Origin of the sequence: Nocardia sp. NPDC019395, from assembly GCF_040632335.1 — a bacterium.
Classification (GTDB): Bacteria; Actinomycetota; Actinomycetes; order Mycobacteriales; family Mycobacteriaceae; genus Nocardia.
The window spans coordinates 394937-451540 of sequence record NZ_JBEYBT010000002.1; the positions used below are offsets into that span (position 1 = coordinate 394937).

Annotated in this window: 56 protein-coding genes and 1 pseudogene (2 of these 57 only partly in view); 26 read left to right on the plus strand and 31 right to left on the minus strand. The window is 66.2% G+C overall.

Annotation, left to right across the window (positions count from 1 at the left end; all coding sequences use genetic code 11):
- Both ilvD and ABZ827_RS10550 read right to left on the minus strand, forming a co-directional pair.
- Positions 1-622: the beginning of a dihydroxy-acid dehydratase gene (ilvD, locus tag ABZ827_RS10545; protein ID WP_357235572.1), read on the minus strand. The gene continues 1220 nt to the left of window position 1, outside the view; the window shows 622 of its 1842 coding nt (coding positions 1-622); it begins with the start codon at positions 620-622; its stop codon lies beyond the left edge, outside the window.
- 98 nt (positions 623-720) lie between these two features.
- Positions 721-1344, minus strand: a complete 624-nt coding sequence (locus tag ABZ827_RS10550; RefSeq protein WP_357235575.1) for a PH domain-containing protein — start codon at positions 1342-1344, stop codon at positions 721-723.
- Between the two features lie 283 nt (positions 1345-1627).
- On the opposite strand from ABZ827_RS10550, the gene ABZ827_RS10555 reads away from it, so the two are divergent.
- The 4 genes from ABZ827_RS10555 (at position 1628) to ABZ827_RS10570 (ending at position 6373) form a co-directional block, all read left to right on the plus strand.
- The gene (locus ABZ827_RS10555; protein ID WP_357235578.1) at positions 1628-3553 is read left to right on the plus strand and encodes an acetolactate synthase large subunit; all 1926 of its coding nucleotides are present in this window, start codon (positions 1628-1630) and stop codon (positions 3551-3553) included.
- Positions 3550-4053: an acetolactate synthase small subunit gene (ilvN, locus tag ABZ827_RS10560; protein ID WP_357235581.1), complete on the plus strand. Its 504-nt coding sequence runs from the start codon at positions 3550-3552 to the stop codon at positions 4051-4053. Before ABZ827_RS10555 ends, ilvN begins: the two co-directional genes overlap by 4 nt.
- Positions 4054-4164: 111 nt before the next feature.
- A complete protein-coding gene (gene ilvC, locus ABZ827_RS10565; protein WP_357235583.1) occupies positions 4165-5166 on the plus strand; it encodes a ketol-acid reductoisomerase in 1002 nt (333 codons plus the stop codon).
- Positions 5167-5539: 373 nt separating this feature from the next.
- On the plus strand, positions 5540-6373 hold the full coding sequence (locus ABZ827_RS10570; protein WP_357235586.1) for an SAM-dependent methyltransferase: 834 nt from the start codon (positions 5540-5542) through the stop codon (positions 6371-6373).
- Between the two features lie 80 nt (positions 6374-6453).
- Here ABZ827_RS10570 and ABZ827_RS10575 read toward each other — a convergent pair whose 3' ends face one another.
- Positions 6454-7038, minus strand: coding sequence for a TetR/AcrR family transcriptional regulator (locus ABZ827_RS10575; protein ID WP_357235589.1), 585 nt, complete (start codon positions 7036-7038; stop codon positions 6454-6456).
- Between the two features lie 87 nt (positions 7039-7125).
- Here ABZ827_RS10575 and ABZ827_RS10580 point away from each other — a divergent pair, with 87 nt between their 5' ends.
- The 5 genes from ABZ827_RS10580 to ABZ827_RS10600 all read left to right on the plus strand — a co-directional run bounded on the left by ABZ827_RS10580 (position 7126) and on the right by ABZ827_RS10600 (position 9478).
- Entirely contained in the window at positions 7126-7848 is a 723-nt protein-coding gene (locus ABZ827_RS10580) for an alpha/beta hydrolase (protein ID WP_357235592.1), read from the plus strand.
- 54 nt (positions 7849-7902) lie between these two features.
- Positions 7903-8178: a hypothetical protein gene (locus ABZ827_RS10585; protein ID WP_357235594.1), complete on the plus strand. Its 276-nt coding sequence runs from the start codon at positions 7903-7905 to the stop codon at positions 8176-8178.
- A gap of 131 nt (positions 8179-8309) precedes the next feature.
- Positions 8310-8603, plus strand: coding sequence for a DNA-binding protein (locus ABZ827_RS10590; RefSeq protein WP_357235597.1), 294 nt, complete (start codon positions 8310-8312; stop codon positions 8601-8603).
- A 51-nt stretch (positions 8604-8654) separates the two neighbouring features.
- Positions 8655-9125 (plus strand): hypothetical protein, encoded by a 471-nt coding sequence (locus ABZ827_RS10595; protein WP_357235600.1) that lies wholly within the window; start codon positions 8655-8657, stop codon positions 9123-9125.
- On the plus strand, positions 9122-9478 hold the full coding sequence (locus ABZ827_RS10600; RefSeq protein WP_357235602.1) for a hypothetical protein: 357 nt from the start codon (positions 9122-9124) through the stop codon (positions 9476-9478). Before ABZ827_RS10595 ends, ABZ827_RS10600 begins: the two co-directional genes overlap by 4 nt.
- A 72-nt stretch (positions 9479-9550) precedes the next feature.
- Here ABZ827_RS10600 and ABZ827_RS10605 read toward each other — a convergent pair whose 3' ends face one another.
- The 3 genes from ABZ827_RS10605 to ABZ827_RS10615 all read right to left on the minus strand — a co-directional run bounded on the left by ABZ827_RS10605 (position 9551) and on the right by ABZ827_RS10615 (position 12755).
- Positions 9551-10582 (minus strand): hypothetical protein, encoded by a 1032-nt coding sequence (locus ABZ827_RS10605; RefSeq protein WP_357235605.1) that lies wholly within the window; start codon positions 10580-10582, stop codon positions 9551-9553.
- A gap of 95 nt (positions 10583-10677) precedes the next feature.
- Positions 10678-11880 carry an ABC transporter permease gene (locus ABZ827_RS10610; RefSeq protein ID WP_357235608.1) on the minus strand — a complete coding sequence of 401 codons (1203 nt, stop codon included), beginning with the start codon at positions 11878-11880 and terminating at the stop codon, positions 10678-10680.
- Positions 11877-12755 carry an ATP-binding cassette domain-containing protein gene (locus tag ABZ827_RS10615; protein ID WP_357235611.1) on the minus strand — a complete coding sequence of 293 codons (879 nt, stop codon included), beginning with the start codon at positions 12753-12755 and terminating at the stop codon, positions 11877-11879. The genes ABZ827_RS10610 and ABZ827_RS10615 overlap by 4 nt, the downstream gene beginning before the upstream one ends.
- Before the next feature lie 236 nt (positions 12756-12991).
- On the opposite strand from ABZ827_RS10615, the gene ABZ827_RS10620 reads away from it, so the two are divergent.
- The 4 genes from ABZ827_RS10620 (at position 12992) to ABZ827_RS10635 (ending at position 16309) form a co-directional block, all read left to right on the plus strand.
- Positions 12992-13315 (plus strand): hypothetical protein, encoded by a 324-nt coding sequence (locus tag ABZ827_RS10620; protein WP_357235614.1) that lies wholly within the window; start codon positions 12992-12994, stop codon positions 13313-13315.
- The gene (locus ABZ827_RS10625; RefSeq protein ID WP_357235617.1) at positions 13315-14541 is read left to right on the plus strand and encodes a hypothetical protein; all 1227 of its coding nucleotides are present in this window, start codon (positions 13315-13317) and stop codon (positions 14539-14541) included. Before ABZ827_RS10620 ends, ABZ827_RS10625 begins: the two co-directional genes overlap by 1 nt.
- Before the next feature lie 10 nt (positions 14542-14551).
- Entirely contained in the window at positions 14552-15208 is a 657-nt protein-coding gene (locus ABZ827_RS10630; RefSeq protein ID WP_357235620.1) for a hypothetical protein, read from the plus strand.
- A 558-nt stretch (positions 15209-15766) separates the two neighbouring features.
- The gene (locus tag ABZ827_RS10635; RefSeq protein WP_357235622.1) at positions 15767-16309 is read left to right on the plus strand and encodes a hypothetical protein; all 543 of its coding nucleotides are present in this window, start codon (positions 15767-15769) and stop codon (positions 16307-16309) included.
- Between the two features lie 14 nt (positions 16310-16323).
- Here ABZ827_RS10635 and ABZ827_RS10640 read toward each other — a convergent pair whose 3' ends face one another.
- Positions 16324-17514 carry a phosphotransferase gene (locus ABZ827_RS10640; protein WP_357235624.1) on the minus strand — a complete coding sequence of 397 codons (1191 nt, stop codon included), beginning with the start codon at positions 17512-17514 and terminating at the stop codon, positions 16324-16326.
- 322 nt (positions 17515-17836) lie between these two features.
- Positions 17837-18823 (minus strand): AraC family transcriptional regulator ligand-binding domain-containing protein, encoded by a 987-nt coding sequence (locus tag ABZ827_RS10645; RefSeq protein ID WP_357235627.1) that lies wholly within the window; start codon positions 18821-18823, stop codon positions 17837-17839.
- A 342-nt stretch (positions 18824-19165) separates the two neighbouring features.
- On the opposite strand from ABZ827_RS10645, the gene ABZ827_RS10650 reads away from it, so the two are divergent.
- From ABZ827_RS10650 to ABZ827_RS10660, 3 genes are all read left to right on the plus strand, one after another.
- On the plus strand, positions 19166-20332 hold the full coding sequence (locus ABZ827_RS10650; protein ID WP_357235930.1) for a cytochrome P450: 1167 nt from the start codon (positions 19166-19168) through the stop codon (positions 20330-20332).
- A 196-nt stretch (positions 20333-20528) separates the two neighbouring features.
- On the plus strand, positions 20529-21020 hold the full coding sequence (locus ABZ827_RS10655; protein ID WP_357235629.1) for an RDD family protein: 492 nt from the start codon (positions 20529-20531) through the stop codon (positions 21018-21020).
- A 197-nt stretch (positions 21021-21217) separates the two neighbouring features.
- On the plus strand, positions 21218-22192 hold the full coding sequence (locus ABZ827_RS10660; RefSeq protein ID WP_357235631.1) for a hypothetical protein: 975 nt from the start codon (positions 21218-21220) through the stop codon (positions 22190-22192).
- 587 nt (positions 22193-22779) lie between these two features.
- On the opposite strand, the gene ABZ827_RS10665 is transcribed toward ABZ827_RS10660, so the two are convergent.
- Entirely contained in the window at positions 22780-23073 is a 294-nt protein-coding gene (locus ABZ827_RS10665) for a DUF397 domain-containing protein (protein ID WP_357235634.1), read from the minus strand.
- Positions 22961-23860 (minus strand): helix-turn-helix transcriptional regulator, encoded by a 900-nt coding sequence (locus ABZ827_RS10670; RefSeq protein ID WP_357235636.1) that lies wholly within the window; start codon positions 23858-23860, stop codon positions 22961-22963. The genes ABZ827_RS10665 and ABZ827_RS10670 overlap by 113 nt, the downstream gene beginning before the upstream one ends.
- A gap of 371 nt (positions 23861-24231) precedes the next feature.
- Here ABZ827_RS10670 and ABZ827_RS10675 point away from each other — a divergent pair, with 371 nt between their 5' ends.
- Positions 24232-24732: a hypothetical protein gene (locus ABZ827_RS10675; protein ID WP_357235639.1), complete on the plus strand. Its 501-nt coding sequence runs from the start codon at positions 24232-24234 to the stop codon at positions 24730-24732.
- A gap of 563 nt (positions 24733-25295) precedes the next feature.
- Here the strand turns inward: ABZ827_RS10675 and ABZ827_RS10680 are convergent.
- A complete protein-coding gene (locus tag ABZ827_RS10680; protein ID WP_357235642.1) occupies positions 25296-26180 on the minus strand; it encodes an HNH endonuclease in 885 nt (294 codons plus the stop codon).
- A 104-nt stretch (positions 26181-26284) separates the two neighbouring features.
- On the opposite strand from ABZ827_RS10680, the gene ABZ827_RS10685 reads away from it, so the two are divergent.
- Both ABZ827_RS10685 and ABZ827_RS10690 read left to right on the plus strand, forming a co-directional pair.
- Positions 26285-26962, plus strand: a complete 678-nt coding sequence (locus tag ABZ827_RS10685; RefSeq protein ID WP_357235644.1) for an HAD family hydrolase — start codon at positions 26285-26287, stop codon at positions 26960-26962.
- A gap of 198 nt (positions 26963-27160) precedes the next feature.
- Complete coding sequence (locus ABZ827_RS10690) at positions 27161-27466, plus strand: type II toxin-antitoxin system CcdA family antitoxin (protein ID WP_357235647.1); 306 nt, start codon at positions 27161-27163, stop codon at positions 27464-27466.
- Positions 27467-27546: 80 nt separating this feature from the next.
- Here the strand turns inward: ABZ827_RS10690 and ABZ827_RS10695 are convergent, their stop codons facing one another.
- The gene (locus ABZ827_RS10695; protein WP_357235650.1) at positions 27547-28215 is read right to left on the minus strand and encodes a helix-turn-helix domain-containing protein; all 669 of its coding nucleotides are present in this window, start codon (positions 28213-28215) and stop codon (positions 27547-27549) included.
- A gap of 96 nt (positions 28216-28311) precedes the next feature.
- Between ABZ827_RS10695 and ABZ827_RS10700 the strand changes: the two genes are divergently transcribed.
- The 3 genes and pseudogenes from ABZ827_RS10700 (at position 28312) to ABZ827_RS10710 (ending at position 30266) form a co-directional block, all read left to right on the plus strand.
- Positions 28312-28878 (plus strand): isoprenylcysteine carboxylmethyltransferase family protein, encoded by a 567-nt coding sequence (locus tag ABZ827_RS10700; RefSeq protein WP_357235653.1) that lies wholly within the window; start codon positions 28312-28314, stop codon positions 28876-28878.
- Between the two features lie 110 nt (positions 28879-28988).
- The gene (locus ABZ827_RS10705; RefSeq protein ID WP_357235932.1) at positions 28989-29660 is read left to right on the plus strand and encodes a hypothetical protein; all 672 of its coding nucleotides are present in this window, start codon (positions 28989-28991) and stop codon (positions 29658-29660) included.
- A gap of 94 nt (positions 29661-29754) precedes the next feature.
- Positions 29755-30266: pseudogene (locus ABZ827_RS10710) on the plus strand (OsmC family protein).
- 121 nt (positions 30267-30387) lie between these two features.
- Here the strand turns inward: ABZ827_RS10710 and ABZ827_RS10715 are convergent.
- The 9 genes from ABZ827_RS10715 to kdgD form a co-directional block, all read right to left on the minus strand.
- On the minus strand, positions 30388-30636 hold the full coding sequence (locus tag ABZ827_RS10715) for a hypothetical protein (protein ID WP_357235656.1): 249 nt from the start codon (positions 30634-30636) through the stop codon (positions 30388-30390).
- Positions 30637-30992: 356 nt separating this feature from the next.
- Positions 30993-31241 (minus strand): hypothetical protein, encoded by a 249-nt coding sequence (locus tag ABZ827_RS10720; RefSeq protein ID WP_357235659.1) that lies wholly within the window; start codon positions 31239-31241, stop codon positions 30993-30995.
- A 189-nt stretch (positions 31242-31430) separates the two neighbouring features.
- Positions 31431-31898, minus strand: coding sequence for a RidA family protein (locus ABZ827_RS10725; protein WP_357235661.1), 468 nt, complete (start codon positions 31896-31898; stop codon positions 31431-31433).
- A gap of 87 nt (positions 31899-31985) precedes the next feature.
- Positions 31986-33635, minus strand: coding sequence for an aminopeptidase P family N-terminal domain-containing protein (locus ABZ827_RS10730; RefSeq protein WP_357235664.1), 1650 nt, complete (start codon positions 33633-33635; stop codon positions 31986-31988).
- 50 nt (positions 33636-33685) lie between these two features.
- Positions 33686-34465 carry an ABC transporter ATP-binding protein gene (locus tag ABZ827_RS10735; protein ID WP_357235667.1) on the minus strand — a complete coding sequence of 260 codons (780 nt, stop codon included), beginning with the start codon at positions 34463-34465 and terminating at the stop codon, positions 33686-33688.
- 15 nt (positions 34466-34480) lie between these two features.
- Positions 34481-35506, minus strand: a complete 1026-nt coding sequence (locus ABZ827_RS10740) for an ABC transporter substrate-binding protein (RefSeq protein WP_357235670.1) — start codon at positions 35504-35506, stop codon at positions 34481-34483.
- A 20-nt stretch (positions 35507-35526) separates the two neighbouring features.
- A complete protein-coding gene (locus tag ABZ827_RS10745; protein ID WP_357235673.1) occupies positions 35527-36378 on the minus strand; it encodes an ABC transporter permease in 852 nt (283 codons plus the stop codon).
- Between the two features lie 139 nt (positions 36379-36517).
- On the minus strand, positions 36518-38134 hold the full coding sequence (locus tag ABZ827_RS10750) for an aldehyde dehydrogenase (NADP(+)) (RefSeq protein WP_357235675.1): 1617 nt from the start codon (positions 38132-38134) through the stop codon (positions 36518-36520).
- 60 nt (positions 38135-38194) lie between these two features.
- Complete coding sequence (kdgD, locus tag ABZ827_RS10755) at positions 38195-39121, minus strand: 5-dehydro-4-deoxyglucarate dehydratase (protein WP_357235678.1); 927 nt, start codon at positions 39119-39121, stop codon at positions 38195-38197.
- A gap of 117 nt (positions 39122-39238) precedes the next feature.
- Here kdgD and ABZ827_RS10760 point away from each other — a divergent pair, with 117 nt between their 5' ends.
- Complete coding sequence (locus ABZ827_RS10760) at positions 39239-40171, plus strand: LysR substrate-binding domain-containing protein (RefSeq protein ID WP_357235681.1); 933 nt, start codon at positions 39239-39241, stop codon at positions 40169-40171.
- Between the two features lie 95 nt (positions 40172-40266).
- Here the strand turns inward: ABZ827_RS10760 and ABZ827_RS10765 are convergent, their stop codons facing one another.
- Positions 40267-40866, minus strand: coding sequence for a TetR family transcriptional regulator (locus ABZ827_RS10765; RefSeq protein WP_357235684.1), 600 nt, complete (start codon positions 40864-40866; stop codon positions 40267-40269).
- Between the two features lie 94 nt (positions 40867-40960).
- On the opposite strand from ABZ827_RS10765, the gene ABZ827_RS10770 reads away from it, so the two are divergent.
- Complete coding sequence (locus ABZ827_RS10770) at positions 40961-41755, plus strand: SDR family oxidoreductase (protein ID WP_357235687.1); 795 nt, start codon at positions 40961-40963, stop codon at positions 41753-41755.
- A gap of 65 nt (positions 41756-41820) precedes the next feature.
- Here ABZ827_RS10770 and ABZ827_RS10775 read toward each other — a convergent pair whose 3' ends face one another.
- From ABZ827_RS10775 to urtA, 9 genes are all read right to left on the minus strand, one after another.
- Positions 41821-43863 carry a serine/threonine-protein kinase gene (locus tag ABZ827_RS10775; RefSeq protein WP_357235689.1) on the minus strand — a complete coding sequence of 681 codons (2043 nt, stop codon included), beginning with the start codon at positions 43861-43863 and terminating at the stop codon, positions 41821-41823.
- 305 nt (positions 43864-44168) lie between these two features.
- Entirely contained in the window at positions 44169-45992 is a 1824-nt protein-coding gene (gene atzF, locus ABZ827_RS10780; RefSeq protein ID WP_357235691.1) for an allophanate hydrolase, read from the minus strand.
- Positions 45989-49648: an urea carboxylase gene (gene uca, locus ABZ827_RS10785; protein ID WP_357235694.1), complete on the minus strand. Its 3660-nt coding sequence runs from the start codon at positions 49646-49648 to the stop codon at positions 45989-45991. Before uca ends, atzF begins: the two co-directional genes overlap by 4 nt.
- A gap of 50 nt (positions 49649-49698) precedes the next feature.
- Positions 49699-50400: a GntR family transcriptional regulator gene (locus tag ABZ827_RS10790; RefSeq protein WP_357235697.1), complete on the minus strand. Its 702-nt coding sequence runs from the start codon at positions 50398-50400 to the stop codon at positions 49699-49701.
- A 10-nt stretch (positions 50401-50410) separates the two neighbouring features.
- Positions 50411-51103 carry an urea ABC transporter ATP-binding subunit UrtE gene (gene urtE / locus ABZ827_RS10795; protein WP_357235934.1) on the minus strand — a complete coding sequence of 231 codons (693 nt, stop codon included), beginning with the start codon at positions 51101-51103 and terminating at the stop codon, positions 50411-50413.
- Positions 51104-51105: 2 nt separating this feature from the next.
- Positions 51106-51927 (minus strand): urea ABC transporter ATP-binding protein UrtD, encoded by an 822-nt coding sequence (gene urtD / locus ABZ827_RS10800; protein WP_357235700.1) that lies wholly within the window; start codon positions 51925-51927, stop codon positions 51106-51108.
- Positions 51924-53042, minus strand: coding sequence for an urea ABC transporter permease subunit UrtC (gene urtC / locus ABZ827_RS10805; RefSeq protein WP_357235703.1), 1119 nt, complete (start codon positions 53040-53042; stop codon positions 51924-51926). Before urtC ends, urtD begins: the two co-directional genes overlap by 4 nt.
- Positions 53039-53926 carry an urea ABC transporter permease subunit UrtB gene (urtB, locus tag ABZ827_RS10810; RefSeq protein WP_357235705.1) on the minus strand — a complete coding sequence of 296 codons (888 nt, stop codon included), beginning with the start codon at positions 53924-53926 and terminating at the stop codon, positions 53039-53041. The genes urtC and urtB overlap by 4 nt, the downstream gene beginning before the upstream one ends.
- 4 nt (positions 53927-53930) lie before the next feature.
- On the minus strand, positions 53931-55232 hold the full coding sequence (gene urtA / locus ABZ827_RS10815) for an urea ABC transporter substrate-binding protein (RefSeq protein ID WP_357235708.1): 1302 nt from the start codon (positions 55230-55232) through the stop codon (positions 53931-53933).
- A gap of 232 nt (positions 55233-55464) precedes the next feature.
- Between urtA and ABZ827_RS10820 the strand changes: the two genes are divergently transcribed.
- Both ABZ827_RS10820 and ABZ827_RS10825 read left to right on the plus strand, forming a co-directional pair.
- Entirely contained in the window at positions 55465-56070 is a 606-nt protein-coding gene (locus ABZ827_RS10820) for an ATP-dependent Clp protease proteolytic subunit (protein WP_357235711.1), read from the plus strand.
- 35 nt (positions 56071-56105) lie between these two features.
- A protein-coding gene (locus ABZ827_RS10825) for an ATP-dependent Clp protease proteolytic subunit (protein ID WP_357235713.1) crosses the window boundary here: on the plus strand, positions 56106-56604 show its 5' portion. The gene runs 92 nt beyond the window's last position; 499 of the gene's 591 nt are visible here — the first part of the coding sequence; its start codon is at positions 56106-56108; its stop codon lies off the right edge, out of view.

Sequence of the window (56604 nt, forward strand, 5' to 3'; positions counted from 1 at the left end):
AGTTCATCGAGTTCGCGGTGAACATGCCCGAACAGGAACCGCAGGTCGGGCAGGCACTGCGCTCGACCTCGCTGAGACCCTCGTCGGTCACCGCCGAGTTGGCGCTGGCCGAGATGGCGGTGATGAGATCGGTCGGCGCCTGCGCCACGCCGCCTACGACCACGGCCTTACCGGCCTCCATCGGACCGCCGGAGACGAACACGGCGGGGATGTTCAGCCGCATCGCCGCGTTCAGCATGCCCGGGGTGATCTTGTCGCAGTTCGAGATACACACCAGCGCGTCTGCGGTGTGCGCGTTCGCCATGTACTCCACGGAGTCGGCGATGATCTCCCGGCTGGGCAGCGAGTAGAGCATGCCGCCGTGACCCATCGCGATACCGTCGTCGACCGCGATGGTGTGGAATTCGCGCGGTACCCCGCCCGCTTCCCGGACCGCGGCCGCCACGATTTCGCCGACATCCTTGAGGTGCACGTGTCCGGGAACGAACTGCGTGTAGGAGTTGGCGATCGCGACGATCGGCTTACCGAAATCGGAGTCGGTCATCCCGGTGGCCCGCCACAGGGAGCGGGCGCCGGCGGCATTGCGGCCGATGGTGGTCGTACGTGAGCGAAGCGGTGGCATGGGTGTCCTCGGTCTGGTCGCGGGGGCTGAGAATTGCGACTTCGCCGTATCGCCCGGCGGCACGGAACCGCTTCCGGTGCGATCGGCGTTTCCTCAGGCTACTCCCGCTCGGAAGTGGATTCGGGATCGGTATCGGCCGTGGTGGGGCGGGAGTCCGCGGCGCCGGAGTCGTCGCCCGCGGATTCGGTGCCGGTTTTCTCGCCTGCGGGCTCGGTGCCGGTTTTCTCGTCCGCGGGCTCGGCGGCCGCGTCGGAATCGGGGAGTGCGAAGGGATCGGGGATTCGCCCACCGGACGCGTCCACCAGATCGCGCAGCCGGTCGTAGCTCACCGCCGGCAGCGGCACCTCGGTGTCGTCGTCGAGATGTGCGCGCACATATCCGCGCTTGGGGATGCTCACGCCCCGCACCCGGTCCCAGCCGATATGCCGGGAGGAGAGCATCGTGCGCAGATCCAGACCGCGCGGTGACACCGTGGTCTGTGTCCGCAGGATCCAGACGACCGCCCAGATCGGGATCAGTGCCAGCCAGAACAGCCCGGCCGGCCAGCCGACGATCGGGAAGAACACGCACAGTGCCGAGATCACGACACTCAGGAATGCCAGCCGTGTCGTGCGGATCACACGCGTCGGACCCGGCGGCGCCGTATCCCCACCCGTTACCTCCGCGGCCGCGGAGATATGGGACGATTCAGGAGGTGGCACGGACTGATGCGGTGATGACACACCACCATCCTCGCATCACGGTGAACGGGCGTGAGCAGCCGCTACCTTCTCACATAATGGGAAGACAGCGGTCAGCTGTTTGACTCTGCACCACACGCACACATACCGTCATGCGCGTGAATCGAATCGAGTTGCTCGTAATCGGCCGGCGCGTCCAGCGCTGAGCCAGACGATCCGGATACGTCAGCTCGCACTGCGACGCGCCACCCTCGAACAGCCACCGGCTGTCGGGGGCTTTTTTATGTCGGGACCAGTGAACGACAAGCAGTAAGGAACCAAGACGGTGAGCGCACCAACTACCAGGCCCGGGCCCGCGGCCCGTAAGCCCGCGCCTTCCAACCCGCCGGCCCCGGCGGGTGCTCCGACCACCCCGGCGAATCGCCGCCAGGTCCCGCCCGAGCGGGTCACCGGCGCGCAGTCCGTCGTTCGCTCCCTCGAGGAGCTCGGCGTCGACACCGTATTCGGGATTCCCGGCGGCGCGGTTCTTCCTGTCTACGACCCGCTCTTCGATTCCACCAAGGTCCGCCATGTGCTCGTGCGTCATGAGCAGGGCGCGGGGCACGCGGCCACCGGATACGCCCAGGCGACCGGCAAGGTCGGTGTCTGTATGGCCACGTCCGGTCCGGGCGCGACGAACCTGGTGACCCCCATCGCGGACGCTCAGATGGATTCCGTGCCGATGGTCGCGATCACCGGTCAGGTCGGTCGTAGCCTGATCGGCACCGACGCTTTCCAGGAAGCCGATATCTCCGGCATCACCATGCCGATCACCAAGCACAACTTCCTGATCAAAGACGGTATCGATATCCCGCGGATGCTCGCCGAGGCCTTCTATCTGGCGTCGAGCGGCCGTCCCGGTGTGGTGCTGGTCGATATCCCGAAGGATGTGCTGCAGGAGCAGACCACCTTCAGCTGGCCGCCCGAGATGCGGTTGCCCGGGTACCGCCCGGTCACCAAACCGCACGGTAAGCAGGTGCGCGAAGCTGCCCGGCTGATCGCCGAGGCCACCGCCCCCGTGCTCTATGTCGGTGGCGGCGTCATCAAGGCCGAGGCCTCGGCCGAACTGCTGGAGCTGGCCGAACTCACCGGTATCCCCGTGGTCACCACCCTGATGGCGCGCGGCGCGTTCCCCGACAGCCATACGCTTAACCTGGGTATGCCGGGTATGCACGGCACGGTGGCCGCGGTCGCCGCCTTGCAGAAATCCGATCTGCTCATCACGCTCGGCGCTCGTTTCGACGACCGGGTCACCGGCCAGCTGGATTCCTTCGCCCCGGACGCGAAGGTTATCCACGCCGATATCGACCCCGCCGAGATCGGTAAGAACCGCTACGCCGATGTGCCGATCGTGGGCGACTGCCGTGAGGTGCTCACCGAGCTCATCGAAACCCTGCGGACCGATCCGGCCGGTATCGACCTGGATCTGGCCGCCTGGTGGACCTACCTGAACGGGGTCCGCGAGTCCTACCCGCTGGGCTGGACCGCGCCGTCGGACGGCGCGCTCTCCCCGGAGTACGTCATCGAGACCCTGGGCCGGATGGCCGGGCCCGATGCCATCTACTGCGCGGGCGTGGGCCAGCACCAGATGTGGGCAGCTCAGTTCATCAAGTACGAGAACCCCCGCACCTGGCTGAACTCCGGCGGCGCCGGAACCATGGGTTACGCGGTGCCCGCGGCCATGGGCGCCAAAATGGGTCAGCCCGACCGCGAGGTGTGGGCTGTCGACGGTGACGGCTGCTTCCAGATGACCAATCAGGAACTCGCCACCTGCGCGGTGGAGGGTGTGCCGATCAAGGTCGCGCTGATAAACAACGGCAACCTGGGCATGGTCCGGCAGTGGCAGACCCTGTTCTACGACCAGCGCTACTCCAATACCGATCTCAACACCCACGGCCTGCGCATCCCCGATTTCGTGAAACTCGCCGAGGCGCTGGGCTGCCACGGTATCCGGGTGGAGAAGCAGGAGGATGTGGAGGCCGCGATCCGCGAGGCCCAGTCCATCACCGACCGCCCGGTGGTGATCGATTTCATCGTCGGCAAGGACGCTCAGGTGTGGCCGATGGTCGCCGCCGGCACCAGTAACGACGAGATCATGGCCGCCCGCGGTATCCGCCCGCTGTTCGACGAGGACGAGCAGGCCGCCGAACCGGCTGTTATCCACGAGGCCATGGCCCGCGAGCAGAACGAGTCCGAGGGGAATCCCGCATGAGCACCACACACACCCTCAGCGTTCTGGTCGAGGACAAGCCGGGCGTGCTGGCCCGCGTGGCCAGCCTGTTCTCGCGGCGGGGATTCAATATCGAATCCCTCGCGGTGGGCGCTACCGAGGTCAAGGAGATCTCCCGGATGACGATAGTGGTCACCGTGGACGATCTGCCGCTCGAACAGGTCACCAAACAGCTCAACAAGCTGGTGAACGTCATCAAGATCGTGGAGCAGGATCCGGGCACCTCGGTGGCCCGGGAACTGATCCTGGTCAAGGTCCGCGCCGACGCCAGCGTGCGCACCCAGGTCATCGAATCGGTGAACCTGTTCCGCGCCAAGGTGATCGACGTGTCGCCCGACGCCCTCACCGTCGAAGCGACCGGTACCCGCTCCAAGCTCGACGCCCTGCTGCGGATGCTCGAGCCGTACGGCATCCGGGAGATCGTGCAATCCGGGGTGGTGGCCGTGGGCCGCGGACCCAAATCCATCACCGCCACCCGCTGAACCCATGGCCGGGCGCACCCCGCGCCCGGCCGTCGTTCGTGCCTCGTTTACCGTTTCCCGCGCTTTGCGGGTTCGAATAGTCAGAAGGGATACCACCAAGTGGCAGTCGAGATGTTCTACGACGACGACGCCGATCTGTCGATCATCCAGGGCCGTAAGGTCGCGGTGATCGGTTACGGCAGCCAGGGGCACGCGCATTCGCTGAGCCTGCGCGACTCCGGCGTCGAGGTGCGCATCGGTCTCAAGGAAGGCTCCAAATCGCGGGCCAAGGCCGAAGAGGCCGGCCTGACCGTCGGCACCCCCGCCGAGGTTTCGGAGTGGGCCGACGTCATCATGCTGCTCGCCCCCGATACCGCCCAGGCCTCGATCTTCAGCAGCGAGATCGAGCCGAACCTGAAGGACGGCGACGCGCTGTTCTTCGGCCACGGCCTCAACATCCACTTCGGCCTGATCAAGCCGGGCGCCGAGATCACCATCGGCATGGTGGCCCCCAAAGGCCCCGGCCACCTGGTCCGCCGCCAGTTCGTCGACGGCAAGGGTGTGCCCGCCCTCATCGCCATCGAGCAGGACCCGAAGGGCGAGGGCCAGGCCCTGGCGCTGTCCTACGCCAAGGGCATCGGCGGCACCCGCGCCGGCGTCATCAAGACCACCTTCAAGGAAGAGACCGAAACCGACCTCTTCGGCGAGCAGGCCGTGCTCTGCGGCGGCACCGAGGAACTGGTCAAAACCGGTTTCGAGGTCATGGTCGAGGCCGGCTACGCCCCGGAGATGGCCTACTTCGAGGTGCTGCACGAGCTGAAGCTGATCGTCGACCTCATGTACGAGGGCGGTATCGCCCGGATGAACTACTCGGTCTCCGACACCGCCGAGTTCGGTGGCTACCTGTCGGGCCCGCGGGTTATCGACGCCGACACCAAGAAGCGGATGCAGGACATCCTCAAGGACATCCAGGACGGCACCTTCGTCAAGCGCCTGGTCGCCAACGTCGAGGGTGGCAACAAGGAGCTCGAGGGGCTGCGCAAGCAGAACGCCGAGCACCCGATCGAGGTCACCGGTAAGAAGCTGCGCGACCTGATGAGCTGGGTCGACCGGCCGATCACCGAAACCGCCTGAGCGGCTCGCTGATACAGCGCTGAAAGGGGTCCTTCCGCATCGTGCGGGAGGACCCCTTTGCTTATCGCGATCCGCTCTGGTCAGGCAAGACCCATCGTGCAGCGTACCCGGCCCAGCCTTCTACCTGCGACGATCCGCCGGGCAGGGCGACGGCCGGAAAGATCTGCCGCGCGTACCCGGTCTCGCCGAGTCCGGAGGTCCGGGGGTTCAGGGGTGGTCAGACCTCGACTTCGAATGCCTGGCGGTACACGCCCCTGCATCTGCCTGTCGAATCGCCGCGTTGGCAACATTTGTGGCCACGAGTGGGGTTGCGATCGGGACCGGAGTGGTTAACTCGTCGGAGCGACAATATCGCGGGAGTGAGGAGTAACTCGTGGCAGCACACAAAGGTTCGGTGGATCTCGAGCAGAATCGTGCCCACAGCGCCCGCATATACGACTACTTCCTGGGTGGTAAGGACAACTACCCCGCCGATCGGGAGGCCGCGGCGAAAATCGAGCAGGCCATTCCCTCGGTCCGGGGTGTGGCGCGGGACAATCGCGCGTTCATGGTGCGGGCGGTGCGTCATCTCAGCGGGCTGGGAGTCCGGCAGTTCCTCGATATCGGCACCGGAATCCCCACCGAACCGAATCTGCACCAGGTCGCCCAGGAAACCGCGCCCGACGCGCGGGTCGTCTACGTGGACAACGATCCTATCGTCCTGGCACACGCACGGGCGCTGCTGGTCGGAACGCCCGAGGGGGTGACCCAGTATGTCGAAGCCGATCTGACTGCCCCGGAACGGATTCTGTCCGATCCGGCGGTACGCGAAACCCTGGATTTCGACAAGCCCGTGGCGTTGAGCCTTATCGCGCTGTGCCATTTCGTTCCCGGCGAGCGTATCTACGACATCGTCGATACGTTGCTCGCTCCGCTGCCGTCCGGGTCGTATCTGGTGATGACCCATCTGACCACCGATTTCGACCCGGCCATGGTCGAGGGCACCGTGCAGGCGTACCGCCAGAGCGGTATCGAGATGGAGGCCCGCGACCACCGGGGAGTTTCGCACTTCTTCCGTGACCTGGAGTTGCTGGAGCCCGGTATCGTCGCGATCGAGAACTGGTATGCCGGGGAAAAGCCTTCGCTCCCGGACGAAGTGACCGAATTGCCGACCGGTGCGCCCCGGCCGCCCGCCGCGGGTTACGCGGCCATGGGTCGCAAGAAATAACCGAATCCGGCAGTCCTGCCGTGTCGTATGGGTCCGGAACCGTCGGCTCCGAACGCTCGGCGGCGAACTCACCCGTGCCGTCAGCCGGTCGCGGCACCGCCCAGGACCAGATCGACTGCCGCCGCGAGGTCCGCGTCACGCACCGGTTCGGCGCGTAGAAACAGCCGGAACCAGATGGCGCCCGCGAGCATATCCATCATCAATCGAGGATCGGCCTGTTCCGGCAGTTCGCCGCGGTCGATTGCCCGGCGGAAGATCGGATGTTCGCGTTCGGCGCGGTCCGCGAAGAAGGCCCGGCCGATGGCGGCCAGTGCGGGGCGCCGCGGTGCCGCCGCCAGGACGGCGGCGGCGATGGGTGCGGTTGCGGTACCGGTGAGCAGTTCGTGGATGCCGCGACTCGTTTCGATGAGGTCGCCACGGAGGCTGCCGGTATCGGGTACGGCGAAGGTGAGGAGCTCCGAATCGGTGAGCGCGGCGGCGAGTACTTCGTCCTTGGATTTCCACCACCGGTAGAGCGTTGTCTTGTTGACCCCGGCGCGGATCGCGACTGATTCCATGGTCAGCCCCTCGTACCCCTTGTCGGCGAGGAGTTCCAGGGTGGCGGTGAAGATCGCATCGGCACGCCGCGGCCGGCCACTTGTGTTCCCGTCGGAGGCGATATCCATACCGCGACAATACAACGCAACGTTGCGTTGAGTCGATCGACCCGCTACTTTTACAACGCAACGTCGCGTTGCAAATTGGAGGTTTTCATGACGCTTCCCGTGGTCCTGGTGCACGGCATCCGGCTGAGCGGCCGATGCTGGATCTGCGTGACCGATGAAATAGGTGCCGAACGCCCGGTGGTCACCGTGGATCTACCGGGTCACGGCCATCGCCGCGGCGAATCCTTCACGATGAGTGCCGCCGTCGATACTGTGCGAACGGCTGTCGAAGAAGCCGGTGGCCGCGCCTTGCTCGTCGGACATTCGCTGGGTGGGTATGTCGGTATCGCGGCGGCGGCAGAGCTCGGCGAGCAGGTGGCGGGTCTGGTGGTCGCCGGTTCCACCTCCGTGCCGAACAGGGGCCTGACAGTTCCCTTCCGTTTGGCCCATCTGTTCCTCTCGGCCCGGCGCGACGGCGGCGAGCGGGTCAGCAACCGGATGTTCGAGGCTGTCCTCCCGATCCGGGTCGCCTCCGCCGTGGGGGAGGGCGGGATAGCCACCGAGGTCATTCCGGATGTCGTCCGCGCCGTCGGGTCGTTCGATCCGCTCACGGAACTCGGCCGGTGCAGCGGCCCCGTATGGCTGCTCAACGGCAGTCGCGACCATTTCCGTGCCCATGAACAGCAGTTCGCCGCTGCCGCAGCCCGGTCCCGCCTGCTCGTCGTGCCCCGGGCCGGCCACTATCTGCCGCTCGCGCAACCGCAACTGTTCGCCAGGCTGATCCGCGATATCGCCGCTGTCTGTGATACCCGATACGGCCGAGTGCTCTGATCGGGGGTGTTCGGTGGTCGGCTTCAGGGTCAGGACCGGCCGCCGGATTCCTAATTGGAGCACGGTATCGGAGAGGGGCCCGCGACGCGGATCAGCCTGTCGCTGCCGGAGGGCACCGCCGAAGCCATCCGCCGGCGCGTGGGCAAACGGGAATTCTCCTCGTTCGTGGCCTCGGCGGTAGAGCGTGAATTGCGTGGTCTGCTCCTCGATGAGTACCTCGCCGACTACGAGCAGCGCACCGGCCCGCTGCCCGCCGGCGAACGGCAGCGAGCCAGGGAAGCTTTCGATCGTGCGCTGGACGAGCCGGGGCAATGGCCCACGGCAGGCTGAACACATCCGCGTCCCGCCGCACGAGCACTCCACAGCAAGGCGTTGTGGTCCTGGACTGTCAAGGCCTGTCTCGCCTGGTCGACGACTCCACGCCGGTAGTCGCGCTGGTAGGAGAGGCACGGGCTCGTGGCATGGAGATCGTCATCAGTGCGTTGACCATCATCGAGGCAACGCACCGGAAAATTGATCGTGCGCGCCTGAACTGGCTGTTGTCCGGGATTCGGATCGAACACGTCGATGAGGCGACAGCAAGAACCGCCTCAGCTCTGCTCCTCGATACCGGGCTTCACGGCCACAAGTACGCCCTCGACGCTGTCGTCGCGGAAATGGCCTCGCGTCAGCCCCTTCCCGTCGTGATGCTGACGAGCGATGCCGACGATATGTCCATGCTGTGCGGTCCGACTGTCCGCATCATTCCGATCTGATTCCGACCGCCCATCCACTGTATTCAGATCGTGTTCTGAGTTATTCGGTACGTGAGTTCGACTGCGGACGACCACGTCACCTTCTCCGACCTGTCGCGGCATCCAAAAGAGGTCGCCGAGCGGGCGACCCGGCTCGGCCGGGTGCGGGTCACCCACCGAGATGCGGTGGATTTCTACCTGACCGCGGCCGACCGGCAGGATCTACGCGACGAGTCGCTTTCAGCGGCTTCCCGGTTGTTCCTCGCGCTCCTCAAACACGACCGATCCGCCCGTACTCTGATGCTGGCGATGCCGGACGTCTTTCCCTGGGTGCGCCACCTCTCCGAGCAAGAGGCCAAGGAATTCACGGTAGAGCTGGCCGAAGTACTTTCTGACGCCGCCGAACTGGATGCGGACCCGGCGGTTCGCGAAACCCTCGCGGGTTGGCGGGCAACAGCTCGAATAAAGGCGGATCCCGCGGCCTACCGGGCGGCTCAGGTCCCCACCGAGGGCGATTTCGGCGAAGTGGATTTCGGCGTATGAGCCCCAAACGCGGCGATCGCGTGACCGTACCTGTGCCCGACGATCAATGGGAGATCCGTTTCGGCACCACCGATGCCGTCCGTGGTTGGGAGGAGCTGTGCCGGCTTGTGCTACCCAACGTTCGTCGCTGCTTCGAATCCCTTCGTACAGACCCGCGCTCGCGAGCCGACCCGGACCGGCAACATCGGCTCCGCGGCGATCTCGGAACCCACAGGCACAACGGCGTCGACCTCGAACAGCGGGAGTACGAGGTCACCGGTAGCGGGCGTGTTCGATACGTCATCGACGACGACAGTCGTACCATCTGGCTCATCTATGCATCCCCTCGTCATCCGAAAGACACGGACCGGTGATGGCCGCGAGGTTTTCCTCGCCTCGCGGACCAGGCCGGGTCGCGGGTATCCGCTACTACTTTCCTGCGGAATTCACTGCATGACTTCCAGGTGCGGGTGGTCGAAGGATGTGGGGCAGGTGTAGATCTGCATGTTGTAGCCGCGGCCGATCTGCACCATCGGTGGGTTCCATGGCTCGCGCAGCCCGATGGGGTCCGCGGTGGGCTCGCGGTCTTCGAGTGGAATCCAGCTGCGGCTTCCCTCGTCCCATTCGCCGGTACTGATGGTGAGCAGCGGCCGGTACTCGGCGTCGCAGACTTCGCATTTCATCGGCCAGGGGTCCATGAAGCTCCACGGACCCCACCCGCCGACCTTCCACCCGGGAGCGACGCAGTGCTCGTCGTAGGCGGACTCGGGACTGTCTTCCTGCTCCTGGTCGGCTTCGGACCGGTGGCTGGGATCCCAGTTGTCGAGTCGCTCCGCGAGTTCGTTCGGCCATTCGGGCTGAGCCGGGTATTCGCTCACGACCTCGGGATGCAGGATGCACGGCTCGGGAACGTACAGTCCGTAGTGGTCGACATCGGCGGGTTCCGGCGGGTCGACGAGCAGATCACGGACGCTCCCGGAGTCGCGCCAGACGAGGTGGGCCGCGGGAAGGACCATATCGTGATCCAGGGGACACCACAGCACTTGCAGAAGGTCCGTTCCCGCGGGGCCGGCCAGTCCGGGTATATCGCGGACGTAGAGCTGAGCGACCGGGAGCAGCGCATTCGGCTCCTCGTGCTCGAGATGCCCTGCTTCGAGTTCGGCCAGGTACGCCCGTTGTTCGGAGGTGAGGAGGTCCTGGCCGGTAGCGTGGTGCCGAAGCCAGGCTTCTTCCAGCATCGCCCGCCGCCGGCGGACGGCGGCAAGGGAGTTGGGCAGTTCCGAATCGCTGTGCTCTTCTTCCGTGCAGACCGGCCATTCTTCGTCGGCAGGCCACAGCAACGGACCTCCGATGGAGCTCTGGTGAACGGTGGGCTGGCCGGGACGGGGGTGCAGGCGGACTGCCTGCCGCACCAACGGAGCCAGCTCCGGAAATACCGACGCGATATCGACCGGCCGAGGTGGGGTGGTTCTCGTCATCGGTACTCCTTCACCGCTCACCGATGAGTTTCGGACGGCACTCTATTCCGTCTCCCGGTCTGGGACAGCTCGGATACTTCCCAGACCTGGCCGTGTCAATCCTCGACGCTGAGTGCCTGGCGGTATGTCAGACGCCCTTGCGTTTGCATCAGCGAGCGGCGATAGATCCGCTCCGCGACGACCACGATCCCGTAGGCGGCTGCCGCCATGACAGCGAGGGAGACAAGCGGCTCCCACCAGGCGGCCGTGCCTTCGGCGAGGCGGGCGGGCATCGTGACAATGGAGACGATCGGGACGTAGGACGCGACGGTCTGCGCCGTGCCGGAGGCGAATATGCCGAGGAACAGCACGATCATGATCAGCATGCTCAGCGGGGTGGAGGTCGACTGCAGGTCCTCGTTACGGGTCGCGAGGGAGCCGGCGACCGCCCACAGGCTGGCCAGGGCGAGGAACCCGACGATGAAGAAGACCAGGAACCATCCTGCCGCACCGGCGATCTGAGTGATGCGCTCGGTATTTCCCATCACCGCCAGCCCGGCCAGACCCGCGCCCGCGAACAGGACGAGCTGCCCGAACGCCATCACGGTGTTGCCGACGATCTTGCCGATCAGCAACTGCCGCAGGGGAATCGCGCTGGCGAGGATCTCGACGATACGGTTCTGCTTCTCCTCGACCACGCTCTGCGCGATGGACATTCCGAACAGCAGCGAGGCGACATAGAACAGGAACGCGAACACGAACGTCATGATCTTCGCGAACGCGGGGTCGATCGTCGACTCGTCCAGCACGTCGTAGGTCACCTGGCCGCCGCGGCCGAGCTCTTCGAGCGAGGTGCCCGCGGCCTCGGCGTTGCGTTGTAGCGCGAGCTGCTGGGCGGCGGTCGTCACATAGGTGCTGACGTCGTCGTTCACCGATTCCTTGCCGATGAGCCGCCACCCTTCGGGTGCCGCGACGAGGCCCGCTTCGACCTCGCCGTCGCGCACCTGCTGTTCGACGGCGGCGAGGTCGGCGACCGGATGGGTGGCGAAAGTGACATCACCGCCGGAGAGTTCGGCCATACCGTCGGCCGTCTCCACCACCTGGCTCGCGTCCGTCCCGGTGACCGCGATATCGACGGTCTCGGTGCGCCCGCTCATGAACCCACTGATGGCCAGCGACGCGACGATCGCCACGATCGTGACGACCGTCGAGATGAGGAAGTTTCGGTCGCGCAGCTTGACCAGTACTTCACGTTCCGTGACGATCCGCCACACTCCGCGCGGCGCGGGGTCCGCTGCCTTCTCGTGGTTGTCCATCATGCCGTCACCTCCCGGAAGATCTCCGCGACCGACGGCCGCACCTCGGCGAATTCCCGCACCGACCCGCGCGCCAGCGCCTCGGTGAGCACCTCGTCGGTGGTCGCGCCGGTCAGCTCGAGCAGCACCCCCGACCCGTTGCGCTCGACCACGCTCACCCCGGCGAACTCACTCAACCAGCCGGTGTCCGCACCGGCCCGCAGCCGATACCGCAGCGCACCGGCCTCCCGCAGTTGCGCCGCCGAGCCCTGCGCGACAACCCGTCCGTTCGCGAGAATCACCAGCCGATCGCACAGCCGCTCCACCAGATCCAGCTGATGCGAGGAGAACAGCACCGGCACACCCTGTGCGGCGTATTCGGCCAGCAGTTCCGCCATCGAATCGACCGCGACCGGATCCAGCCCGGAGAACGGTTCATCGAGCACCAACGCCGACGGCCGCGCCACCACCGCCGCCGCGATCTGCACCCGCTGCTGATTCCCGAGCGACAGCGACTCCAGCTTGTCCTTCCCTCGATCCCCGAGCCCGAACCGCTCCAGCAGTTCCGCGGTCCGCCGCCTGCCCTCCGCGGCCGAAAGCCCGCGCAACCGAGCCAGATACACCAGCTGATCCCGCACCGGCTGCTTCGGATACAACCCCCGTTCCTCCGGCATGTACCCGAACGACCGGCGATCGGCGATCGTCACCGGACGCCCGTCCCAGCGCACCTCACCGCCGTGGACCGCCAGGACCCCCATGATCATCCGCATGGTCGTGGTCTTGCCTGCCCCGTTACCGCCGACGAACCCGGTGAGCGCCCCCGGCTCCACGCTGAACGACACATCGTCGACGGCAGTTTTGTCGCCGAACCGGCGCACCAGATGCGAAACGTCGAGCATTGAGCCTCCCCACTCGTGGTCCGGGTCGACTCTACCCGGCCGCTGCCGTGAATACCGGAACTCGTCTCGGCTTACGACGTGCCGAACGGTCCCGCTCGGAGGGCGGATCCATGCAGGTCCGGTCGGACTCATAGCGGTCCGCCATGCGGCATCGATACGGCTGACCGTCCCGGCGTGGTGGAAGGTGCGGATGATACGTTCGCCAGGCTGACCAATCTGATTTCTAGGGGGGCGAGGTGCCGGGGCCGCTCGAGGTCGATATCGATGTGCTCACCAAGACCGCCACTGCTCTGAAGAACTCGCAGCAGGTCCTGAACGATGCGTTGAAGGCAATGGCTGATATCGGTATCGCAAGTATCGGCACCCAGACCCTTGATGACGCCGCGGACAGCTTCCAACGCCGTTGGCATTTCGGTGTCCAGCGAATCGGTGAACTTTCCCAGGTCACCGCCGACGGCGTGGACCAGTGTGTCGCCGCCTATCAGGCCGTCGATCACTCCACCGCACAGGCCCTCGGTCAGGTTACCGGCACTCCGGTCACCACCGAAGGCGGGCAGTAATGACCGACAATCCGTATCCGAACCTGGGACACAACCCTGTTCCCGGTGTCCCCGACGACGTCACCGGCCTCACGAACCGCATCAACAACGCGGCTGTGGCTGTGCGCGAAACCAACGATCTCCTGTCACGGCTGCGCAATAGCAACGACGATGTCTGGCGCGGAGAAGCAGGTGACGCGTTCCGCAGCCACTTCGACGCCACCCTCGCCCAGGACCTCGGCTACGCACAGAAATCGTTGGAGCGCGCAGTAGAACTCCTTGCGGAGTGGAACACCGCTCTAGCGGGCTTTCGGGACCAGGCCAAAGCACTCGACCAGGAGGCGGCGAATGCCGCCGGTGAGCTCAGCAAGGCCGCTACCGAGCTTCAGCAGGCCAATGCCAACCCCGACCTTTCTTTGGCAAAGCAGCAGTTCGATGATCCGGCCGCGGTACAAGCCGCCCAGAACCGGCTCAATGCCGCTACCGCGCGGGTCAACGCTGCCGGTGTAGCTGTGGACAACTGGATGGGAATCCAGGACTCGATCATGGCCCGTGCACGGGACCTTGAAACCGAACACGGCAATGTCGCAAAACGCGTAGCCGCCGAGCTCGATGCCGCGGCGAAGGATTTCGCCCCCAGCGAGCCGGACAAGAGCATCTGGGACCGCATCACCGACGCCGTCGAGGCGATCGGTAAGTGGATCGATGAGCACCGTGAAGGAATCCACACCGCGCTGGGGATTGTGTCCGCGGTGTCCGGCCTTCTGGCGTTGTGTACACCACCCCCTATCTCTGGTATCGCCCTGGGGATCGCTCTGGTCAGCAGTGCTGGTGCGTTGGCATTGGACCTGACCGACGAGCAGATGCGTGAGGACCTGATGTCGGGTGATCTGAAGGCATGGATAACGGTGACCGGTGACGCGGTGGGTGTCGTGCCCGGCGCGAGCGCGTTGGGGAAGACGGCATGGGCGGGAATCGCCGGCGTGGAGGACGTAGGGCGGCTTGCCGGAATGTCCAGTACCTGGAGCGCGGCGGCGCACAACCCGGGGTGGGTCGCCACGAAGCTGACCGAAAACACATCGCTGGGAGCAAAGCTCGACAACTCGGGCATCACCGATGCGACCCATAAGATTCTGCAGGCCACAGGTGGCGCAACTACCTCGGGACAGGAGACTGCGATCGCTTTCGCTGTGCTCAAGAGGACACAGGGCGCCGTGGGGAGTATTTTCGGTGCAGCATTCGGATAGTAGCCGACCCATGGACGATAATGAGCCGCCGCGTGCGCCCACTGTCGGGATCGACATCCCACCGGGCTATTACGAAATACCGTTGGATCAAGTAGCCGATCTGGGCGACAGGTATCTTCCGATGGTCATCGACGCCATCCCTGATGGGGTACGGGGCAGCGCGTCCGCAGTCGTCGAGACCATGCAGTTCCTCATCGGCACAATGATCTCCAACAACGCACTGTACTGCGGCATCGGTGTCCACCGTTCCGTCCAGTCGGATGAGAATGTCGTCTCGTGGTTGACTGTGTCGTCTTTCGCTTATGGACCAGCGCGTAACCCCCGGCTGGTGATCGGCGATCTGGTCGCGGCGAAAGCGGCCCACGGAGAAACCGGACATCTGGAAATAATCGAACTCGGCCATCGGCCTGCCCTGTATTTCGAACGTACTGTCAGCCACGGAAAACCGGAGATCTCGGGATATCCGGGTGACGCGGAGGAGGTTGCGGTATTCCAGGTTCAGACGGTAGTGCCTTCAGAGGATGGTGAGTGCATCGCCGTTGTCGACTTCTCGACGGCCAACGCGCCGCACGGACCCGAGTACCGGGCCATGATTCTCGGTATGGCTGCGTCGATAGAGTTCCCCGCACCGTCGATCGAGCTCGGGAGTCTCAGCATTGCGCTCTGATGAAAAGATTGCGGTCGAATCGATTATCGGACAGTGGCCCTGGCGTGAATACCCCTATAAATTCGGACGCTGGGTCTATCGAGAGCGAATGACCCCGCTTGCGCTACTGAGCCCCGACACTGCCGGTAAGAACGAGTGGCACACCTGTCTGCGGACGTTTCTGCTCTGCGACCCCGGAACAGGGGAAGGCATAACGGAATTCGTTCTGCCGCGTAGCTGGTGGCGGTCGTACCGCGGACTCGGGAAGTACTCCGGACGTGTGCAGTTCGCGGGTGACCCCCGGTCGATCGGAGTTTTGCGCAGTAATACCGGCGCTGATTCGCTGCGTCTTGTTCACGCCGAAGGAATCGACCGGGCAACTGCGCTGTCGGCAGCGTCGAACCTGCGTCCGGACCGTCCGGTACCTGCCGAGCTATTCGCAACCTCGGTATCGAATGCTACGCGCGCCCGTCGGCGCGCAGCAGCTGATACGCCCGAATCGTCTACAGGTAGGCGTTCCCCCGACAGCATTCGCTGTCCGTGGGTCGCCGATCTGCCGTTCTGACGCCTGGAGGACCGGTGAAAAACGACGCGATCGAGTTTCTGGGTGACCCAGATGAACAGAAATGCATAGCAGCCGTCCTCTCGCTGTATGCGTGGGAACCCTACAATTACAAGGCGCATGCCTGGGTGCGGAAGCCCAGGAGAAGGGCGTCGTGGCGGACAGGTCAGCGCTACAAATGGGCGATATCGACCGATACCCCGATCCAGCTGATAAGCCGGACCACCGGAGAATCCGTGTCCGAACTGGTTCGTTACCAGCCCACTCGCCGGTTCGGGGCCGCGCTGTTCGCCGGAGATCCCAGGGGTATCGGGGTGTTTCGGGATATGAGACTCCCGACGGGCGGGTCAGCGGTCTGGTTTACTCATTCGACCTCTGTCGACCGCGGCAATGCGCTCGCGATCGGTCTCTCCCTGGCCTCCTGTGCACCGTTACCCAGCGATTTTCCCGAGCCTCGGTTCAGCGAATTGATTTGGCTCGCTGACGAAAAGCCCGAGATGACGGCGAACAGCGTCACGCTGGCGACCGATAACAGAAAGCTGCGGAAAATCCTGCCCTGACGCCGCACCGGGTTTCAGTCGCCGACCGCCCGCAGTGCGTCCAGGTCCATGATCGCGGTGGCGGTGCGGTGGACTATCGCGCGGCAGATATCGGCGGGCTGGAATTCCGGCATGAGCGCGCTGCGGCCGATGGTGATCATCCAGGCGAAGTACGGGTAGAGCGACTGCTGCCGGTAGGCGAGCCAGGCGGAGTCGAAGGTCAATGCGGGGCCACCCGCCGCGCGGAGGGCATCGATATACGACGCGATGAGATCGGGTTCCCACGATCGGCGGTCTTCGACCTCGAGGCCGGAGGTGATCGTGTATGCCACATCGAATGCCCAGCTGCCGCGCATCACCAGCTGCCAGTCGGTGAATCCCATACTGCCGTCGTCGCCGCAGACGTAGGCGTTGCCGATATGCGGGTCACCGTGCAGGAGGGTCTGCGGGGCCTGTTCGGCGATCTGCAGCGCCCGGGCGCAGGCCGCGTAGAACTCGTCCTGCACCGGCGGCAGGGTTTCGGGCACGATTTCGGGTGCGCGTTTCAACCCGACCCTCGCCCGCTTCTGCATTCCGAGAAGCCGGTCGAAATTGCGGAAATGCGCGCCCGGCGTCTTCAGCCAGTCCCGCGCTGTCAGCTCCGGCGATTCCCAGTAGTGACCGTGCCAGCGCGCCATATTCCCGAGCAGGTCTTCCATCTGTTCCTTGGTGACCCGCTCCAGCGGCGTACAGAAGCGAGCCTCCCGGGTGGCACTCACATCCTCGAGCAGCGTCAGCGACCGGCCGGTCCGCAGGTCGGCGGCTCCGAAATATCCGCGCGGCGCCTCGATATCGAGTTCGGGCCGCAGATGCTGGAAGAAACCGGGCTCGCCGGGCAGCGCGTGCGCCAGGTACTGGGTCAGACGCTGGGTGAAGGTGAGGGTGGTCTTGGCGAAGAGATGTTCCGGTAACCGCGCCCGCCGGCCCGCCTCGTTGTAATGGACCGTCGCTTTCCAGCGGCTCGTCGTCCCGCCCTCGGCGTCGACGATATCGAACGATTCCACTTCCGCGCCGGGATGCCCGGCCGTGAGCACCTCGCCGAGCCACTGTGCGTCGACCTCGCTCTTCTTCATCGGGATCCCGCCGTCCCGGCCGCGGAGCACTTTCTCCGCCAGCACATGCCCGCCGAGCTTCAGCACTCCCGGCAGCACACTGTCCCCGGGACCACTGGTATTCGTTTCGCCCATCCGATCGCCTTCCTCGGCTCGTTCCGCCGCACAACTGCCCGGCGGATCGAAAGTATCGGCCCGCGATGCGGTTCCCGCACGGTCCGCCGAGAGCGCCCGAGGAGGTCACCCAGCGCTAGATCACCCCGATGACGTGCCCCTATCTGTCGACAAGCGGAGGCGTCGCAGGGCGGAACTCGGCGCGTTCGGCACCTTCGTCTGCGCGTTCGGCACCCAGCCGCACACCGCGGCGGCAGCTTCCGGTGCGCACGCTCGGTGACCTACCAGGACCATGCCGGGTGCCGCTGTCGCAGTGCGGTACTCGCGGGCCGATCCGGTCGCGCTACTTCCGCCCGGTCCACCGCTGCCGCGCCCGGCGCAACGCCCCCGCGTCGGCGTACCCGACCCGCCTCGCCAGCGCCGCCTGCGTAACGTCCGGACTGTCCCGGAAACGCTGTTCGACCACCGCGCTGCGCGCCCGGTCCAATTCCCTTGTCCAGGTGGTCCCTTCGTCGGCAAGGTGCCGTTGCAGACTGCGACTGCTCGTGGCCAGGAACCGGGCGACCCGTTCCACCGTGACTCGCCCGTCCCCGAGCAGCACCGTCAGCGCCTGCTGCACGTGACCCGCCCAGCTCACCTCCAGTCGCGGCGGTGGCGGCAGCGCCGCCGCGCACCGGCCGAGGATCGCGGCGAGCGCGGGGTCTGCGGTGCGCAGGGGAAGTGCGAGATCCGCTGTCCGGAAGGTGATCTGGTCGGTCGGCGCCCCGAAGTCGACCCGCCGCGTACCGAACATATCGACGAACGGCTGGTAGCGCCGCGGCGCGGACTGCCGGAACCGGATCCGCACCGGATGCACATCCCGCCCTGTCGCGTTCCGCGCCCGCGTCACCACCGCCGCCAGCGCGAACTGAGTGGCCAGCTCCCGGCCGCGGCCGTGCCCGTTCCGCAGCCGGACATCCGCGTTCGCTTCCTCTTCCGATTCTCCCGACACCGCGAACCCGATATTGGTGGTGATCAGGTTCGCGTGCTGTTCCGAGCGCGCCAGCCCTTCGGCGAGGGTCGGCGCCGTGCTGAACAGGTAGTCGTGTAATCCGAAGTTCCCCAGCGTGTTCTTCTTCCCGACCTGTAGCGCCACATGAGGATCCCCGAGTTTGTGTTCCACCAGTTCCCACAGGTTCAGCTGGTGGGTGCTGGACACCATCGTGTCACCGGAGTCCAGCACCCAGTCCGGTAGTTGCGCTGCCCGCGCGAGGTGCCGTCGCGCCGCCCCGGTCAGGCCGGCGCTGCTGAGGATGAAATTCGAAAACGCGACATTCTCAACCGTATCCACCTGCGAAACACACCTAATCAGAACGAGGATCTCCCCGGCCCGCTCGCGGGCCGATGCCCGAAGACGATATCCCGGCCCGGAGTATCCGGCCGCGTGACAATCCTCGCTCCGATCCGCTGAGCACGCTGCCGATCCGGCATGGCGCGATCGGCCTCAACGGGGGCGCGATCGGCACTGTCGGCCGCCCGCCGCCGGTGGCACCATGTCCGTGCCGGTGCCGCCGGTGCGGCGTGGAGAACGAACGGTGAGGACGAACGATTGGTGCAGGGCGATCCCACGCATCTCCCGGCTCCGGCGCAACCCCGTCGCGCGCGGTGGGATGACCCCGCGGACCGGGTTCCGTTGTATTCACCCGAATTCGCCGCCGACCCGCATCGCGCCTACCGGGAGATGCGCCGGCGCTGGGGTTCGCTGGTGCCCGTCGAACTCGCCCCCGGCGTCCCCGCCACCCTGGCCATCGGTTACAGCACGGCCTTACGCATCCTCAACGACCCCGATCGTTTCCCCGCCGACCCGCGCACCTGGCAGAAGCACATCCCCGCCGACTGCCCCGTCCTGCCCATCATGGAGTGGCGCCCCACCGCGAGCCGCAACACCGGCGCGGATTTCCAGCGCTACCGGGAGGCCATCACCACGAGTATCGGCAAGGTGGATCTGCACGCCCTGCACGCCACCGTGGAGAAGGCCGCCGTCCCGCTGATCAACGAATTCTGCGAAGCCGGTAGCGCCGACCTCATCTCCCAGTACGTTTTCCCGCTCACCTTCGCCGTCGTCAACGCCTTGCTGGGCTGCCCCGCGGAAATCGGCCAGCGGGTCGCCGACGGTATGGCGGCGCTCGTCGAAGCCGTCGACGCCGAGAACGGCAACCGGATGATCAGCGAGGCAATGCTCGAACTCGTCGACCTCAAACGCGCCGACCCCGGCAACGACATCACCTCCCAGCTGCTCGGCCACCCCGCCGAGCTGAACCAGGAGGAGATGGTGCACCAGGTCGCCGGCCACTACGGCGCCGGTATCGAATTCCAGCAGAACCTGATCGCCAACACCCTCCTGTTCATCCTCACCGACGACCGCGTCGGCAGCGGCGTCCTGGGCGGCAGCCTGTCCACTCTCGACGCCCTCGACGACGTCCTGTTCAACGACCCACCGCTGGCGAATTTCCTCATCACCTACCCCCGCCATCCCATCCTCGTCGACGATGTCTGGCTCCCCGCCGACGAACCGGTCCTCGTCAGCATGGCCGCCTGCAACAACGACCCCGCCGTCCGCTCCGACGACCACGTCGGCAACCGTTCCCACCTCGCCTGGGGCATCGGCCGCCACGCCTGCCCCGCCCAGTCCCTCTCCTACCTGATCGCCCAGAACGCCATCGATCAGCTCCTCGACGCGCTCCCGGAAATGGAACCGGCGCTACCCGGTGGCAAACCCACCTGGCGGCCGGGCCCGTTCCACCGCGCCCTGGCTGAGCTACCGGTGCGTTTCACCCCCTCTGCCAGGTTGAACCTGTAACTCGTCCCGGACACGAATCGGTGTCGACCGCGCCTCCGGCACCTGCATTTATGCCATCCTTGATGGTTGACGTGCACTGATCAGCACCTGACAGGCAAACTCAGCCGCAGCGTTCGCCAGGAGGCGTGATGATGCGATACCTTCGCCTTCGCTCCGGTCTCCGCCGATCGCATGTACTCCCATCGAAGGAGGAATCATGACCACAGGTGGATTCGACCCGGCATATGGTCAGGTAGACCCGACATTCGGCCAGACGACCGGGGTCGAAGCGGCCGGTCTGGGTAAACGCGCGGTGGCCCGGTTCGTCGACTGGATCATCGCCGCCATCGTCGGCTTCCTCTGCTTCTGGTTGATGGGGATCGTGGGCGACGTCCCCGACTGGCTCTCGGTCCTCCCGGGCGCCGGCTTCGGCTTCCTCTACTTCGTGGTCTTCGAGGTGGCCTCGGGCTCGACCCCGGGCAAGAAACTCCTCGGCCTCCACGTCAACGGATCGGGCGGCTCCCCGAAGCCGAGCCTCAAGGACTCCGCGATCCGCAACGTCTACATGCTGCTCAACCTGATCCCCTGGATCGGCGGCCTGCTGTGGTTCATCGCGGCGATCGCCATCGCGGTCACCATCAACTCCAGCCCGACGAAGCAGGGCTGGCACGACAATGCCGCGGGCGGCACGCAGGTCATCGACGAATAACCTGGCCTTCATTCTTCGATCGTCGGCGGTTTCCTTCGGATCACGCCGCCGGAACGGGAAGCGTGGAAGGCTGACGGGCATGCGTGCGCCGCCGACTGTTGTCGGTATCTATACGAGGTCGGATCGTCCGAGCACCCGAGGGCGGCGAAAATGCGGCTGACCGGTGAGGGTGCCATTGTTCCCCGACCATGAGCGGGGTGAGGCTGCTACTCCGCGACCTCCTGGACGGGGTATCCGGAGCTATCAAACAGATCGCGCGCGAGACGGCACGCGAGTACCGGCACACGAGCCGCATGCTCGGCCACGATCGTCGGTCCCTGCTGGACCTGCTGGTAGACGCCGATTCCGCCGGTTCGGTATTCACCCGGGCGGGTGCGGCCGCTCATGCCAGCACATTCCGTGGTCTAGGGCCGATTTATCGTCCGAGCCATGCTGAGGCAGCCATGGCGGCTCGGCGGATGGTGGACGAGGTGAAGTTCACCGGCGATATGGCGTTCGATGTGCTGGCGGCCAACGGCGTCGTACGCAAAATGCGTTCGGAGGACGGTGAACTGAGCGTATACAAGCCCACTCGCGGTGAACGACTGGAAAATATGGAGTGGTATTACGCCACTCGGGGAGCGCAGACGAGCCGCGAGATCGCGGCCTACCGTCTCAGCGAAATCCTCGGATTCGGCCGGATCCCGCCGACTGCCCGGACCCGGGGTGTGCCTGGCGACGACAAGCGGACCGGGCCCGGGATGATTCAGCAGTTCGTCGAGTCGAAGGCAGCCCGGGACGATACCCGGGACTACCCCCTGGTGCAGCGGCAACAGATGGCGATTCTCGACTACATCATGGGAGCCGAGGATCGGAACTGGGCCAACTTCCGGAGCGTGGAACGTGGCTACGACGTCGATATCGTAGCCCTGGATCACGGTCGTTGTTTTCCCATCACCGATCAACCGCTCGAGGCGAAGGTTCGCTCCCCATTCGTGATCGGCCAGGTAACCGGCGATTCCCCGCTCGACCCTGAGGTGCTGGCCGCGGTACGGGATATCGATACCTACCGGCTCATCGCGGCGTGGACCGATGCGGGCCTGGAACCGAAGGCGATCGACGGCGCGTTGGCGCGGCTTGTCAAGGTTCAGGAACTGGGCGATATCCCGAAGGACGCCCGGTGGGACTTCTGAGGAACACAGCGAGCGTCGCGGGCAGTCGGGACATTGTCCGGGCGCTCACCGGCATCGGAAACCGAGTGCTATGCGGTCGGGCTGTTCTCGGTCCACCCGGAACTCGGCGGTTGAGGTCGTATCGTCCGCGCCGGTTCCGCTCGTGGGTATGGGCAGCGAGCTGCCGTTGCGGAGGCAACTCATGTACGAATGCGGAAGAAAACCATGTGCAAATTCCTAAAATAACGGGTGCAGATTCCTAAAACGGATCGCTCTGGGCGTGGAGTATGACCCTCGGTTCCCAGGTCAACCGCCTGCTGGGTCGGCTGGCTGCGGGTGCGTTCGGTGCGGGATTGAGGGAAGCCGGTACGGCGCGGTGTAGGCGCCTCCGTCGGTTCGCGGCAGTGCCCGTACCGGCCAGTGTGACGGGCCCGGGGGTAGCAGGTAGGCGCGTGCCTCAGTACGTGACATGGCCACGCGGTAGTACCGCGCTCAGGTCGTGACGCCGAATAGCCCGAGACGTTGGATGGGGTTTGCGAACGGGACGAACACCGCCACCCGGTCGGCGAACTTCCGGGGTGGATTCAGATCAACGATGGTGGCTGCATTCAGCTGTCGGCTGAGGCCGCCCGGATGAATGCATCCCACTCCGCTGGGGAGAAGCGGAGCACGGGACCGCTTGGGTTCTTCGAATCACGAACACCGACCGTGTCGGAAAGATGCGCGACCTCGACGCATTCACCACCCGCTTGACTGTGGCTGCTCTTGAACCAGCGTGCGTCGGATAGGTCAGTGTGCACCGTCATGCTCCCTTGCCATACTCCTGAGCCACTGCCGACTATCGGTGTCGCCGAGAGCTCTGTTCCTGATGAGATCGTACGTGCGCAGGAAGCGTGCGACATCGTGGTCATTCTCGATGTACATATTGCCCACTACGCCCTCCAGAAAGACCACCGGCGGTTCCAAAGGTTCGCCTGGAGCCGACTCCCCGAACAGCAGGACCACGAATGGCGGCATGGAGATACCGCCCGGGAAGCCTGCCGAGGAGGGAAGCACACCCAGGTCGATGTTCTCTCTGGTCGACATGTCGGCCAGATGCCGGAGTTGCGCAGCCATTGCTTTGCGACTGCCTGCGACTCGTCGAGTGGCTGATTCACCCACCACTACGTCCAGCATCAAGGGCTGCGTTCGTCTGGTAATTGCCTTCTGTCGTTGCATTTTGAGTTGTACACGCCGGTCGTGTTCGTCCGCGCTCCAGTCGGGCCACCGTTCCTGTCCGAGCGAACGCTCGTAATTCTCGGTCTGAAGCAGACCTGGAACCAAGTCGGGTTGATACGCGATCATTTTGGACGCCGCTGCTTCCAGACCTACGTACACATCGAAATCCTTCGGGATCAAGTCTCCATACTGATGCCACCAGTTCTTGACGTTCGCCTGCTTGGCCAGGCCCACCAGCGCCGCTGTGAGATCTTCCGGCACTCCGTACAGGTCGCACGCGGCCTGGATATCCCGGGTCTTGATCCGTGAGTTCTCACCCTTCTCCAGCCGTCCCAGGCTCGTCGCCCCCATCTCCAGGAGTTGAGCGGCCTTGGCCTGGGTGTAGCCGGCACGGGTCCGCCATTCCAGCAGGTGCCTACCGAGTTGGCGTCGGGGCAGTGTGGATCCCACACCACCGGGCTCTTCAGGCATTCGATCCTCCGTTTCGGGGATAGCTGATTCACCGCTTCGGCGTAATCCCGCTACCTGGCACGGTTCCCGCGCTGGGGATTTCGAGAACTCTTGCCGGTGGCTCCGTTTCGGTGGGACTTCTGTCGCCGTGAAGTGTGTCATAGGACCGAACCAGGTGTCGCGACTTCCGAACATCCGCTGTACCAGGGCTTTCCGTAGCCCTTCGAAATGAGAGGCAGGAATTCATGATTAAGCCCATCGGGCGTTACCACCCCGACAGGCCTCGGGCCATCGGTTACCTCCGCACGGACGTGTCCGGACACAATCAGGACCGCCACACGGACGCCATCCGCCGTCTGGCTCGGCACCAAGACCACACCCTGATCTACATCGTGCGTCTGAACCGCGACTCCGTACTCGACCCGATCGGTCATGTCCTCGAAATCGTTCGCGCCACCGGTACAAGCACTGTGATCGTCCCCGACCTCGCCCATGTCGACAACCAACCCGGCCCCGTCTGCGACACCTGCGACCTCATTACCGTCTGCCCCGGACAACTCTGGATGAAAACCTGCTCCGCCGCGCAAATACGGTTCGAATCCACTTGGCTGCCCGAAAACTGGCAGAGCGAGCCCAGCGCCCAACTCCGAATCTTGGAGGCGCACCGAATCATGCAGGAACACAGGTCGTGCAATCCACTGACCTGCCCTCGCAAGGCGGCCGCATTCACCCGCCTCGTCGACGCCGGAAGACTCGTCCCCGCGACTCGCAGTCCTCGGGAGCGCGCCGCTGCCCGCGGACTCCTCTATCCCCGAGCCGCGACCACGGCCTACCTCGAAGGCCCATCGATCGCGCTACTCCGCCGCCTGCTCGCCAGCCTCGTCCAGGTGTAACCGTGACCGCTCACTCCAGCGTGCCGGATGGTCCGGACGTCCACCTCACTGTCTTCCTACATGGCCTCCGTTTGGACTATAGGGCCCACCCCATCGCTGCCCACCTCTTCCTCCGGGAATGGACAACCCACCACGGCGCCCACACCGCCGCAGTTCTTCCTGGTGACCCTCGGAACCTCCCGCGCCTCCCCTGCGAACGTCTCTACCTAGAACCCTGATCAGCACCGAGCTCCCAGGCCCCTCCGGCACGCACTCTGTCAGCCTGAGCGCGAGGATTCGCGAACTGGTCGGTTACCACGAAACGCGAGATTTGCTGCTGAAGCGTGCTGACGAAGCTTCGAATTGTCAGCGCAACGGCGCCTACATCATGGCAGTGATAGCCATCGGAAGCTTCGTTGAGGGAATGCATGCTGACCATGCTTGCACCGAGAGCGACGAGGACTGTCGCAATAATCTCTTTGTGGACAAATATGGCAAGTTCGCGACATTACATGCCGTGACGTCACGTTCCCGACGCGCGGCGCCGAACGGTCAGATGAGGCCGCGATGGCGGCAATATGCACTCAATGTGCAGCGATAAATTCCTCAAATCGCTCGGACAGCCTTTCTCTCGAGGGCTTGTCCGAACGTTTCGAGGGCAGGGATATTGTCCGCCCGTGCATCGCCTGCAAGCCGTGCCGTAGCATCGGCCCGTCCTTCTCTTCTAGAAGGGTCTCATTGATCTTCACTTCGTAGTCAGGTGAAATCCCCAAGAAGTTTAGGTCGTACGCGGCATGATGGATTTTGCAAAGACTCAGTCCGTTATCTACCTCGGCGCTACCGTGGGGTTTGGTATCGGCAATGATATGGGCGGCATCCAGTAAGCCTCCATGTTTCAGGTTGCAGACGGTGCACTGAACCCCGTACGCGTGGAGTACTCTTCCGCGGAACTCGGGCTGGTGAAGGCGCTGCTTAGTGACGCGTTCCGCGTAACGTCTTTCCAGGGGTCGCAGGTGGAGTGGATCGTCAATCGACAGTAGGCTCTTGTCTAATGCGATCAGAAATCGTCGGTTCTCTGGATCATCGGCGACCGCATAGACCGGAAAAACAGGGAAGAATACGCCGGTATCTATTTTCCGTAGAAGAATGAACGGCAGTTGAAGTTCGTATGCTCGTCGGAGTTTCCTGTTGTCGCCAGCAGTGCTTCCTTCTCGGTATGCATATGAGAACAGTGATTCCGTGAGCTCCTCGTCTGCATACCTTCCTTTCGGGTTGGAGAGGATGGAAAGTGTGGCGAGCATTGCCTTCGGGTTGCGGATCCCGCGGCTATGATCGATCAGCCTGTGTATTTCACCGTCGACGGAAAATTCCTGCAACTGTTGCCGGGTCACGATCCCGGTATCACGCACCATCTCGTCGAGGTGATCGAAGATCGCCTGTCGCAAGATGTTCTCTGCACTGATGTCCACCGTTGAAGTCTGCCAGGTCTGGGGGCGCGGCGTCAGCGGTTGTTATCGGATTCGGCGCCGCGGCAGCTTATTACAGGCCTAGTAGGGAGATGTTGGTACTGTCAGTGGCTCTGGTCGAACGCTATGGTGAGGGTGTGATCAGGGCTGTAGTTTTCGATGTGGGGGAAACGCTGGTCGACGAGACGCGCGAGTACGGGACCTGGGCTGATTGGCTGGGTGTACCGCGCCATACCTTCGTATCGGTGCTCGGTGCCGTCATAGCGGAGGGTCGCGACTACCGGGAAACGTTTCAAGTGTTCAAGCCTGGGTTCGACCTGGAGCACGAGCGGCGGAAGCGGATCGAAGTCGGTGCGGGGGAGTCCTTCGGCGAACCGGACCTGTATCCGGATGTGCGGTCGGCGTTATCCGGGCTTCGGGCGATGGGTGTTCTGGTCGGCGTGGCCGGCAATCAGACAGCGCGCGCAGGGAAGATTCTGCGGAGTCTCGACCTTCCGGCGGATTTCATTGCTACCTCCGATGATTGGGGTGTGCAGAAGCCGGCGTCCGGATTCTTCGACAGGGTGGTCGAGACGGCGGGGGTTGCGGCTGATGAAATCGTTTACGTCGGTGATCGGATCGACAACGACCTTGCGCCTGCCAAAAGGAGTGGGTTGCGTACCGCGTTCGTGAAGCGTGGGCCATGGGGGTGGATTCATGGTGAAAAGCCGGAGGTCGTCGAGCTGTCCGACTGGCAGATCGATGGCCTGGACGAGCTGGTTGGGGTAATCGCATCCGAGAAATGATGGCGGAGTAGATGTTCGGGAAAACGACAACCGCCGTCGCTCGATGGTGCCGCTGCGATGAAGTGTTGTTCTGTGTCGAAGTAGACCCGGTCTGGCTCGCCCAGGTCCACATCACCTGGCGGCAAGGGCTGGACCGGTCGCCGTGGTCCCGGGCCAGGCGCCTGACCATGCCGTGAACCGAGGGAGCAGGGTGGCTGTATGGCCAAACGTCAGAGAACGGTGACTATCGACGAAGAGATCTTGGCGAAGGTGCGTGAGCTGGCCGACGGGCACCTGTCTGCCGTTGTGAATGCGGCCCTGGCCGAGCATGTGGATCGGATGGCGCGTCGAGGCGCACTTCGCGATCTGCTGGATGGTTGGGAGCAGTCTGTCGGCCCGGTCGGGGACCACGATGCCAGTGAAGCTGTTGCCGCCTTCGACGAGCTCGAGGTACCGAGTAATGGCGCGAGATTGCCTGATGCTGCCGGTAGTCCTCGATTGCGCCGGGCTATCTGTGGCAGGTGAGCCGCAGCCGCCCAGACGGACGCAGGCACTGCTCGCCGAGGCATACCGCCGCGGAAGTGTAGTTTTGGTTCCGGTCTCGGTCAGGTGTGCTCGGGCTGCGGCGCCGGGCGTACGGAGTCGGGGGCGACTTCGGTGAAGCGTGCTTCCATTTCGGCTTCCTCGACGGCCGGTGCCATCGGCTCGGAGCGGGGGTGTGGGGACAGGCCGTCCAGGACGATTTGGAGATAGCGGGCGTTCAAACGTTCGGCGGCGTATCCGCCCAGTAGTGCGGATGGCTCTGGGCGGGCGGTGGCGATGGTGAGAATGTCCGCGACTGTCAGGTCCTGGCGGACCGCGCCGTCGGACTTGGCGCGGTCGAGCATCGAATCGACGGCTTGTGCGGCGTCCCGGCGGGCCTGTTGGAACTCGGCGTCGTCGCGCGTCTTCTCCAGTAGGTGGGGCAGCAGGATCGGGACGGGGTCGCCGAGGCGTAGCTCGTATATCCGCCGGAGAACCCGGGCCAGGCAGTGGTGGCCGTCCGGTTCCTCGGCCATCGCCGCCGTCACCTCGGCGACCACGCGGCCCATATTCCAGATCGCGACGGCTTTCAGTAGCGCGAATCGGTCAGGGAAGCGGCGGTAGAGCGTGCCGACCCCGACGCCGGCCGCTTCGGCGATCTCTTCCATCGGGACCTGGGTGCCGCGTGCCAGGAACAGTTCGCGTGCGGCCCGCAGGATTCGGTCGCGGTTGCGGGCGGCGTCGCTGCGCATCTCATCTCCTCGGGGAGTTCGTATCGTCATCGAGATCTTGCCTCGAGGGTAAACGGAAGAAATCATCCGCTTGCCGCGCTACCATCATATAAGTGGATGAAATCTTCCGGTTGGTTGGAGGTGGTGGCAATGATCTGGCGGCAGATTCGCACGATCGGGCCCTTCCCGGGCATGGTCACGGTGGTGATCCCGGGTCTGATCCTGTGGCTCATCGGTCCAGGCGCGGGATTCGACGATCTTTCGACAGCGGTACGGGCCGTCGCTATCGGCGTGGGGGTGGTGCTGCTCGTGCTCGGGTTCGGGTTGTTCGTGTGGACGGTCGCACTGTTCGCGCGGCGGGGGAAAGGCACGCTCGCGCCGTTCGACGCACCGACCGAGCTCGTGGTCGACGGTCCGTACCGGCATGTGCGAAACCCGATGTATGCCGGGGTCTTCGCGGTCCTCGCCGGCGAAGTACTGGTGTTCCAGTCGTGGACCGTGCTGGTGTGGTTCGCGGTCTTCGCCACGGTCGTGGCAATGTTCGTGCCGCGCAAAGAGGAGCGCTGGCTGATGGATCGGTTCCCGGACGAGTACGCCGCCTATCGGTCGCACGTTCCGCGCTGGATCCCGCGCCCGACGGGGTGGACACCGGAGTACGCCGGCCCTCAGCGATCCGGAACATAATCCGAAAGTGCTGGTACAGATACGTACTGGCACCACAGGGCCGGTTGCTGCGCTGGATACTGCGATAGGGCGCGCGGGTGCCGCGTGTCGAGCATGATCGACACGTGGATATGTGGGCGAGGGTGGATCGGGGCACGCGACGGTACTGGAAGACGTTCGGACGGCAGATCGACCTGGACGGGAAGCATTCCTGGCTGCGGGCTCCGGTGCTCGCCGATACCGCGGGGGTCGTCGAGGACAATTGGTTGCTCGCCGAGGCCGAGCGGGTCGGTGGATGGTTCGTCACGCGGTTCTTCGGGCGTCGGGTGGGGCAGCTGGCGTTGCCGATCCGGTCGCTGGATACCGCGCGGGGGATCGACAGCCGGGTCGAGCGGCTGGTCGGCGCGGACGGTGCGAATCGGGGTGCGGCCTGGTTGCGGACGTCCCGGGCGACCGGTGAATACATCTACAGCGGGTTCTATCGGGTGGCGCGGTTGCCGGGTTCCGATCAGCCGAGCGTGCATGTGTCGTTTCCGCTGCCGGTGGGGAATGTGCAGGTCTTTCTGCGACCGGAGGTCGGCGAGGACGGGGCGTTGCGGCTGGTGTCGCCGCCGGGAGCGTTCGGGGCCGACGGTGCCTATGTCACTGTGGTCGAGGGGGATCGGTGCTGGGCGGCGCGGATTCCGATCTACGAGGAGTTCCACGTGTTCGCCGATGGTGCGCGGCTGCTGCGCACAGACCACACATTGGCGCTCGGTCGTGCCACGGCTCTCGGGCTGCACTACCTGCTCATGCGTGATTGAGTCCGGCTGCGGGAATTCGCTCGCGGATCGTCGATTCGCCTCAACGCGAGCACAATCCTGGGCTCGGATTCGGCCGGCACCTAGCCTCACGGCCATGACCGTCGGTACTTCTCCGCTCAATGACATCACCGAGGCGACCACGAAGGCAGTGGCGCAGGACCCCGCGACGCCGCGGTGGTCTTCCGTGCGGTGGGAACTCCGCAGGGTGCGGTGGGCAGCACCATCACTGTGGGTGCTCACCGGATCCAGGTGGACGAACCGCCCGCTCTGGGTGGCGAAGATACCGCGCCCAACCCGGTGGAGGTGTATCTCGGCGCGCTTATTTCGTGCCAGGTCGTCACGTACCGGTTCTGGGCGCAGCGGCTGGGGATCGTGGTCGAGGATCTGTCGATCGAGGCAGAAGGTGACTTGGACGTCCGTGGGTTCTTCGGGATCGACGACCAGGTGCGTGCCGGATTTCAGGCCGTGCGGGTCCGGGTGCGGGTCACCGGGCCGGAGGCCGCGGAGCGGTATGCGGAATTACAGGCGGCGGTCGACGCGCACTGCCCGGTACTCGACCTGACCACGGGGACGACACCGGTCGAGACGACGCTCGAAACCGTCTGACGCACCGGCGCGCTCGGCGCACCCTGATTCCAGGGCGGAACCTCGCGTTCACCGAGGCGCGTGCACGGCCGGTCCAGGGGTGGGCGGCAGTGCGGTGTGCCGCACTGCCGCGTCGACGAGGTCAGTTCGCCTTGCAGACCCACTGCCATTCTTCGGTGCCGTAGTGTTCGGCGGCGTCCTTGTCCATGTGGAACCAGTCGAAGTGACCCGGTTTGCCGTCACTTGTGGTGCACGGGTCGCCGACTTTCTGGCCGTTCGGTGGTGGGGGCGGGCCGGGCTGTTCCGCTCCTGGGAGTCCGGGCAGATCGGCGCTGCCGGAGGGGAGTGCGGCGGCGGTGGCTCCCGAGAAACCCAGTACTGCCAAGGACATTGCCGCGATCATGCAGGCTTTCTTCATAAATGTGTCTCCAGTCGACATTCGTGCACGGCTGGTCCCGCGACCGGTGCGGGGTCGCAAGGGAGAACCGGAGCACGCCGCCCGCGTCCGAATCGGCCGGTCGTAGGAGCCGGGTGCCAGGGTAGTGGCGGAGCGGCCGGCCCGCGAGCCGGTGTGCTCAGGCCGCCCGCCCGGTGCGATCGCCCAGTGTCGCAACGATATCGACCGATCCACCCAGGCTCGCGGCAAATGCCCGGAAGCTCGCGCAGACCGAGGTTCGCGCACGGCTGGACCTGTGGGCGCGGCAGCGGTGCGGCGCCCTGGCGCGCCGCACCGCCGCGTTCACGAGGTCAGTTCTCCGCGCAGACCCACATCCATTCGGCGCCGTAGTGTTCGGCGGCGCCCTTGTCGAGGTGCACCCACTCGTAGTGACCCGGCACGCCGCCACCCGCGGTGCACGGGTCGCCCACCTTCTGGCCGTCCGGCGGCGGGGGCGGTCCGGACGGCTGTTCCGATCCCGGGAGTCCGGGCAGATCGGCGCTACCGGAGGGGAGTGCGGCGGCGGTGGCGCCCGTGAAACCCAGGACTGCCAGGGACATTGCCGCGATCATGCAGGCTTTCTTCATAAATGTGTCTCCAGTCGACATTCGTGCACGGTCGGCCCCCGCGACCGGTGAGGGTCGCAAGGGAGAACCGGAGCACGCCGCCCGCGTCCGAATCGGCCGGTCGTAGGAGCCGGGTGCCAGGGTAGTGGCGGGGTGGCCGGCCCGCGAATCGGTTCCCCTACTTCATTTCTCGCCGCGCACCGCGATGGTCGCGTCGAGTTCCACCAGGGCGCCCTGAGGGAGCACATGGGTGGGCAGTGCGGTGCGGGCGTGCCGGCCCGCGTCACCCAGTACGGAACGCAGCAGTTGGGAGGCGCCTTCGGCGACCGACGGCTGGTCGGTGAAATCGGGTGCGCTGGCGACCCAGATATCGAGTTTCAGTATCTGTTCGACATTCTCGAGGCCGACCGCGTCGTCGACCCGGGCCAGGAGATTGAGCGCCGAGGTTTCGGCGGCTGCGCGCCCGTCCTCGAGTGAAGCGTCCTGACCCACGCGGCCCCGCAGGATCTCACCCGAGGCGGTGCGTGAGATCTGGCCGGAGACCCAGAGCAGATTTCCCCAACGGGTGGTCGGCTCGTAGGAGTATTTCGGTGCGCCGAGCACGGGAAGCTCCAGCGATAGTGCCCGGAGGCGTTCGCGCACATCAGTCACGGTGATTCCCTTCGACGGCCGGGCGGGCGGCGTGGGCACCGCGCGCCGGCCCGGTCACGTACTCGTGTTCGGTGGTCTCGGCGGACGTCATCGTTTGCTCACGATGTAGGTGCGGTCGCGGCCGATGTACCACAGGTCTTCGGTGCCGATCGCCGCGTTCTCGTAGCGCCAGGGGATTTCGGCGGCGCCGTAGGAACCGACGTCGAGGACGTGCTTGTATCCGGGCCGGAGTTCATTGGCGAAGGATTCCTGTTTGCCCATGAGGTGGCCGACATTGCGTTTCCGGTATTCGGTGTTGAAATCGACTTCCGTGCCGAGCATCCCGATCTCGACCATCCGGTCGAGGTGGGGCGCCAGGTAATTCAGGGTTCCCTCGTGCACGTCCTCGCAGATCACGCCGGGCTTCAACTGTCCGATGATGCCGTCGCGTACGACATCGAAGAAGAAGGCGTAGGCCTCTTTCGCGCCCGGGGTGCGGGGCAGGGAGCGAGCCATATCGGAGGTGGCGACGATGACCCCGTCGATGACGATCCGGACGCCGGCGTCGAGCTGGATGCAGGTGGTGTCGGCATTGATCGGGTAGTCGACGGGTGGCCCGGGGAACAGCATCCGGTTGGACGAATGCAGATTGGTGAAATACGGCTCGACGGCGAAGGGGATCGCGTTCGCCGTCCGGAACTCCACGATCTTGTCGGCGTACACGGCATAGATATCGAGTTCGGTGAACTCGCGGCCCGCGTCGAGGCCCGCCTCGGCCCAGGCCAGCGCCTCCTCGATGGCGAAAACGCTCGCCCGGGCGGCCACCACCTGGAAGGCCAGGTCCTCGTGGTCGCGGATATCGCGCCAGTGTCCGAGTTCCCGGGATACCGGAACCAGTTCGGCCTGTTCACGTTCGAGCTCGCGGGCCAGTCCGACGCTGATCCATTCGTCCTCGACACCGGTGCGCGGGCCGCCGGCGAGTTCGCGGACGGCGGCGCCCACCGACCCGAACCGGCCGGCGGGTACACCGGGAACACCGTCGGTGTTCTCGGGTGCCAGGACGAGCAGTTTCTCCTCGCCGGGCAGCCAGAGCGCCACCGCGCCCTCCGGCTGCGCGACGCCGGTGACCTCGGTGAAGTTCGGTGGGGCGGCGATCAGGAGGGCGTCCAGGGACCGCTCGGCGACCAGTGCCCGCAGTGCCGAGTACCGGGTGTCCGCGGTGGCGGTGAACTCATCGGCCAGGCCCGCGAGATGTTCGACATCCGCGATCAGCCGGCGCGCGGTCTCGATACCGGTGCCGCGCCACGCGGCGAATCGGGCCAGGACCTCGTCGAGGTCGAGTGCGTACGCGACCACCGGAGTCTCGTCACGATCGTCGGCGGTGACCTCCAGAGCGCCGGCCAGCGTGCGGTAATGGCTGTACACCACATCGGCCGCGAGGTGCACGGCCGAGCCATCGGCGAGTTCGCGGACCAGACTGGTGAGGGATTCCGCGGCCGGAGTATCGGCGACCACGCGGGGGTCGATGGTGACCCAGGGGGCGTAGAACTTGATCCGGTCCTTCGGGACTCCGGCCGAGAGCGCATTGCCCTGCTCCTGCTGGCGCACGAGCAGGTATTCCTGCTCACCGGTGCGGGCGATCAGCGGTGCCACCAGTGGGTAGGAGTCGAGGCGGATCGCGGAGAAGAGGAGACTCTTGCGCGCGTCGAGGCCGTAGGTGCGGGCTACCTGCGCGGTGTCAGCGGTGATGTTCAGCATTTCTTCCCTCTTGACTATCTGATTTCGAGCGTCGGCCGGGTACGTGCGTGTCAGCTGATCCCGGTGGTCACTCCGATATGGGATTCGATCTCGGTGGCGTAGTCGGAGAACTCTTTCGAGAACCGGTGTTCCTTACCGCGGGGGCGGGGGAGGTCGATCGCGATATCGGCGACGATCCGGCCGGGGCGGTCGCCCACCACGACCACCCGGTCCCCGAGCCACACCGCCTCGGGGATGCTGTGCGTGACGAACAGGACGCTGCATCCCGTGGTCTGCCAGATGCGCTGGATCTCGAAGTTCATCGAATCGCGGGTCATGGCGTCGAGCGCGCCGAAAGGTTCGTCCATCAGCAGCAGTTCGGGGTGTGAGACCAGGGCGCGGCAGATGGCGACCCGCTGCTGCATCCCGCCGCTGAGTTCATAGGAGTAGCGGGTGGCGCGATCGCCCAGCCCGACCATCTCGAGCAGTTCCTGGGCGTAGCGCCGGGATTCGTCGGTGCGAGTGCCGCGGAACTCGAGGGGGAGCAGCACGTTGTCGATATTGTTGCGCCACGGCAGCAGGACCGGGCTCTGGAACACCATGGCGATATCTTCGATACCGTCGCTGATCGGCCGGCCCTTGACCCGGATTTCGCCTTCGGTGGGCTGCTGCAGACCGGAGATCGTTTTGAGCAGTGTGGTCTTACCGCTGCCGGACTGTCCGACGATCGAGACGAACTGTCCGGGTTCGACCTGGAAATCCAGTCCCGAGAGGACGGTGTTGTCGTGACCGTCGCGGGAGCGGAAGGTCACTCCGACATTGTCGACCGAGATGGCGTATTCGTTGTTCATATGGCCCTCCGGCTGTTACGGGGCTTGGACGGTCTCGCCGCGGCGCACCGGCGTGAGGTAGTCGTTGCTGTAGATGTCTTCGGGAGTGAGGCCGCTGTCCGCCTTCAAGCCCAGGAACCGCTGGGAAATATCGAGCATTTCGTGGATACCGGCATCGCTCATCACCCCGAATTGATCCGCGGATTCGTCGTCACCCCAGTTGAGCGAGCATTGTTCGCGGATCGCGAGGGCGATGGTCTCGGTCGTGTAGCCGCTCACATGCCGCTGGAAATCGCTCGCGGCATCGTCGGGGTGGTCGCACGACCACAGGAAACCCTTCTGCATCGCCCGGTTGAAGCGGCGCACCTGGTCGGGATCGCTGCGGAGCTTCTCGTCGGAGACGATGATTCCGTTGCCGTAGAGGTCGATACCCAGATCGGACCATTTCAGCACGACGGCTTCCCGGCCGAGTTCGGCGATGGTGGGCTGATCGGAGATGTACAACGCGAGGTTGGCATCCCATTGGCCCGCCAGCAGTCCGGGCAGTTTCGATCCGCTCGACGCGTGGACGACGTCGACATCGTTTTCGGTGAATCCGAGCTTGCTCAGGGCGTACGGCCACATGGCGGTCATCGCGCCGGCACCCTCGGTGGCGAGAGTTTTACCCCGCAGGTCCTCCCAGCCCTTGATACCGGAATCGGCCAGCCCGACGACCGCGTACGCGGACCGGGCCTGCAGCAGATTGACCTGCTTCACCGCGGCGCCACGCCCCTGGCTGATCACGGTGCTGCCGAAATCGGCGAAACCGGCGTCGACCTTGCCGGTCTCCACGGAGGTGACCGTATTGGTCGAACCCGACCCGGGCATCACCGTGAGGTCGATACCCTCCGCTTCGAAGAAGCCCCGGTCGGCCGCCGCGAAGAACGGCGCGTGCTTGGGCAGATAACCCACGTCCATCATGAGGGTCATCGAGTTTTCGCCGCCGCCGCTCGTACAGGCCGGCAACGCTGCGAGCAGCATGGCCCCGGCGATCGCGGCGATAGTGCGTCTCGGTTTCCGCATCACAGTCTCCGATTTCCCGATCACTTCGCGTGGTTCTTCCACGGGATCAGCTTTCGTCCCGCGAAATCGACCAGGAAGAACAACGCCAGGGCGATAGCGGCGAGCACGATGAACGCCGCGAACATCGAGGGCAGATCGACCTGGCTGTTGGCCAGCAGGATCACATACCCCAGCCCCTCCGAACCGGCGATGAACTCACCGACGACCGCGCCGCCCACGGCGAGCGAGATGGAGATCTTCGCGCCGGAGAAAATCGAGGGAAGCGCGTAGATCATCTCGATCTTCGTCATCTTCTTCCACTGCGACGCCCTGTTGATCCGCGCTAGCTCCTGCAGCTCGTGCGGAACCGAGCTCAAACCGTCATAGGTATTGATGACCAGCGGAAAGAATGCGATGGCCATCGCGACGAGCGCCTTCGATTCGAAGCCGAAGCCGAACCACACGATGAACAGCGGAGCGAGCGCGACCTTCGGAATGGTGTCGATCGCGACGAGCGCGGGGTAGAGGAAACTGCGGATGGTGGGTGAGTAGTGCAGGGTCGCCCCGCACAGCACACCCAGCGCGGTGCCGAGCGCGAAACCGGCGAGCGCCTCCTGCAAGGTGACGAAGGTATTGGTCGCGAAGTATTCGGGACGTTCGAACAATTCCTGGAAGGCGGCGGTCGGGCCGACGAGCAGAAACTCCGGCGGATCGAAAATGATCACCAGCAGTTCCCAGACAACGAAGAGCCCGACGATCCCGGCGACAGCTTTCGCGCCTGTCACCAGTGAATCGCGGCGGAGCATCCCGGGCCGCGACACCGTTCGTTCGCGGGCCCCCGCGGCGGGCGCCTGCGTACCCGGCCGGTCCGAGCCGATTTCAGAGATGGCCATGCCGGCAGCTCCCATCACCAGGTGCGTTCGGCACGGATATCGAAAACGATCGAGCTGTCATTGGATCCTCACAACACTAGAAGGGATGCGACACGCGACTCGGTGTGACCGGAACCGGTCGCACCACCGCCGGAGCCGGTCAGCCGGCGCTCTCGGCGGACAGCGCCTTTCGACCGGGCTCACCGTCGAGCCGGCGCCATACGCCGAGCGGATTGTCGTCGCATACCTCGGCCGGCAGCAGCGCTGCCGGCACGTCTTGATAAGCCACCGGGCGCAGGAAACGCTCGATCGCCAGGGTCCCGACCGAGGTGGTCCGGGAGTCCGTCGTGGCCGGGTACGGGCCACCGTGCACCATTGCGTGTCCGACCTCGACCCCGGTGGGCCAACCGTCGAACAGAATACGACCCGCCCGTTCCTCCAGAAGCGGCAGCAGCGCGGCGGCCAGCGGGTGATCGGCCTCCTCGGCGTGCACGGTCGCGGTGAGCTGACCTTCCAGGGCGTTCACGGCCGCGGTGAGCTCGGTGGCGTCGGTGCAGCGGACCAGCAGCGAGGTCGCGCCGAAGACCTCGGCCTGCAATGCCGGGTCGGCGAGGAACCGGGAACCCGCCACGGTCAGCAGCCGGGCGGCACCGGCCGCCGCACTGTCGGGTCGGGCACCGTGGGCGAGATCGTCGACGCCGTCGCGTGCGGCCAGCGCCGCGCCACCGGCGGCATAGTGCTCGGCTATATCGCCGGTGAGCATGACGGCGCCGGCGTTCGCGGCGACCGCCTCGCTCGCCGCCGCGGTGAACTCATCGAGTCCCGGGCCGTCGACCGCCAGCACCAGGCCCGGATTGGTGCAGAACTGTCCGGCGCCCAGAGTCAGCGATCCGGCGAACGCCGTCCCGAGGTCGGCGCCGCGGGCCGCGAGGGCAGCCGGAAGCAACAGCACCGGGTTGATACTGCTCATCTCCGCGTAGACCGGGATCGGTACCGGACGTGCCGCGGCCACGGCCGCGATCGCCGTCCCGCCGCGGCGTGATCCGGTGAAACCCACCGCGCGGATCCGGGGATCGCTCACCAGCTGGGTGCCGATCTCGTTTCCGCTGCCCACCAGCTGCGAAAACGTTCCCTCGGGCATACCCGTATCGCGTGCGGCGTCGGCGATCGCGCGAGCCGCAAGCTCGGCGGTGCACAGATGCGCCGGATGCGCCTTGACCACGACCGGGCATCCTGCGGCGAGGGCCGACGCGGTATCACCGCCGGCCGTGGAGAAAGCCAGCGGGAAATTGCTCGCGCCGAAAACCACGACCGGGCCGAGCGCGATCCGGCGCTGCCGGATATCGGGGCGCGCGGCGGAACCGGATCGTGCCGGGTCGATCCGGACACCCTGCCAGGTCCCCGAGCGCAGCTCGGCGGCGAACAAACGCAGCTGACCGCTGGTGCGGCCCACTTCGCCGATCAGCCGCGGCCGCGGTAGCGCGGATTCCGCGTGCGCGCAGTCGACCAGTTCGTCCCGGCGTTCGTCGAGCAGTTCGGCGATGCGGTCCAGGAAACCGGCGCGCTGCTCGGGGGAGGTCGACCGGTACACGGGGAATGCCTGCGCGGCCAGTTCGCAGGCCCGGTCGATCTGCTCGGCCGAGGCAGCCCGGTACGCCGGGCCGAATGCTTCGCCGGTGCGGGGATCGGCCGAGCGCACCTCGTCGGCTCGGCCCTGGACTGATTCGAGTCCGATGACCAGTGCGCCGGTCGGTCGGATCTGTGGGCTGGCGGTCACGGGTGTCTCCTTCGGAGTCGATACGGGGGTGTATCGATGGTGGTATCTCGCGGGCGGGACTCAGACGGTGAGGGACTTCGCCTTCTCGACGACGTCACCCAGCATGGCCAGCTCGGAATCGTCCAGATCGGTGAGCGGCGGCCGCACCGGGCCGGCCGAATGCCCGACGAGTGTCATACCGGCCTTGACCACGCTGACCGCGTACCCGGCCTTGCGGTCACGGATCGCGGTGTAGGGCAGGACAACCTCGTCGAGCAGCCGGCGAACGGTCGCCCGGTCCTGCGCCCGCACGGCCGCGTAGAAGGTCAGGGCGAATTCCGGCAGGAAGTTGAAGATCGCCGAGCTGTAGGTGGTCACACCCAGCTCCAGGTACGGCAGCGCGAAGGTTTCCGCTGTCGGCAATCCACCGATGTACACCAGCCGATCGCCCAGCCGGGAGTGGATCCGGGTGATGGCCTCCAGATCCCCGACGCCGTCCTTGAACCCGATCAGATTCGGGCAGCTGTCGGCGAGCGCGGCCACGGTCGCCGCCGTGTACACGGCATTCGCGCGGTTGTAGAGCACCACGCTCAGTGAGGTGGCGGCACAGACGGCACGCACATGATCGATGAGGCCGTCGGCGGAGGCCTCGGTGAGATACGGCGGGAACAGCAGCAGGCCGTCGGCGCCGGCCGCTTCGGCATCGCGGGCCATCGCGACCGCGGTGGCGGTGCCGTATCCGGCCGGGGCCAGGATCGGGGTGCCCTCGGGTGCGCTGGCGACGGCGGCCCGGACGACCCGTCCGACCTCTTCGGGAGTCAGCGAGAAGAACTCACCGGTGCCCCCCGCCGCGAACAGTCCGGCCACTTCGTACTTGCCGAGCCGGGCGATGTTGTCGCGGTATGCCGCCTCGTCCACCACCAGATCCCGGGTGAAATGCGTGACCGGGAACGACAGCAGGCCGGAGCCGAGCTGTGTGGCGAGTTCGGTCGGGGTGAAGGCGGGCATCAGCGTTTTCCTCCTGCGGGTTGCGAGCCGTTCGCTAGTGGCTGAGACCACAGTAGAAAGCTGGAGTGATGCATGTCCAACACTGTTTCCGCATCCACCGATACCTATAATGAATCGGTGTTTACGCTGAACCAGCTGGAGAGCTTCGTCGCGGTCGCCGAAACCCTGCACTACGGGCGGGCAGCGCAGCGGCTGTCGATCAGCCAGCCGCCGTTGTCCCGGCGGATCCAGCTACTGGAACGGGAGCTGGGCGTCGAACTGTTCGACCGGACCGGCCGCGCCATCCGGCTCACTACCGCGGGCCAGGCGTTCCTCGCTGACGCCCGGCGCATCCTCGGAATGTCCGAGCAGGCGGCGCTGACGGTGCGGCGTGTGCCCGCCGGTGAGATCGGCACGGTGGCGATGGGTTTCACCGCATCGGCGGCTCATTCCGTACTCGACGCCTTCGTCGCGGCCGCGCGCACCCGGTTACCGGGTGTCGATCTGGTGCTCCGGGAACGGGTGTCCGGCGCGCAACTCGAGGAACTGAATTCCGGTGAACTGGATCTGGGTCTGGTTCGGCCCCCGGTTCGCGGAGCCGGTCTGGCTCATCAACCGTTGTATCGGGAACCGTTACTGGCCGCGATCCCCGCCGGGCATCCGCTGGCCGCACCCGGCCGGAAACCCCAGGTGCGCGACCTCGACGGCGAGCCGTTCGTCATGTACTCGCCGGCGGAAGCGCGATATTTCCACGAGGTCCTCGTCGGAGTTTTCCGCAGCACCGGTATCGCGCCGCAGTACGTACAGCACCTCAGTCAGGTGCACACGATCCTGGCGCTGGTCCGGGCCGGGCTGGGACTCGCGCTGGTCCCGCGGGCGGCGGAAGCGCTCGGCGTGGACGGCGTCGTCCTGCGCCCGGTGGACGGGATCGACGGCGAACCCGTCGAACTCGTCCTGGCCTGGCGCGAGACGGACGACAACCCGGCCGTCCACGCCGTCCGGGACCTCGTCATGGAGGTGGCCGGTCGAGATTATCCGCCGCACCGGCCGCTGCCGGATCCTCGTCGGTAGCCGTTGGCATCGGTGCGGCCGCAGGGTTCCGATGGCGAATATCGCCATGCGCCCGCGGAATCGGTGAACGGAACGGTTTCGTGGTCGCGTACGCGCTACCGGCCTGCGGCCGCGGCGAGTATGCGCGCGGTTTCGATCACTGTTTCGCGGCGGCGGGCCCAGGCGGCCCGGTCGGTTTCCTCGTCCAGGACCATGCGGCACATTCCGGGGACCGCGAAGTTCCAGGTGATCAGTCCCATAAGGGTGAACAACAGGTCTTGGGCGGCGCGGACGCGTGTGTCCTCGGGGAGGTGCGCGGCCGTACCTCCGTCTACGAGCTGATGAACCTTCTCGCGGAAACCGTCGCGGCGCTCCCGCTCGCTGTCGTCGGGTTCGTCGGGGGTCTCGAGCGCCTCCCATAGCTGCAACCTGACGAGCTCGGGATGTTGCCGGTACCAGTCGAACATCTGCCCGACCGATTCGGCGACTGCGTCGGGATCGATGGATACGGCGGCACGGACCTCCTCCAGTTTCGCCCGCAAGATGGCGGCGAACAGTTTCTCCTTGCTCCCGAAGTACAGGTAGATGGCCTGCTTGTTGGCCTTGGCGGCCGCCGCGATCCGGTCGATCCTGGCGCCGGCCAGGCCGTGCTCGGCGAACTCGGCAGCGGCGGCGGCGAAGATCCGCCGCCTGGTGTCCTCCGCGTCATATGCCATGACGAAATTAAACCATCCAGTTGACTCCGTTCGGTTCAGGAGGCAGGATCACAGTAAAACAACTCGATGGTTTATTTGATCGAAAGGCGCTCCTATGGGCACTGCAACCGCCATCCCCGTTCGTTCACCGTTGTCCAGCGCCCTCGCCGGTACGACTGCAGTTCTCATCGGGGGCAGCTCGGGTATCGGGCTGGCGGCGGGCGTCCTGCTGCGTTCCGTCGGTGCCCGCGTCGTACTGGTCGGCCGCGACCCCGACAGGCTGAAGGCCGCCGTCTCCCGGGTACGCGGCGTCGACCCGGCGCAGGACGCCGACGATGCCGTGCTGGACGTTGTGGGCGACGGCGGCGACGAGCGGACGCTCGCCGAGGCGTTCGACAGGGCGGGCCACGTCGACCATGTGCTCGTCACCGCGGGCGGTATGAGCGGCGCCGGCCCGGTAACCGGGCTGTCGGCCGACGATATCCGCACGACCCTGGAGTCTCGACTGCAATCGGCTTTCGTCGCCGCCCGCGCGTCGGCGAGCCGGCTTCCCGCGGGCGGCTCGCTCACCTTCACCTCCGGAATCCTCGTGGTTCGCCCACTTCCCGGGATGACTGCTCCACTATCGGTCACCGGTGCCGTGGAAACCCTCACCAGGGCTCTCGCCGTGGAGCTCGCCCCCGCACGGCAACGCGTGAATGCCTTGCGCTTCGGGCGAATCGACACTCCGCTCCTGCGTTCGCTGCCGGGGCTGGACTCCGACGACGCGGTCGCCGCCGCCGGATCGACCGCGCCCCTGGGCCGTTTCGGCACGGCCGAGGAAGCCGCCGGCTCGGCGCTCTTCCTCATGGCCAACAACTACATCACCGGCCAGATCATCACGGTCGACGGCGGTGAGACCCTCACCTGACCCGCTAGGTGGGCGCGGTGCGGTTGTCGATAGCCCCTCGGGTCGCTGAACTCGGCCACCAGCTGTCAGCGGCTGATCACCGAGATCGCGGTTACTTCGGCGGTATAGGCGGTGCCGCGGGAGGTGTCGACCGCGATGGCCTTGGCCGAGCCACCGGGAGTGAGATCGACTGTGCCGGTGACGCTTCGAGTGTCCATATCGATCGCCATGACGTCGTGATAGTTGGCGACGTAGACGGTCCGGGCGGCGGGGTCTACCGCGATATCGAGCGCATTGCCGAACTCTATGGGGACGGATCCCACAACCTTCCGTGAACCCCCGTCGACGATCGACAACCACCGCTCGTCCTCGCCGCCGTCCTCGGGGCTTCGCATGAGGGTGGCGTAGACGGTGTGGGTGGTGGGGTCGACTGCGACATCCAGTGGACGTGTGTGCTCTCCCGACGGGATGAGTTCGGTCCGGGCACGGGTGCGGGTATCGATCACTTCCAGGCCCTTCTCGCCGGTGACGTAGAGGGTGTGTGCGCCGGGGTCGAGAGCCGCTTGCGGAGTTACGGAGAAGTCGCCGGGCACGGTGGCGGTCACCGTATGGGTGCGGGTGTCGACCACCGCCACAGCGGGCGTACCGATGACGTAGGCGGTTCCGTTCTCCGGGTCGGGCACCACATCGGACGGCTGGAAGCCGACCGCGACGGTGGCCACGACCGCGCGGGCGCCGGGGTCGATCACCGAGACCGTCTCTGTGGCTGGATCGGGAACGTAGAGGTTGTGGGTGGCCGGATCGACAGCCGGCGACTCCGGTTTCCCGCCGACCGGAACGGTCGCGACCACTTGCCGGGTACCGGTGTCGATCATCGATACCGAGCCCTCGGTGGGGCTGGTGGCGTACAGCGTCTGGGTGGACGGGTCCACCGCGATTCCGGTCACGGATATGTCGAGCGGGATGGTCTCGGAGAGGCCGACATGCCGGGACTTCCCGCCGGAACTCGATGTGGTCAACGCCAGCGTCGCGACGACGAGCGCGGCGACGACGAGTATCGAAAAGACGATGAGGAATTCGGGGGAGAGTATGCCTCGCCGCGGACGGGTGGGGTGCACAACCGGACCGCTTCCCGCACGTATCGGGTCGGCGACCTGGGTAACAGCGATGCGGCGGTCGTTCTCGGTGCGCGCGTGCGCGGGCGCACCGGCGGAATCACCGGATGTGCCCGGCGCGACGGCTGTTTCCGCTGTCCGCGAGTAGCGGGGCGCGGAGAGACCCTCGTCCATGGATGCGGGCGCCGGGTGCGGGGTCGCGGCGAGCAGGCGCTGCGCCCGGCGGGCGGCGTCGGCGAGTTCCGCGGCGGTGGCGTAGCGCCGCTCGGGGTCCTTTTCCATACCGTGCGCGACGACCTCGTCGAACGGCCGCAGCTCCGGCCGGGATGCCCCGGGGTGCGGTGGCGGAGTAGTGAGATGGGCCGCGATCTGCTGCTCGGCACTGTCTCCCGGGAACGGTCTGCTGCCGGTGAGACATTCGTGCAGGACACACGCCAGTGAGTAGACATCGGCCCGTGGATCGGCCCGGCCCGTGGTGAATCGTTCGGGCGCCATATAGGCGAGGGTGCCGACGGTGGTGCCGGTGCCGGTGAGGCCGGTATCGGCGGTGGAGCGGGCGATACCGAAATCGATGAGGTACGCGAAATCGCGTTCGGCGAGCAGGATATTGCCGGGTTTGACATCGCGATGCACCAGCCCCTCGGCATGGGCCGCGTCGAGCGCCGCCGCGACCTGGTCGACGATATCGACCGCCATATGGGGCGGCAGCGGTCCGTTCCGGGTGAGGGCGGTCGACAGATCGGTACCGGTGATGAGCCGCATATCGAGGTACAGGCGGCCGTCGATAGCGCCGTAGTCGTGGATCGGCACGATATGCGGCTCCCGCAGCCGGGCCGCGGCGTGGGCTTCGCGGCGGAACCGCTCGCGGTACTCGGCATCGGACGACAGATGCGCGGGCAGGACCTTGACCGCTACGACCCGGTCGGTGGCCGTGTCGTAGGCGCGGTACACCTCGCCCATCCCGCCCGCGCCGATCTTTTCGCGCAACCGGTAGCGGCCGAAGGCCTCATCCATGATTTCCTCCCCGATCACGGGACACAGGACTCGGATCGTCGTGTCGTATGTCCACCCGGAACATCATGGTGCAAGGCAGCCGCCCGGCGCATCTCGACTCGGAGCTACCGGCTCCCCGTATCACCGTCGCGGTCGGGGAGGTGCCGCAACCGCGCCGGCGGAGTGCATCCGGACACGTGCACTCCGCCGGCCATCGCTGTTCGTGCGACCGCACGCCCGAAGTTCTCGGCCGGCCCGCCGCGCCCCTCATCGGTACGGTGGGTCGATACTTCGCGGTCGCTGTCCAGCGGTGATCGGGGATCGGGTCACCGGTCGGCGTTCAGATAGTTCTTCCACCCCCCGTACTCGGTGATATCCGTTGCGTCACGTGATGATGCGTAGTCGCAGGCGAAACCCGTGACCCACTCGCCGGAATCCAGTTCGACCTTGCCCAAGGTCATCGGCGACGGCAGGTTGCTCAGGAAGGCGCCGAGGGCGGCGGGGGAGAGGCGATACAGTTCGCCGGGTAGTGAACGGCCGTCGGCGGATCCCACCCGGAGCATTCCGGGTTTGGGTGGGGTGGCGGGCAGGGCGACCATGCGGTAGGTCGCCGAGGTCAACACCTCACCGATGAAGCGAGCCTGCGCCTGTTCCAGTTGGTGGTGCAGGGGGAGGCCACGCAGATGGGCGCCGACGACGAGTAGGTCCGTGCCGGTATCGGTGATCAGGGGCGACGGTTCGCCGAGCAGCCGCGCGGCGAGGTCGATGCCGACCTGGTCGGCGAAGGCGGGGGTCACCAGCATGACGCCGAACGGGTCACCGTCCGAGGTGTCCACGCCCGGAACCGCGACCGCGGCCAGGTCGAGCAGGTTGCAGAAGTTGGTGAAGGTGCCCATCCGGGTGTTGATCGAGATCGGATCGGCTTTCACCGCCGCGATGGCCGGATGCTCGGTGGTGGTGGGCAGGAGCAGGGCGGGGTATTCGCTGAACAGGCTGCGTGCGGTGGCCGCGGCGCGTGCGAGGCGGTCGAGGTCGGCGACGTAGGAGTGCGCGGCGGGCCGGGAGCCACCTTCGATGATCCCGGCGACCACCGGGTCGGCGCCGTCGGGCTTACCGCTGAGGAATTCGCCGACAGCGGCGTAACGCTGGGCGACGATCGCGCCGTCGTACAGGAGGGTGGCGGCGTCCAGGAGTTCGGCGATATCGACCGTGGTGATCTCGCCGCCGCCTGCCCGCCAGCGGTCGACGGTGGCGTCGAACGCGGCGCGGTAGGCGGGGGTCAGGGATTTCAGGTTGTGGTCGGCGGGGACGGCGAGGGTGGTCCGGGCCGGGGCACCGAGTGGGGTGTCGGCAGGCCAGGAGCGGGAGCGGGGGTCGGCACTGTCCGGGCCGATCATGGTGTTCGCGACCGTGGTGGCGAGGGTGAGGTCACGGGCGAACACCGTGACGGCGTCGTAGTCGGGGCAGGCGGGGACCACGCCGGTGGTGGGCACGAGACCGAGGGTCGGTTTGATGCCGACGATGCCGTTCAATGCGGCCGGGACACGGCCCGAGCCGGCGGTGTCGGTGCCGAGGGCGGCGTCGACTATGCCGAGGGCGACGGCGACGGCCGAACCGGAACTGCTACCGCCGGAAACGCGGTCGGGGAACCGGCTGTTGCGGACCGCGCCGTACGGGCTGCGGGTGCCGACGAGGCCGGTGGCGAACTGGTCGAGGTTGGTTTTTCCGAGGATGATCGCCCCCTGCGCGACCAGACGCGCGACCGCGGGCGCGGTGTGGTCGGGGGTGCGGGCGAACCCCGGGCAGGCGCAGGTGGTGGGGATGCCGGCGATATCGATGTTGTCCTTCACGGCCACGAGAATCCCTGCGAGGGGCAGATTTTCACCCCGCGCTACCCGGGCGTCGATCGCCGCTGCCTCGGCCAGGACATCGGCCTCGCCGCGCAGCGAGATCCAGATCTCGGGACGGTTGTGCGTGCGGATGGCCCGGTACGCGGCGGCGACCTTATCTGCTGCGGTAAGAGTCCGGTCCGCGGCGCCGGTCGCGTTTCCGGCGTCACCGGTGACGCTGCCCGCGATGCCGGTGGCGTTATCGGACGTGCCGGGGGAGTCCGTGCCCGTCTCGGCTAGCGGTAGTTGCTCCATGGTCATGCCGCTCCTTCGGTTTCGATGGCGACCAGAGGTGCGCCGGTGGTCACTTCATCGCCTGCGGTGGCGGTGATCGCGCGGATGGTACCGGCGGTCTCCGCGAGCACGGGCAGCTCCATTTTCATCGCCTCGAGGACGAGCAGGGTGGCTCCGGCCTCGACGTGATCGCCCTCGGCGACCTCCACCCGCCAGACATTCGCCATCATGGGGGCGGCGATGATATCGCAGCCTTCCGGCAGGTCGAGCGTATCGGCGGTGTCGGGTACGGGATCCGGTTCGGCGTGCGCGCTGAGTTCGCCGCTGGCTTCCCAGCGCTGCCGTTCGGCGGTGAACGCGGCCTGCCGGTGGTCGTCGGTGGTGGCGATATCGGCGGCATGCTCGTTCAGGAAGTCGAGATGATCGGCCATCGCGAATTCGCCGATGCTGGTGCGCATCTCGAATCGGCCGGCGGACATATCGGCGCGCAGATCGAGCAGTTCCTCGGCCGAGACCGGGTACCAGCTGATGCGGTCGAAGAACCGGAACAGCCACGGTTTGCCGGTTTCGAACGGCGCGCGCTGCCGGTAGCCGGACCAGATCGGGACGGTGCGGCCGACGAGCTGGTAGCCGCCGGGGGATTCCATACCGTAGACGCAGAGGTATTTGCCGCCGATACCGACGGCGTCGGAGGGTGTCCAGGTGCGGGCGGGGTTGTACTTGGTGGTCACCAGGCGGTGCCGGGGGTCCAGGGGGACGGCCAGCGGGGCGCCGAGGTAGACATCGCCGAGGCCGAGGACCATGTACTGGGCGTCGAAGACGATATCGCGCACCTGGTCGATACTGTCCAGGCCGTTGATGCGGCGGATGAATTCGATATTCGAGGGGAGCCAGGGCGCTTCGGCGCGGACACCGTGACCGTACCGTTCGATGGCCTGCGCGATGGTGGGGTCGTCGAAGGAGAGCGGTAGTTCGATATGGCGGCTCGGGACGCGCAGGTCGGCGGTATCGGGGATATCGTCCTCGAGTTCGCCGAGCAGGCGGACCACGGTGCGCTGGTCGATGACGCCGGGGTCGAAATGCAGGTGCAGAGAGCGCACACCGGGGGTGATATCGATCAGGCCGGGGATGGAGGCCTGTTCGAGGCGTTCGCTCAGCGCGTGGACGCGCATACGCAGACCCAGATCGAGTTCCATCGGACCGTATTCGATGAGGACGTTGTCGTCGGCGCCGCGCAGATATTTGACCTCCGGCGTGCCGGTGCCGGCGTCGCGGCGGCCGAGCACACCGTTGTCCGCTTCGCGGGAGCCGAGCAGTGCGGGGGTGGACACGTTGCGGCCGCGCAGGGTGGGCGAGGTGCGGAATTCCGCGGTGCGGTCGTCGGCGACCGGGACGAAACGTACCTGGTTGCCGGGGCGCATCTGACCCAGCTTCCAGCGGTGCGCGGAGACCACGGTCAGCGGGCAGGCGAAACCGCCCAGGCTGGGACCGTCGGGGCCGAGCAGGATGGGGGTGTCGCCGGAGAGGTTCAGCGCGCCGACGCTGTAGGCGCAGTCGTGCAGGTTGGAGGGGTGCAGACCGGCGTCGCCGCCGTCGGTACGCGACCAGGCCGGTTTGGGGCCGGCCAGACGCAGGCCGGTGCGGTTGGCGTGGGCCTGTACCTGGTAGGTCGCGTCGTAGAACTGGGCGATATCGGCCGGGGTGAAGTAGTCGGGGGCGGGCTGGGGGCCTTCGCCGACACCGACGTACCAGGTGTGGCCGAATTCGGGACGGTCCTCGGCCGGGACAGGTGCGGGCTCGAGCAGACCACCGGCGTCCGGTTTGATGCCGAGGATATCGCCGGTGGCGACGGCGCGGCCGGTGATGCCGCCGAAGCCGCCGAGCGTGAAAGTCGCTGCGCTGCCGTGGTAATCGGGGGCGAGGATGCCACCGCGGACGGCGAGATAGGTGCGCAGACCGGTGTCGTGCGGGGCGCCGATATCGAGCACCGAACCCGCGGGGACGGTGACCGGCTCCCACATCGGGACCGGTTCGCCGTCCACGGTGACCGGGGCCGCGGCGCCGGTCACGCAGACGACCGTGGTGTCGGTGCAGCGGATGCGCGGGCCCAGCAGCGTCGCTTCGAGGCCGTTCTCGCCCAGGGAATTACCGACGGCCTGGTTGGCGAGCTGGAAGGACAGATCGTCGAACGCACCCGACGGTGGGATACCGACGTTCCAGAGTCCCAGGCGGCCGGGATAGTCCTGGATGGTGGTGGAGACCCCGGAGCGCAGGATCTCCAGGCGGGGCCGGACGGTGGCCAGGCTGCCGAGGGTCGCGGTGGTGTGGCGGGCATCGAGCATGGGGGAACTCGTGGCGGCGGCACGCAACTGGGGCAGATTGGTGGTGATACCGAACATCCGCGTTTCGTCGAGCGCCGCGCGGAGCCGGTGCAGGGCCTCGGGACGGCTCTCGCCGGAGGTGATGATCTTGGCGATCAGCGGGTCGTAGAAGGGGCTGATCTCGGTGCCGGTCTCGACCCAGGTCTCCACCCGTGCGGACGCGCCGGGGATCTCGACACCGGTGAGGGTGCCCGCGCCGGGACGGTAGTCGTTCCCGGGATCCTCGGCGTAGACGCGCGCTTCCACGGCGAAACCGGTGATCGCCGGGCCGGCGTCGGGGATCTCGTCGAGGAACGCGGAATCCCCGCCCGCCAGGCGCAGCATCCATTCCACGAGGTCCACACCTGTGACGGCCTCGGTGACCGGATGTTCCACCTGGAGGCGGGTATTCACCTCGAGGAAGGAGGCTTCGCCGCGGTCGACGTCGTAGATGAACTCGACAGTTCCGGCCGAGCGGTAGCCGACCTCGCCCAGCAGTTTCCGGCTCGATTCGAGCAGCCGCTCGCTCACGGTGTAGGGGAGTCCGGGGGCGGGTGCTTCTTCGATGACCTTCTGGTTGCGGCGCTGCAGACTGCAGTCACGGGTGCCCAGGGAGACGGCCCGGCCCCGGCCGTCGCCGAAGATCTGCACCTCCACATGGCGGGCCCGTGCGACGAAACGCTCCAGATACACCGCCGAGGAACCGAAGTTTTTCTGCGCCAGCCGGATCACCCGCTGGTAGGCGTCGGTGAGCTCATCGGGTCCCGCGCAGGCGGCCATCCCGATCCCGCCGCCGCCCCCGGCCGCCTTGAGCATGACCGGGTATCCGATGTGGTCGGCTTCGGCCAGCGCTTCGTCGAGGCCGGTGAGCAGGCCACTGCCCGCCACGAGCGGGACACCTGCCGCCGCCGCGGCTTTGCGGGCGCTGTGCTTATCGCCGAAGAGCCGCAGATGTTCGGCGGCGGGGCCGACGAACGCGATACCGGCGGCCTCCACCTCGGCGGCGAAATCGGCGTTCTCGGAAAGGAATCCGTAACCCGGGTGGATGGCGGTGGCGCCGGTGGACAGTGCGGCCTCGATCACGGCGTCCGCGCGCAGATAGGACTCGGCAGCCGGTGCCGGGCCCAGCCGGACCGCGCGGTCGGCCATCCGCACATGCCGGGAACCCTCGTCCGCATCGGAGAACACCGCGACCGTATCGATTCCCAGCCGCCGGGCGGTACGCAGGATGCGGCAGGCGATCTCGCCCCGATTGGCGATCAGCAGACATTCGGGCAGAGGTGTATGCAGCGGTGTATACAACTGCGGGGCGGTCTCGGTCACGGTCGATCCTCTCGGCGTGGACAGTGCGGCTACCGGGGTAGCCGGGAATATCAGGTCTTTGTCGCGCGGGCCAGGCGGGTCAGCTGGAGTACCTGACCGGCTCGGTCGGCCACCACGCGGCGGGATTGGTCGATATGGGCGAGCAGTTGCGCACGCGCGCCGGTGAAATCGCGGTCGAGAACGGCCTCGCCGATGGCGATGTGCTCGTCGATGGTCGCCAGCATGCGGTCGGGGGTCAGATAGTCGAACATCCGGACGGGGCGGATCCGGGCGTTCACGGTGCGCAGGGCTTCGGTGAGGGCGTGGTTGCCCGAGGACTCCAGCAGGACGGTGTGGAACTGTTCGTCGGCGTCGACGAAACCGGCGTCCGGCTCCGGGGGTGCGGTGCGGAATATGCGCCACCGGTCGATCTCCGGGCCGAGTACGGCACGGTCGTGGCCCAGGTCCGGATCGTCCAGTACGCGGGCGATGCCCTGGACCTCCAAGGTGATCCGCAACTCGTAGTAGTCGCCCAGGGTGTCGAGACGCGGCCGGTACGGGAACAGACCGGCATCGCTGCGTTCGACGAGGCCGTCGGCCTGCAGCCGGGCCAGCGCCTCACGGACGGGGGTCCGCGAGACACCGTAACGTTCGGCCAGCCGTTCCTCGCCGAGCCGCTCGTCCGGCGCCAGCGCACCGGCCATGAGTTCGTCGCGCAGCGCCTTGTACACAGTGTCGCTACGGGATTCGCGTTTGCTTCGTGGTTCGGTCACGACGCGCAGCCTAGAGAGTCATGGCGGCGCGAACCGTATCCACCGCATCGGCGCCGCCCTCCCCGGACGAGGTGACCCGTCCGCTCTCCAGCACGTAGTAGCGGCCGGCCGCCCGGAGGGCGAAACCGATGTGCTGTTCCACCAGAAGTACGCCGAGCCCGCCGCGGCTCACCAACTCGGTGATGGTGTTCTCGATCTCCGCGACCACCGAGGGCTGGATACCCTCGGTCGGTTCGTCGAGGATCAGCATGCGCGGTTCGGTGATCAGTGCCCGGGCGATGGCCAGCTGCTGGCGCTGTCCGCCGGACAGCAACCCGGCCCGCCGGTTGAGCAGCTCTTTGAGCGCGGGGAACAGGTCCAGCATCTCGTCGATGAGCGCCGCACCGCGTTTACGGCCATCGGCTACCACGCGCAGGTTCTCGGCGGTGGTGAGATGACCGAAACACTGCTGCCCTTGCGGGACATAGGCCAGACCGCGCTTCACCCGCGCGCTCGGTCGCAGCGTCGTGATATCGGCGCCGTCGAAGCGGATACGCCCCCGGTTGGCGCGTACCAGCCCGACCGCGGCCCGCAGCAGCGTGGTCTTCCCGGCTCCGTTGTGGCCCATGATGGCGGCCACGCCGTCCGCGGGCACCTCGATCCCGGCCCCGTGCACGACCTCGGTGCGGCCGTAACCGGCGTGGATATCGATGAGTTCCAGCACCGTCACTCTCCCTGTCCATCGGGCCTCGAGGAGCCCAGATACGCCTCTTGCACCAGTGGGTCGGCCTGGACCTCGGCCACCGACCCCTCGGCCAGGACCGCCCCACGCGCCAGCACCGTGACGGAGGTGGCGAAGCTGCGCATGAAGTCCATATCGTGTTCGACCACCACGACCGTGCGCTCGCCGCCGATCCGGCGCAGGAGGTTCCCGGTCTCTTCCCGTTCCTCCTGGCTCATCCCGGCGACCGGTTCGTCGAGCAGGAGCACCGAGGCGTCCTGGACGAGCAGCATGCCGATCTCGAGCCACTGTTTCTGGCCGTGCGCCAGCGTGCCCGCGGGTTTGTCCCGTAAGGCCGTGAGGCCGGTGGTTTCCAGCGCCTGCTCGATCGATTCGGAGACCTCGGCCGGCCGGCGGCGCAGCATGGTCCAGACCGAGCGGCCCGCCCCGGCGGCGATATCCAGGTTCTGCAGTACCGAGAGCTCTTCGAAAACACTCGCGGTCTGGAAAGTGCGGCCCACGCCCAAGCGGGCGATCTGATGCACCTTCTTACCCAGCAGTTCGACCCCGGATTTCTGCACCGACCCGGAAGCCGGCACCAGCCCGGTGATCGCGTCGATCATGGTGGTCTTCCCGGCCCCGTTCGGGCCGATGAGGAACCGCAGATCGCCTTGGAACAGTGTCAGATCCACCTTCGAGACCGCGGTGAACCCGTCGAATTCGACCGTCAGTCCGCGGACTTCGAGGTAATCGCTGTGCATTCCGGCGTTACCACCGGCAACCGGCGCCCCGGCGACCGTGGCTTCGCTCGATACCTGCTGAGTCATGGCCTCGCTCCTACCGGGGTCGCGGGGGCGGGTTCCGGTACCGGACCGGGTGGCGCCGGGTCATTGTCGCCGCCGCGTTTTCGCCTGCGCACCAGCGTGACCAGGCCCGCGAGACCCGCCGGGAAGAACCCGACCACGACGATGAAGAGAACACCCTGCGCGTAGACCCATCCCGAGGGGAAGTTCTCCGAGAGACTGGTCTGCGCCCAGGCCACCGCGATCGCGCCCAGGACCGGCCCGAGCAGGGTGGTCCGGCCGCCGATGGCGACACCGGTGAGGAACGCGATGGAGGGGACGATCCCGATATCGGCGGGGGAGATGATCCCGACGATCGGCACGAACAGCGCACCGGCGATACCGGCGAACAGCGCCGCCACCGCGTAGGCGACCACCTTGACGTTGGCGGGGTCGTAGCCGAGGAACCGCACCCGTTCCTCCTGATCGCGTACGGCGACCAGCAATTCGCCGTATCGGCTGTACATGAGCTGCCGGGTCACCGCGACGATCACCAGCAGGGTGCCTGCCGCGATGAAGAACAGCAGCCGCCGGTTGATCGGGTCGTTGAGTGCGAGCCCGAAGAAACTGCGGAAACGGTTGAGGCCGTTACTGCCACCGGTGGACTGCTGACCCACCAGCAGGATCGCGAACGCCGCGGCCAGCGCCTGCGACAGAATCGCGAAATAGGCGCCCTTGACCTTGCGTTTGAAAACACCGAGCCCCAGCAGCACCGCCACCAGCGGCGGGACGATCAGAATGCCCAGAATCGTCACGATCGGGGACGCGAAGGGAACCCAGTACGCGGGCAGGTCCCGTATCCCGGCGATCTGCATGAAATCGGGCACCTCGTCGCCGCGCAGCTGCGCATCCGAGATCTTGAGGTGCATGGCCATGATGTAGGCGCCGAGTCCGAAGAACACACCCTGCCCGAGGGTGAGCATTCCGCCACGGCCCCAGGCCAACCCGATTCCGACGGCGACGATACCGAAGCACAGGAACTTGCCGAGCAGGTTGAGCCGGAAATCGGACAGCACCGCGGGCGCCACCGCGAACAGCAGTACGGCGGCGATCGCGAACCCCGAGTAGACCTTCCAGCGGGTAGTCAAGAATTCCCTCATACCAGACTCCTCGACCGGATCATGAACAGTCCCTGCGGGCGAACCTGCAGGAAGATCACGATGATGACGAATACGATCACCTTCGCCACCGAGGCTGTCGTGCTGTATTCGATGAACGAGTTCAACAGCCCCAGCGCCACCGCGGCCAGCACCGCGCCCCGGATCTGCCCGAGGCCGCCGATCACCACCACCAGGAAGGCGTCGACCAGGTAGGTGGCGCCGGTATTGGAACTGGTGGACCCGATCAGCGTGAGTGCCACACCGGCCACACCGGCGAGACCGGAGCCGATGAAGAACGTGGTGATATCGGTGCCGCGGCTGGAGATCCCGCTCGTTTCGGCGAGCTCCCGATGCTGGACCACGGCCCGGATACGCCGGCCCATCGCGGTGTACTTCATGGTCACCGCGATGGCCGTTACGCACAGCACCGCGAGCAGCATGATGAAGATCCGGGTCTTGGGCACCACGGCCCCCAGGATCTCCATCCCGCCACCGAGCCATTCCGGGGTCACCACGCGGACCGCGGGCGCACCGAAGATATCCCGGGCCGCCTGCTGCAGGATCAGGCCCAGACCGAAGGTCACCAGCAGGGTGTCCAGAGGCCGGTCGTACATACGCTTGATCAGCGTCACCTCCAGGGCGACACCCATGAGGCCGCCGACCAGGAATCCAACGATCAGCGACACGATCAACGAGACCTCGGCGTCGGACACCAGGTACGTCTGCACCGTGTAGGCGGTATAGGAACCCGCCATGATGAACGCGCCGTGGGCCATGTTGATGACGCCCATCTGGCCGAAGGTCAGCGATAGCCCCAGGGCCGCCAGCAGCAGGATGGAACCCAGGCTCAGGCCGGTGAACAACTGCCCGACAAGTGCTTCCACGGGGTCAGCCTCCGAGTCCCTCGGCCCACGAGTAGCCGGCCAGGTACGGGTCCGGTTCGATGGGCTGACCCGAATCCCACACGCTGTGGATCAGGCCGTCGGGCCGGATCTCACCGATGCGGGCGGTCTTGGTGATGTGGTTGTTCTCGCCGTTGATGGTCACGGTGCCTTCCGGCGCCTCGAAGGACACACCGCCGGCGGCCTTCTGCACATCCCCGACAGTGAACGACTGCGCTTTCTCGACGGTGTTCTTCCACAGGTAGACCGAGGTGTACGCGGCCTCCATCGGGTCCGAGGTCGGTTTGGCGGCACCGTATTTCGCCTTGTAGTCCTTGACGAAGGAGCTGTTCACGGGGTTGTTCACGGTCTGGTAGTAGTTCCAGGCGGTGAGCTGGCCGGCGATGTTCTGCACGCCGATACCGCCGACCTCTTCCTCGGCGATCGACACCGAGACCACCGGCATATCCTTCGCCGTCAGGCCGACGTTCTTGTACTCCCGGAAGAACGCGACATTGGAGTCGCCGTTGAGGGTGTTGAACACCGCGTCGGCATCCGCGGAACGCACCTTGTTGACGATGGTCGAGAAATCGGTCGACCCGAGCGGCGTGTAGTCCTCGCCCTTGATCTCGATCCCGTTCGCCTCGGCGTACGCCTTGATGATGCGGTTCGCGGTCTGCGGGAAGACGTAGTCGCTACCGACCAGGTAGAGCGATTTCACGCCCCGGCCTTTGAGGTAATCGAGCGCGGGCACGATCTGCTGGTTGGTGGTCGCCCCGGTATAGAAGATGTTCTTCGAGGATTCGAGGCCCTCGTACTGGACCGGGTAGTACAGCAGCGCGTTGCGGTCCTCGAACACCGGCAGCATCGCCTTGCGGCTCGACGAGGTCCAGCCGCCGAAAACCGCCGCGACACAGTCGCTGCTGATCAGTTTCTCAGCCTTCTCCGCGAATACCGTGGGCTCCGAGGCACCGTCCTCACCGACCAGTTCGATCTTCTTGCCCAGCACACCACCGGCGGCGTTGATCTGATCGACAGCGAGGCGGATGGAGTCGCGGACGGTGACCTCCGAGATCGCCATCGTTCCGGACAGGGAGTTCAGCGATCCCACCTTGATCGTGGGTCCCGCGGTGTCGACGCAGGACTGAGCGCCGGCACCGGCCTGGTCGGAGGCCGAGCTGCCGCAGGCAGTGGCTGCCAGAGCGGTGACGCAGAGGGCGACCGGTAGCGCGAGCAATCTGCGCGTCCGGCTTCCTCTGGTGTGGCGGCCCGCCCTGCTCGTAGGTTCTTCGGTTCTGGCTGCATTCATGACCGTTCGGCCTCCACTCCGGAAAAGGTCAGGCCCGCTGACTCGCTCGTAGCTCGCTGTATACAGCGGCGTATACGAGGAATTACGCTAAGGATGCTGTGTTTCAACCACGTATCGCAGCGTGAAACTCGAGTATCGGTCGCCCGACCACTCCCGACCCCGCTGCTGAGAGCAGATCCGCTCACAGCAGCGTGCGCTACCGGCGCCCGCCCTGGTGGGGCACCGTGAATTCATGGCTCACGACGACAAATCCCCACTGTTCAGCTGGCGCGCCCGGGAACAGCTGCTCTCCCGGCGCATCCTCGTTCTCGACGGCCCGCTCGACGACGACAACGGCACCCTGCTGGCGACTCAGCTCCTCACCCTCGCCGCCGAGGACGCGGACGCCGGTATCTCCCTGTGGATCCATTCGCCGGGCGGATCGGTTCCGGCGATGCTCGCTATCCGCGATGTGATGCGCCTGGTGCCGTGCCCGGTCTCCACGCTCGCGCTCGGATTGGCCTGCAGCGCGGGACAATTCCTGCTGTCCTCCGGTAGCCGCGGTAAGCGGTTCGCGCTACCGCACGCCCGGATCCTGATGCATCAGGGATCGGCCGGGATCGGCGGTACCGCTGTCGACGTGGAGGTGCAGGCCGACGATCTGCGCTACACCGTGGAAACCGTGCTCGGCCTGATCTCCGAGGACACCGGCCAGCCCTACGAACAGGTCTACGAGGATTCCCTGCACGATCGCTGGTTCAGCGCCGTGCAGGCCAAGGAATACGGATTCATCGACCATATCGTCGGTGAGTTCGGCCAGGTCGTTCCGCAGCGTCAGCGCGTGGGGATCTCGGCATGAACCCGGCCGCACACCTTCAGCGAGGGGACACCCCGATGAGCACCTACACCATTCCCAATGTCATCGCCCAGCATCCGCGGGGTGAGCGCATCACCGATATCTATTCACATCTGCTGGCCGAGCGGATCGTCTACCTCGGAACACCCATCGATTCCGGTGTCGCCAACGCGCTGATCGCGCAGCTGCTGCACCTGGAATCCGAAAGTCCCGGCCAGCAGATCGAGTTCTATATCAACTGCGAAGGCGGCGACCTCTCGTCCATGCTGGCGGTCTACGACACCATCCAGCACATCGGCGCACCGGTCCATACGACCTGTGTCGGGCAGGCCATCGCGGTCGGGGCGGTACTGCTCGCCGGTGGTGCGCCCGGGCACCGGGCCATGCTCCCGCATGCCCGTGCGGTGCTGCACCAACCGGCCGCTCGCGGCCAGGGCGCCATCCCGGATCTGATCCTGCAGGCCGACGAACTGGTCCGTATGCGGGCCGAGATCGAATCCGTCCTGTCCCGGCACACCGGTCAGTCGCCGGAACGGC

What these genes read in the sequence shown, in the direction of transcription:
- urtC (WP_357235703.1), bottom strand. Translation starts at nt 53,042, where the DNA reads ATGAGGGAATTCTTGACTACCCGCTGGAAGGTCTACTCGGGGTTCGCG.
- ilvC (WP_357235583.1), top strand. Translation starts at nt 4,165, where the DNA reads ATGTTCTACGACGACGACGCCGATCTGTCGATCATCCAGGGCCGTAAG.
- ABZ827_RS10690 (WP_357235647.1), top strand. Translation starts at nt 27,161, where the DNA reads ATGGCCAAACGTCAGAGAACGGTGACTATCGACGAAGAGATCTTGGCG.
- atzF (WP_357235691.1), bottom strand. Translation starts at nt 45,992, where the DNA reads ATGACCATGGAGCAACTACCGCTAGCCGAGACGGGCACGGACTCCCCC.
- ABZ827_RS10740 (WP_357235670.1), bottom strand. Translation starts at nt 35,506, where the DNA reads ATGCGGAAACCGAGACGCACTATCGCCGCGATCGCCGGGGCCATGCTG.
- ABZ827_RS10720 (WP_357235659.1), bottom strand. Translation starts at nt 31,241, where the DNA reads ATGTCCCTGGCAGTCCTGGGTTTCACGGGCGCCACCGCCGCCGCACTC.
- ABZ827_RS10665 (WP_357235634.1), bottom strand. Translation starts at nt 23,073, where the DNA reads ATGTCGCACGCTTCCTGCGCACGTACGATCTCATCAGGAACAGAGCTC.
- ABZ827_RS10630 (WP_357235620.1), top strand. Translation starts at nt 14,552, where the DNA reads ATGGACGATAATGAGCCGCCGCGTGCGCCCACTGTCGGGATCGACATC.
- ABZ827_RS10715 (WP_357235656.1), bottom strand. Translation starts at nt 30,636, where the DNA reads ATGTCCTTGGCAGTACTGGGTTTCTCGGGAGCCACCGCCGCCGCACTC.
- kdgD (WP_357235678.1), bottom strand. Translation starts at nt 39,121, where the DNA reads ATGCCCGCCTTCACCCCGACCGAACTCGCCACACAGCTCGGCTCCGGC.
- ilvN (WP_357235581.1), top strand. Translation starts at nt 3,550, where the DNA reads ATGAGCACCACACACACCCTCAGCGTTCTGGTCGAGGACAAGCCGGGC.
- ABZ827_RS10580 (WP_357235592.1), top strand. Translation starts at nt 7,126, where the DNA reads ATGACGCTTCCCGTGGTCCTGGTGCACGGCATCCGGCTGAGCGGCCGA.
- ABZ827_RS10695 (WP_357235650.1), bottom strand. Translation starts at nt 28,215, where the DNA reads ATGCGCAGCGACGCCGCCCGCAACCGCGACCGAATCCTGCGGGCCGCA.
- ABZ827_RS10615 (WP_357235611.1), bottom strand. Translation starts at nt 12,755, where the DNA reads ATGCTCGACGTTTCGCATCTGGTGCGCCGGTTCGGCGACAAAACTGCC.
- ABZ827_RS10735 (WP_357235667.1), bottom strand. Translation starts at nt 34,465, where the DNA reads ATGAACAACGAATACGCCATCTCGGTCGACAATGTCGGAGTGACCTTC.
- ABZ827_RS10640 (WP_357235624.1), bottom strand. Translation starts at nt 17,514, where the DNA reads ATGGGCGAAACGAATACCAGTGGTCCCGGGGACAGTGTGCTGCCGGGA.
- urtA (WP_357235708.1), bottom strand. Translation starts at nt 55,232, where the DNA reads ATGAATGCAGCCAGAACCGAAGAACCTACGAGCAGGGCGGGCCGCCAC.
- ABZ827_RS10765 (WP_357235684.1), bottom strand. Translation starts at nt 40,866, where the DNA reads ATGGCATATGACGCGGAGGACACCAGGCGGCGGATCTTCGCCGCCGCC.
- ABZ827_RS10575 (WP_357235589.1), bottom strand. Translation starts at nt 7,038, where the DNA reads ATGGATATCGCCTCCGACGGGAACACAAGTGGCCGGCCGCGGCGTGCC.
- urtD (WP_357235700.1), bottom strand. Translation starts at nt 51,927, where the DNA reads ATGACTCAGCAGGTATCGAGCGAAGCCACGGTCGCCGGGGCGCCGGTT.
- ABZ827_RS10670 (WP_357235636.1), bottom strand. Translation starts at nt 23,860, where the DNA reads ATGCCTGAAGAGCCCGGTGGTGTGGGATCCACACTGCCCCGACGCCAA.
- ABZ827_RS10705 (WP_357235932.1), top strand. Translation starts at nt 28,989, where the DNA reads ATGTGGGCGAGGGTGGATCGGGGCACGCGACGGTACTGGAAGACGTTC.
- ABZ827_RS10745 (WP_357235673.1), bottom strand. Translation starts at nt 36,378, where the DNA reads ATGGCCATCTCTGAAATCGGCTCGGACCGGCCGGGTACGCAGGCGCCC.
- ABZ827_RS10775 (WP_357235689.1), bottom strand. Translation starts at nt 43,863, where the DNA reads ATGGATGAGGCCTTCGGCCGCTACCGGTTGCGCGAAAAGATCGGCGCG.
- ABZ827_RS10770 (WP_357235687.1), top strand. Translation starts at nt 40,961, where the DNA reads ATGGGCACTGCAACCGCCATCCCCGTTCGTTCACCGTTGTCCAGCGCC.
- ABZ827_RS10655 (WP_357235629.1), top strand. Translation starts at nt 20,529, where the DNA reads ATGACCACAGGTGGATTCGACCCGGCATATGGTCAGGTAGACCCGACA.
- ABZ827_RS10600 (WP_357235602.1), top strand. Translation starts at nt 9,122, where the DNA reads ATGAGCCCCAAACGCGGCGATCGCGTGACCGTACCTGTGCCCGACGAT.
- ABZ827_RS10700 (WP_357235653.1), top strand. Translation starts at nt 28,312, where the DNA reads ATGAAATCTTCCGGTTGGTTGGAGGTGGTGGCAATGATCTGGCGGCAG.
- ABZ827_RS10610 (WP_357235608.1), bottom strand. Translation starts at nt 11,880, where the DNA reads ATGATGGACAACCACGAGAAGGCAGCGGACCCCGCGCCGCGCGGAGTG.
- ABZ827_RS10625 (WP_357235617.1), top strand. Translation starts at nt 13,315, where the DNA reads ATGACCGACAATCCGTATCCGAACCTGGGACACAACCCTGTTCCCGGT.
- ABZ827_RS10730 (WP_357235664.1), bottom strand. Translation starts at nt 33,635, where the DNA reads ATGCTGAACATCACCGCTGACACCGCGCAGGTAGCCCGCACCTACGGC.
- ABZ827_RS10605 (WP_357235605.1), bottom strand. Translation starts at nt 10,582, where the DNA reads ATGACGAGAACCACCCCACCTCGGCCGGTCGATATCGCGTCGGTATTT.
- ABZ827_RS10590 (WP_357235597.1), top strand. Translation starts at nt 8,310, where the DNA reads ATGGAGATCGTCATCAGTGCGTTGACCATCATCGAGGCAACGCACCGG.
- ABZ827_RS10820 (WP_357235711.1), top strand. Translation starts at nt 55,465, where the DNA reads ATGGCTCACGACGACAAATCCCCACTGTTCAGCTGGCGCGCCCGGGAA.